Annotated in this window: 41 protein-coding genes, 1 tRNA gene and 1 pseudogene (2 of these 43 cut by a window edge); 20 read left to right on the top strand and 23 right to left on the bottom strand. The window is 56.2% G+C overall.

Features of this window, described 5'->3' with window-relative positions; genetic code table 11:
* Positions 1 to 2,187, top strand: partial view of a tetratricopeptide repeat protein gene (locus F4Y00_08460; protein ID MYE04985.1) — the 3' portion only. 249 nt of this gene lie to the left of the window's left edge; 2,187 of the gene's 2,436 nt are visible here — the last part of the coding sequence; its start codon lies off the left edge, out of view; the stop codon is at positions 2,185 to 2,187.
* Between the two features lie 27 nt (positions 2,188 to 2,214).
* On the opposite strand, the gene purE is transcribed toward F4Y00_08460, so the two are convergent.
* The 12 genes from purE to F4Y00_08400 form a co-directional block, all read right to left on the bottom strand.
* A complete protein-coding gene (purE, locus tag F4Y00_08455) occupies positions 2,215 to 2,727 on the bottom strand; it encodes a 5-(carboxyamino)imidazole ribonucleotide mutase (protein ID MYE04984.1) in 513 nt (170 codons plus the stop codon).
* Between the two features lie 19 nt (positions 2,728 to 2,746).
* Positions 2,747 to 3,895, bottom strand: coding sequence for a 5-(carboxyamino)imidazole ribonucleotide synthase (locus tag F4Y00_08450; protein MYE04983.1), 1,149 nt, complete (start codon positions 3,893 to 3,895; stop codon positions 2,747 to 2,749).
* A 5-nt stretch (positions 3,896 to 3,900) separates the two neighbouring features.
* Complete coding sequence (locus tag F4Y00_08445) at positions 3,901 to 6,360, bottom strand: DNA translocase FtsK (protein ID MYE04982.1); 2,460 nt, start codon at positions 6,358 to 6,360, stop codon at positions 3,901 to 3,903.
* Between the two features lie 281 nt (positions 6,361 to 6,641).
* Positions 6,642 to 7,388, bottom strand: a complete 747-nt coding sequence (locus tag F4Y00_08440; GenBank protein MYE04981.1) for a 2-phosphosulfolactate phosphatase — start codon at positions 7,386 to 7,388, stop codon at positions 6,642 to 6,644.
* An 87-nt stretch (positions 7,389 to 7,475) separates the two neighbouring features.
* The gene (gene gcvT, locus F4Y00_08435) at positions 7,476 to 8,606 is read right to left on the bottom strand and encodes a glycine cleavage system aminomethyltransferase GcvT (GenBank protein MYE04980.1); all 1,131 of its coding nucleotides are present in this window, start codon (positions 8,604 to 8,606) and stop codon (positions 7,476 to 7,478) included.
* Between the two features lie 5 nt (positions 8,607 to 8,611).
* The gene (locus tag F4Y00_08430) at positions 8,612 to 9,721 is read right to left on the bottom strand and encodes a prephenate dehydrogenase (protein ID MYE04979.1); all 1,110 of its coding nucleotides are present in this window, start codon (positions 9,719 to 9,721) and stop codon (positions 8,612 to 8,614) included.
* Between the two features lie 46 nt (positions 9,722 to 9,767).
* On the bottom strand, positions 9,768 to 12,389 hold the full coding sequence (locus F4Y00_08425; protein MYE04978.1) for an ATP-dependent Clp protease ATP-binding subunit: 2,622 nt from the start codon (positions 12,387 to 12,389) through the stop codon (positions 9,768 to 9,770).
* A 14-nt stretch (positions 12,390 to 12,403) separates the two neighbouring features.
* A complete protein-coding gene (locus F4Y00_08420) occupies positions 12,404 to 12,772 on the bottom strand; it encodes an iron-sulfur cluster assembly accessory protein (GenBank protein MYE04977.1) in 369 nt (122 codons plus the stop codon).
* Positions 12,773 to 12,867: 95 nt separating this feature from the next.
* Positions 12,868 to 14,589, bottom strand: a complete 1,722-nt coding sequence (locus F4Y00_08415) for a hypothetical protein (protein MYE04976.1) — start codon at positions 14,587 to 14,589, stop codon at positions 12,868 to 12,870.
* Between the two features lie 83 nt (positions 14,590 to 14,672).
* Entirely contained in the window at positions 14,673 to 15,938 is a 1,266-nt protein-coding gene (locus F4Y00_08410; protein ID MYE04975.1) for an amidohydrolase, read from the bottom strand.
* Positions 15,905 to 18,070 (bottom strand): hypothetical protein, encoded by a 2,166-nt coding sequence (locus F4Y00_08405; GenBank protein ID MYE04974.1) that lies wholly within the window; start codon positions 18,068 to 18,070, stop codon positions 15,905 to 15,907. Before F4Y00_08405 ends, F4Y00_08410 begins: the two co-directional genes overlap by 34 nt.
* Before the next feature lie 24 nt (positions 18,071 to 18,094).
* The gene (locus F4Y00_08400; GenBank protein ID MYE04973.1) at positions 18,095 to 19,051 is read right to left on the bottom strand and encodes a calcium/sodium antiporter; all 957 of its coding nucleotides are present in this window, start codon (positions 19,049 to 19,051) and stop codon (positions 18,095 to 18,097) included.
* Positions 19,052 to 19,129: 78 nt separating this feature from the next.
* Here F4Y00_08400 and F4Y00_08395 point away from each other — a divergent pair.
* Positions 19,130 to 19,213, top strand: a tRNA-Leu gene (locus F4Y00_08395).
* Positions 19,214 to 19,313: 100 nt separating this feature from the next.
* Here F4Y00_08395 and F4Y00_08390 read toward each other — a convergent pair.
* Both F4Y00_08390 and F4Y00_08385 read right to left on the bottom strand, forming a co-directional pair.
* A complete protein-coding gene (locus F4Y00_08390) occupies positions 19,314 to 21,233 on the bottom strand; it encodes a DUF5060 domain-containing protein (protein ID MYE04972.1) in 1,920 nt (639 codons plus the stop codon).
* Positions 21,234 to 21,265: 32 nt separating this feature from the next.
* Positions 21,266 to 22,513: an MFS transporter gene (locus F4Y00_08385; protein ID MYE04971.1), complete on the bottom strand. Its 1,248-nt coding sequence runs from the start codon at positions 22,511 to 22,513 to the stop codon at positions 21,266 to 21,268.
* Between the two features lie 230 nt (positions 22,514 to 22,743).
* On the opposite strand from F4Y00_08385, the pseudogene F4Y00_08380 reads away from it, so the two are divergent.
* The 4 genes and pseudogenes from F4Y00_08380 (at position 22,744) to F4Y00_08365 (ending at position 25,803) form a co-directional block, all read left to right on the top strand.
* Positions 22,744 to 22,873: pseudogene (locus F4Y00_08380) on the top strand (IS481 family transposase).
* Between the two features lie 97 nt (positions 22,874 to 22,970).
* The gene (locus tag F4Y00_08375; GenBank protein MYE04970.1) at positions 22,971 to 24,152 is read left to right on the top strand and encodes an FCD domain-containing protein; all 1,182 of its coding nucleotides are present in this window, start codon (positions 22,971 to 22,973) and stop codon (positions 24,150 to 24,152) included.
* Between the two features lie 115 nt (positions 24,153 to 24,267).
* Positions 24,268 to 25,254 carry a sugar phosphate isomerase/epimerase gene (locus tag F4Y00_08370; GenBank protein MYE04969.1) on the top strand — a complete coding sequence of 329 codons (987 nt, stop codon included), beginning with the start codon at positions 24,268 to 24,270 and terminating at the stop codon, positions 25,252 to 25,254.
* A 12-nt stretch (positions 25,255 to 25,266) separates the two neighbouring features.
* Positions 25,267 to 25,803, top strand: coding sequence for a D-lyxose/D-mannose family sugar isomerase (locus F4Y00_08365; protein MYE04968.1), 537 nt, complete (start codon positions 25,267 to 25,269; stop codon positions 25,801 to 25,803).
* A gap of 82 nt (positions 25,804 to 25,885) precedes the next feature.
* On the opposite strand, the gene F4Y00_08360 is transcribed toward F4Y00_08365, so the two are convergent.
* The 3 genes from F4Y00_08360 to F4Y00_08350 all read right to left on the bottom strand — a co-directional run bounded on the left by F4Y00_08360 (position 25,886) and on the right by F4Y00_08350 (position 30,315).
* Entirely contained in the window at positions 25,886 to 28,627 is a 2,742-nt protein-coding gene (locus F4Y00_08360) for a hypothetical protein (GenBank protein ID MYE04967.1), read from the bottom strand.
* 97 nt (positions 28,628 to 28,724) lie between these two features.
* On the bottom strand, positions 28,725 to 29,687 hold the full coding sequence (locus tag F4Y00_08355) for a sugar phosphate isomerase/epimerase (GenBank protein MYE04966.1): 963 nt from the start codon (positions 29,685 to 29,687) through the stop codon (positions 28,725 to 28,727).
* 85 nt (positions 29,688 to 29,772) lie between these two features.
* Positions 29,773 to 30,315, bottom strand: coding sequence for a D-lyxose/D-mannose family sugar isomerase (locus F4Y00_08350; GenBank protein MYE04965.1), 543 nt, complete (start codon positions 30,313 to 30,315; stop codon positions 29,773 to 29,775).
* 541 nt (positions 30,316 to 30,856) lie between these two features.
* On the opposite strand from F4Y00_08350, the gene F4Y00_08345 reads away from it, so the two are divergent.
* The 8 genes from F4Y00_08345 to F4Y00_08310 all read left to right on the top strand — a co-directional run bounded on the left by F4Y00_08345 (position 30,857) and on the right by F4Y00_08310 (position 44,484).
* Positions 30,857 to 32,416 carry a T9SS type A sorting domain-containing protein gene (locus tag F4Y00_08345; GenBank protein ID MYE04964.1) on the top strand — a complete coding sequence of 520 codons (1,560 nt, stop codon included), beginning with the start codon at positions 30,857 to 30,859 and terminating at the stop codon, positions 32,414 to 32,416.
* 63 nt (positions 32,417 to 32,479) lie between these two features.
* On the top strand, positions 32,480 to 32,854 hold the full coding sequence (locus F4Y00_08340) for a hypothetical protein (protein ID MYE04963.1): 375 nt from the start codon (positions 32,480 to 32,482) through the stop codon (positions 32,852 to 32,854).
* Between the two features lie 11 nt (positions 32,855 to 32,865).
* Positions 32,866 to 35,649 (top strand): TonB-dependent receptor, encoded by a 2,784-nt coding sequence (locus tag F4Y00_08335; protein ID MYE04962.1) that lies wholly within the window; start codon positions 32,866 to 32,868, stop codon positions 35,647 to 35,649.
* 60 nt (positions 35,650 to 35,709) lie between these two features.
* Positions 35,710 to 36,753, top strand: a complete 1,044-nt coding sequence (locus F4Y00_08330) for a PorV/PorQ family protein (GenBank protein ID MYE04961.1) — start codon at positions 35,710 to 35,712, stop codon at positions 36,751 to 36,753.
* 25 nt (positions 36,754 to 36,778) lie between these two features.
* Positions 36,779 to 40,243, top strand: coding sequence for a hypothetical protein (locus tag F4Y00_08325; GenBank protein ID MYE04960.1), 3,465 nt, complete (start codon positions 36,779 to 36,781; stop codon positions 40,241 to 40,243).
* A gap of 12 nt (positions 40,244 to 40,255) precedes the next feature.
* Entirely contained in the window at positions 40,256 to 41,917 is a 1,662-nt protein-coding gene (locus tag F4Y00_08320) for a hypothetical protein (protein ID MYE04959.1), read from the top strand.
* Positions 41,918 to 42,082: 165 nt separating this feature from the next.
* A complete protein-coding gene (locus tag F4Y00_08315) occupies positions 42,083 to 42,778 on the top strand; it encodes a hypothetical protein (GenBank protein ID MYE04958.1) in 696 nt (231 codons plus the stop codon).
* A gap of 221 nt (positions 42,779 to 42,999) precedes the next feature.
* Complete coding sequence (locus F4Y00_08310) at positions 43,000 to 44,484, top strand: transmembrane Mn(2+) transporter (GenBank protein ID MYE04957.1); 1,485 nt, start codon at positions 43,000 to 43,002, stop codon at positions 44,482 to 44,484.
* A gap of 205 nt (positions 44,485 to 44,689) precedes the next feature.
* On the opposite strand, the gene F4Y00_08305 is transcribed toward F4Y00_08310, so the two are convergent.
* Entirely contained in the window at positions 44,690 to 45,580 is an 891-nt protein-coding gene (locus F4Y00_08305) for an NAD(P)-dependent oxidoreductase (protein ID MYE04956.1), read from the bottom strand.
* 343 nt (positions 45,581 to 45,923) lie between these two features.
* Here F4Y00_08305 and proB point away from each other — a divergent pair, with 343 nt between their 5' ends.
* Together proB and F4Y00_08295 are read left to right on the top strand one after the other, a co-directional pair.
* Positions 45,924 to 47,024, top strand: coding sequence for a glutamate 5-kinase (gene proB, locus F4Y00_08300; GenBank protein MYE04955.1), 1,101 nt, complete (start codon positions 45,924 to 45,926; stop codon positions 47,022 to 47,024).
* A gap of 80 nt (positions 47,025 to 47,104) precedes the next feature.
* Positions 47,105 to 48,367 (top strand): glutamate-5-semialdehyde dehydrogenase, encoded by a 1,263-nt coding sequence (locus tag F4Y00_08295; GenBank protein ID MYE04954.1) that lies wholly within the window; start codon positions 47,105 to 47,107, stop codon positions 48,365 to 48,367.
* Here F4Y00_08295 and F4Y00_08290 read toward each other — a convergent pair.
* The gene (locus F4Y00_08290) at positions 48,364 to 48,789 is read right to left on the bottom strand and encodes an OsmC family protein (GenBank protein ID MYE04953.1); all 426 of its coding nucleotides are present in this window, start codon (positions 48,787 to 48,789) and stop codon (positions 48,364 to 48,366) included. The genes F4Y00_08295 and F4Y00_08290 overlap by 4 nt on opposite strands.
* 160 nt (positions 48,790 to 48,949) lie before the next feature.
* Here F4Y00_08290 and F4Y00_08285 point away from each other — a divergent pair, with 160 nt between their 5' ends.
* Positions 48,950 to 50,731 carry a M3 family oligoendopeptidase gene (locus tag F4Y00_08285; protein ID MYE04952.1) on the top strand — a complete coding sequence of 594 codons (1,782 nt, stop codon included), beginning with the start codon at positions 48,950 to 48,952 and terminating at the stop codon, positions 50,729 to 50,731.
* Positions 50,732 to 50,771: 40 nt separating this feature from the next.
* Here F4Y00_08285 and F4Y00_08280 read toward each other — a convergent pair whose 3' ends face one another.
* The gene (locus tag F4Y00_08280; GenBank protein MYE04951.1) at positions 50,772 to 51,896 is read right to left on the bottom strand and encodes an aminopeptidase P family protein; all 1,125 of its coding nucleotides are present in this window, start codon (positions 51,894 to 51,896) and stop codon (positions 50,772 to 50,774) included.
* Positions 51,897 to 52,049: 153 nt separating this feature from the next.
* On the opposite strand from F4Y00_08280, the gene hemA reads away from it, so the two are divergent.
* From hemA to F4Y00_08265, 3 genes are read left to right on the top strand one after another with little or no spacing between them, the layout of a single operon-like run.
* Entirely contained in the window at positions 52,050 to 53,516 is a 1,467-nt protein-coding gene (hemA, locus tag F4Y00_08275; protein ID MYE04950.1) for a glutamyl-tRNA reductase, read from the top strand.
* Positions 53,506 to 54,474, top strand: coding sequence for a hydroxymethylbilane synthase (hemC, locus tag F4Y00_08270; protein MYE04949.1), 969 nt, complete (start codon positions 53,506 to 53,508; stop codon positions 54,472 to 54,474). Before hemA ends, hemC begins: the two co-directional genes overlap by 11 nt.
* Positions 54,471 to 55,214: a uroporphyrinogen-III synthase gene (locus F4Y00_08265; protein ID MYE04948.1), complete on the top strand. Its 744-nt coding sequence runs from the start codon at positions 54,471 to 54,473 to the stop codon at positions 55,212 to 55,214. The genes hemC and F4Y00_08265 overlap by 4 nt, the downstream gene beginning before the upstream one ends.
* Before the next feature lie 20 nt (positions 55,215 to 55,234).
* On the opposite strand, the gene thiE is transcribed toward F4Y00_08265, so the two are convergent.
* The 3 genes from thiE to pruA form a co-directional block, all read right to left on the bottom strand.
* Positions 55,235 to 55,879 (bottom strand): thiamine phosphate synthase, encoded by a 645-nt coding sequence (thiE, locus tag F4Y00_08260; GenBank protein ID MYE04947.1) that lies wholly within the window; start codon positions 55,877 to 55,879, stop codon positions 55,235 to 55,237.
* A gap of 43 nt (positions 55,880 to 55,922) precedes the next feature.
* Entirely contained in the window at positions 55,923 to 56,954 is a 1,032-nt protein-coding gene (locus F4Y00_08255) for a dihydrodipicolinate reductase (protein MYE04946.1), read from the bottom strand.
* Between the two features lie 111 nt (positions 56,955 to 57,065).
* A protein-coding gene (pruA, locus tag F4Y00_08250) for an L-glutamate gamma-semialdehyde dehydrogenase (protein MYE04945.1) crosses the window boundary here: on the bottom strand, positions 57,066 to 57,671 show its end. The gene runs 1,035 nt beyond the window's last position; 606 of the gene's 1,641 nt are visible here — the last part of the coding sequence; its start codon lies beyond the right edge, outside the window; it ends in the stop codon at positions 57,066 to 57,068.

Below are 57,671 nucleotides of genomic sequence, written 5' to 3'. Positions count from 1 at the left end.
GACGAGGCTATCCGGATCGAACCGGAGAACCCCGATTATCTGGTCGCCAAATTATTGCAATTGCGCAAGAAACCCCGGACTGTTCTGCAAGAGCGTATCCGCGAACAGCGGCGAATCGCACTCTCAAAACGGATTCTCTCTATCGATTCGGCCAATGCGTTCGCTCACGAGGAACTGGGCACGCTTTTTATCCGCGACTTCTGGCGGTATCGCAATGCCCTTATGTTTCCGAGCATGGCCTTCAGCGGTAATTTGTATCGCGGAAGCGAGGCCATGGCGCTGGGTGATCCGCCGCTTGCCTTGCAGGAATCGCCTCTGCAGGAGGATCTGGAAACAGACGACACGTTCAACGATACGGAAGCGTCTCCTCAACAAATAATGCCCGCTTTCGCGGCCGATCCCACCAATGTGTTTCTCGCGGACCGCTTCGATGTAGAAGAACTTGAGGAACAGGGAGTGCCTGTCCTGGATTTGTCGGGACGAGCGCAGCATGCGTACGAACGTGCGGTCGCACATCTCGAGGACGCTCTCTCGTCTGATCCTCTCAGGCACTCTGTGTATCGTCAACTCATGAAGATCTATGCCCTGAAGGGGGAATACGATACCGCCCGGGAGATGCTTGAAAATATGCATGCGTCCTTTCCGGAAGACCCTTCTACATGGCTGTATCTGGGACTGGCGCAGGCATACGGAGGCGATCCTCAAGGGGCCGCCAGCGCGTTCGAGACGGCTTTGCAGTACATGGACAACGAGGAAAAAATCGTCTTTGAAACCCTCTCATTACTACTTCTTCCCACGGAAGAAGAGCTCTACGAAGAGGATCCTGTTACCTATGCCTCCCGATTCTGGGCAAGCAAGGATCCTCGCTATCTCACGCCCTGGAACGAACGAAAGATCGAGCACTATGCGCGACTTGTGTACGCCGATCTGCTGTACGGCAGTGAAGGCCTCGAGTTACGGGGCTGGGATACGGAACGGGGGCATATTCTGGTGCGGTACGGACCGCCTGAGCGGGATGTCGTTATAGTTCCAGGCAGTTCTTCCGGTGTGAGGGATGTAGGACTGGCGCCCACCTCCCGAACAGATTCCAGGGCCGTGCCAACACCCACCGACATGAGCTTTTCCCCGCGAACGGCCCACATCGGCGGGGATTTCGACATGCTGTCGGAAGCCAATACCTTCAACATATGGGACTATGGCGATTTTCGGTTCGTGTTCGAGGATCCGTTTCGCAACGGAGAGTACCGGCTGTATTCCCCCACCGCTTCCGATATGTCTGCCGGAGTCCCGGCCTGGCTGAACGATTACTCGATCATTGCGGAAGAAACGATTGCCCGGACTCCGGAGCTATACGAATACGAAGCACCGGGGCGGCGGGTGGATATCCCGTTTGTGGCGAGCGCATTCAAGGGAAGCGGGGAGGATGCGGATATTTATGTGTCGTACGGCATTCCGATTTCCGAGGACGGAATTCAACAGGAAACCATAGACGTAGCTGCCCGCATCGGCGCGTTTCTTGTCAGCGAACGCCGCGACATCCTGGTCGAAAGGCGGCAAACGATATACGGGCTCAGAGGCGATCACATTCGTTCCTTCGACGAGGCGCATCTCTGGGTGGGAGGACAGGTTATGACGGCGCCCCCGGGACAGCATGAGGTATCCATGGAGTTTGAAACGGTGAGTGGAGGCACCATCGCCGTGCAGCGCAGGGCCATTGAGGTGCCTGATTTTACAGAAGACGAACTCCAGGTCAGCGACCTTATGCTGGCCTACACTATCGAAGAGGCCGATCCTGATAATGTAGAAAGCGCTACCGTACACCGGGGAGAATTTGCCATTATCTCCGCCCCGTGGAACGTGTTTTCGCATAGGCAGCCCATTTATCTTTTCTTCGAGATATACCGGCTTACGCGTACGGAGGATGGGGAGACGCAGTACGAAATGGAGGCCCGGCTTACACCCAGGAACAACGCAAGGGGTATAGCCCGGGTCGTAAGAAATATTTTCGGGACAGGTGGCGGCGTATCGGTGAGCGTACCCGGCTCAGGATCATTGCCCGACGAGACAAACTATCTTATCCTTGACGCCGCCAATCAGGCGCCCGGACTATATACCCTCACGCTGCGTGTACGTGATCTCGTGAGCGGGAAAAGCGTCGAGCGTACGATAGACCTTTTTCTGGAATAAGCCGGGGGTTGAAAAGAGCGGGCGTGCTCAGCCGTCCCTCTTGAGAATTTCTTCAAGCACACCCGGAACGGAGGCATCCATTTCCTCCACCTGGCGCACCATCTTTGCCTTGTAATCAACTACCCTGTCGAGCACATCGGTATCGGCGGCGCCGATAATCTGCGCCGCCAATAGCCCTGCATTTCCTGCTCCGCCAATCGCCACGGTGGCGACGGGAACACCTCGAGGCATTTGCACGATCGATAGCAATGAATCAAGACCGTCCATTTTCTTCCCGGGTACAGGAACCCCAATCACGGGCAGGGGGGAATAGGCAGCGATCATCCCCGGCAAGTGGGCAGCTCCCCCGGCCCCGGCAATGATCGCCCTGATGCCGCGTTCATGCGCTGTACGCGCATATTCAGCCATGTGGTGAGGGGTGCGATGGGCCGAAAGGACACGGATCTCGAACGGTATGTCCAGGGTGCGCAGCACTTCTGCTGCTTCGGCCATGACGGGCAGATCCGACTTGGATCCCATTGCAATGCCTACAAGGGCCATGGTTTGAAGAGTTGTAGTGTCACAAACGAAGGTGTGCAGCAGCCGTCTCGGCAAGACGGCGCGCAGCAATGCGGTCGTTGCCGGTAACAGTGACATGTCCCATTTTACGATGCATCCTCACATTCGGTTTGCCATACACATGCACGGCTACGCCAGGAACCGTCAAGGCTTCATTCAGCCCTGCGGGAGACGCTGTTCCGTCCCGGCTTCCGAATACATTCACCATAATCGCTACAGGCGTACGCAGTTCCGGGTTTCCCAAGGGGATATCCAGCACGGCCCGGACATGGTTCTCAAACTGAGACGTGTAGCTGCCCTCAATAGAATAGTGTCCCGTGTTGTGCGGCCGTGGGGCCAACTCGTTAATCAGAATGTCTCCGTCCTCCGTATGAAAAAGTTCAACGGCAACCAGTCCCGTTCCCTGAACCGCTTCCACAGCAGCAAGCCCTATCCGGCGCGCCTCGTCCGCTTCGGCGTCTTCAATACAGGATGGAACCTCTACCGCATAACAACGATGATTGCGCTGTTCGGTATCCGCAACGGGATAAATGACATGCTCGCCCCCGGGTCGGCGGGCAACAAGCACGGAAAGCTCTCTCCGGAACGAAACGAAAGCTTCTATTAACAAGCCGTCTTCTGCCGCAAGACGCTCCCACGCTGCCCGTAGTTCGTCTGCTGAGTGGACGGTCGCGTTACCGTATCCGTCGTACGCATGCGTATATCTTTTTGCGAGTACGGGATACCCGAAGTGGTTCGCTGTCTCTGTGGCCTCTTCGAGCGTGGCGCAGCATGCAAAACGGGGGACGGGTAGCCCCGCGTCCCGCAGCCAGGTTTTCTGGCGGCCTTTATGCCGGACAATGCCGAGGGTGAATGAGGCAGGGCGAACAGGGACACGGCCCTGTAGAGCGGCCTCGGCTTCTTTTACCGGAGCCCATTCGCTCTCAGCCGTCACTACCTCGCAAACACTCCCGAAATCGCGCAGTACGCCGGCATCCGTCCAATCGCCCACGAAGGATTGCCCAAGCCCCCTCACGGGCCCGGACGCCTCCGGGAGTAAAAAGCGCACATCGAAACCCATCCGCATGGCGGCAAAGGCAGTCATCCGGGCCAGTTGCCCGCCACCAAGAATTCCCACTACAGGAAAAGCTCCTTTCGGAAAAGACGGCATAAACCCTATACTCTGCCCGAATTCCTGATACCTGCGAGCAACTCTTCCAACTCTTCCTCTGACTCGACAAGCACTTCACGCGCTTTGGACCCCACAAACCGGCCTACAATGCCCGCCGTCTCAAGTTGATCCACAATACGTGCGGCTCGAGTGTACCCAACGGACAGTTTGCGTTGCAGAAGGGAGACCGAACCCTGGCGGGCGCGCACGATAATGTGGGCTGCCTCGTCGAAGAACGGGTCTATATCATCTATGCCGGAAAGATTCCCTGCACTGCTTTCATCTCCGAAGGGGGGCAGCATATAGGGACCGGGGCCTTTCTGGCGCGCCACAAAATCCACTACGCGGTCGACTTCTTCGGAGCTTACGAACGGCCCTTGCAGACGGGCCGACCTGCTTCCCAGCATATACAAAAGGTCTCCGTTACCGACAAGACCTTCTGCACCGTTCTGATCGAGGATCGTGCGGGAATCTACTTTGGAAGCAACCTGATAGGCAATGCGTGCGGGGAAATTCGCCTTTATCAACCCGGTGATCACATCGACGGACGGACGTTGCGTAGCAAGCACAAGGTGTATGCCTACGGCGCGCGCCATCTGAGCGAGTCGTGCTATAGGCGCCTCTATATCTTTGCCCGCCAACATCATAAGGTCTGCAAGCTCATCTATAATAACAATAATATATGGCAAATGGATAAAGGCCTCTTCCTTGTCCAGTTTCCCGGAACGAACCTTTTTGTTGTAATCCTTGATAGAACGAACCTGGGCCGCAGAAAACAGATCATAACGTATTTCCATCTCCCGCTCACAGGACTTGAGCACCCCCAACGCCTGGGCCACGTCCGTGATAATCGGCTCCTCGCTATTCTCCGGCATAGCCACATAGTGGTCAACCATGTATTTGTATTGCTGCAACTCGATCTTTTTGGGATCGATCATTACAAACTTCAGATTGGCGGGATGGCAGGCATACATCAATCCGGTAATCAGCGTATTGAGTCCCACCGATTTACCTGAGCCGGTCGCTCCTGCAATAAGCAGATGGGGAAGTTTGGCCAGATCCGTTAAAAAAACTTCTCCTTCAATGCTTTTGCCGACCGCTATAGGCAACTCCATCTCGGAATCACGGAATCGGGTAGTGCCTATGACATCACGGATCCGAACGAGTTCACGGCGCCGGTTCGGGATTTCAACACCCACGGCGGATTTTCCGGGAATCGGCGCAATCATCCGGATCCCCCCGGCAGCCATCGCCATAGCGAGATCGTTCTCGAGGGCTGTGATGCGGTTTATCTTCACACCAGGGGCCGGTGTCAGTTCGTACAATGTAACGGTCGGCCCAACAATTGCATTGATATCACGTATTTCGATGCCGTACGTATCGAGTTTGTCGAGAAGGATTCGCTTGTTTTCTTCCAGTTCGTCGTAGTCGATCGGCACCTCATCAGCCTCGCGCGCATCAAGCAGATCAATTGTCGGGAAACGATACCGGGCCGCAAGCTTCTCGCGGGGAATATCTACCTGCCGCTCCACGATATCGGCGTGTTCCTCCTCGATACGCTGCTGGACATGTATTTCAATATCCTTTTCCGTAGCCGGGGCATGCGCTGTACTGCGAGCGGGAGGAGACATACCCTGGAACGTGTCATTCAGCGTACGGCTTGAGGCAGAGGGGGCAGGGGCTGTCGTACTGCCGGAGGATCGCCGGGCTGCCGTTTGTGACGGCTCATGGCGAGTTTCGGGGAGGTCTTCGGAATCACCCGCTTTTCGTTTGGCCTGTTTCGCCTTGCGATTCGCTTCCACACGTTTTTTACGCGCGGCCCGGCGGCGTCCAGTGGCGGCTTTTACCGAGGCGGTCCAGGATCCGAACCTGTCGAAGATACGCTGCAGGTCATGGCCCACGAGTAGCAGGACAGCAATTGCAAGAGACATGGCAAGGATCACAGCCGATCCGATCGTGCCGAGAACATGCTGGAGCCACCCGGCCACGCCAAGGCCAAGGCTCCCGCTCCACAACGCAAGCTCCACCTCAAAAACGAGTGCAATCCAACCGAGAAGGCCGGCTACGGTGAATGTGACAACAAGAACCAGGATTCCCGTCGAAACCAGTTTGCCGGTCAGGCGCCGCCGGAGCAGCAGATATCCCACCATGCACATAAATGCCGACAGAAGTACAACCGGATAGCCCAGAAAACGAGGTACAAGGAGTTGAGCCATCCATGCACCCGCCAGACCAAGCGCATTGGACACCTGGTTTTCTCCAGGAACAAATGCATCGCTCAGTGTGCTTCCCCGCACAATGACGTCATCGGAAGTATGGTAGGTAACCAGCGCCAGCCCGATAAGAAAAGCCAGGGTCATCACGACGAGGCCAAGCACTTCATGCATACGGCCAGCGGATGCACCTTGCTTGTTTTCCCCGGAAACTCTCCTCCGGTTATGCCTTTTTCCCGATCGTGAAGCCATCACTCAAGGTACTGCGTGCCGAAGAAAAAACCACCGGATACTCTGATTAAGTCCGCAAAGCTCAGAGGCTGAGAGGGGCACGCTGGCAAGGAATGACGAAGCAATGTGGCAGGCCCCACATAATGAGGAATGACGCGGCCAGCGTGCCCCTCTCAGCCTCCCGAAGGGCGCTTAACGCACGCACGTGAAGCGCTGGGCGAAGCGGTTTTGATCAGAGTATCCGATAGGTGCGAAACAGTGTGCATACCATGCAAACGGGCGGACAAAACCTTGTACCCCGGTTATACAGCGGCAAGGGCAGGCTCCGTTTTATCCAGCACAATCCGGTTTTCCCTGTAATAGGGGAGTACAGGCAGGGAATTGAACTGGAAACAATAGTCTACGTCGTCCTCAAAGCCTTTCGAAGCAAGCCATCTCGCATGGCTGCCCTGCCGCAAGGTAGCTTCCAGATGCATGCGATTGCGGTCGTATAAGGAAAAGGCTATGAGCGCCGTGTCGGAAACCCCTTCAGCCCGCTGCCCATCCCACAGTCGATCCAGTATATAGCCTGCACAAAGTGTGTCCTCCAGTGAAACCCGGTGTTTCTGGCCTGCACAAATGATGGTCAGGTCATTTCCTGATTTGCGGATCGCTTCGACAATACGATCAATGTTCAGGAAACACCCGATCAGAAGGTTCTTTGCGTCCTGTCCCTTGTGCATGGCTACAGTACCGTTGGTCGTACTAAGAATGATCGTCCGACCCTGCACCCTCTCGCGGGTATACTCCAGGGGCGAATTGCCGCAATGGTACTCTTCGATCCGAAAGCCGTCGCGTTCGCCGCCCAGTAGATAACTCGCCTGATCGAGGTTGGACGCAATTTTCCCTGCCTGATCCATATCCGGCACCGGAACCACATCCCGGGCGCCGTTACACATTGCAGTTACGATCGTCGAACAGGCCCGCAACACGTCGATCACAACCACAGTGTGACCCTCCACTTTTTCTGCCGGCACGGATTGGCCAGTGATAAATACTTCTGTGTTCATGGAAGGGTTGTCGGATAGGGGAGAAACAAATGATGCGTAAGGCACCGGAAGATAATTCCTGTCTTGCCGAAAAGCGCGACAGGCGGTTCAGGTTTTATGCAACGGGGGCTTCTTAACAAGCGCATGAAGCGTACGGGATCGAACCGTTACGTTTATTTGAGAATCCGGCATGGTGCAGGACGGGTCGTTGGGCACATATCCCAGACCGATACCTCGTCCGAGCATCGGTGATTGCGTTCCGCTCGTCACCACGCCCGTGTCCGGTCCCGCCGCGGTCGATATACTATGACCACTTCTTGGAATACCCCCTTGCTCCTGGACGATGAATGCCACCAGTTTCCGGGATGGACCTTCCGAACGTACACGTTCCAGCGCGGATTTTCCGATGAAATCATCCTTGTCCATTCGGACAAAATAACCCAGGCCGGCCTCGATGGGGTTGGTTTCCTCCGTAATATCGTTTCCGTAGAGACGGAACGCAGCCTCCATACGAAGAGTGTCCCGGGCGCCCAATCCGGCAGGTTTCAACCCCTCGTCCGTCCCGGCCTTCAGGATTCTGTCCCAGACGGACCCGGCCAGATCGACATCGCAATATATCTCGACGCCTGCCTCTCCCGTATAGCCCGTTGCAGAAACGATAAAAAAACGTGCTCCTTCAAAACACCCGCCGGAGGTATGCCGGAAGTGAAACGGCTTCAAGCCATGTAAATCTTCCTCGATCGCGGCCTCGGTAATAGCCCGCGCCCGCGGGCCCTGTACGGCAATCAGGGCAATCTCATCGGACAGGTCTTCAATGATCGCCTTCGCCGGGTTATTCCGGATCATCCACATGAAATCCTTTTGGCGGTTTGCAGCATTGACCACAAAAAGGTATTCGTCGTCGGCAAGACGATATACGATCAGGTCATCAATAATACCGCCATCTTCCCGGCACATACAGGTATAAACGGCCTGCCCGGCCTGAAGCGACATCACTTCGTTCGTGACCAGATATTGTGCGCAGGCAGCCGCGTGAGGGCCGCGAACAAGGATTTCTCCCATATGGCTGACATCGAAGAGGCCTGCCTCTCCGCGAACCGCACGATGCTCTTCAAGGATACCCTCCGTATAGCGTAACGGCATTTCGTAGCCGGCGAATGGCGTCATCCGCCCGCCGAGCGCAATGTGACGGTCATACAGCGGGGTTTTTCGGAGAGTCCCGGATTCAGTTGATGCCATGGATGTCAATGTTGCAAGCGCCAGGCGGTGTAGCCTGCACGGATCAGTGTTTCGGTAGCAGCTGCAGCCGTGGCGTCTTCCGCGAAACCCATACGGAAAGCACCCCCGGTTCCTTCGCGTATTTTGAGCAATTCGATATCCTTGATATTCAATGATGCCTCGTAGAGTATCCTGGCGATCGAGAGAAGTTCGCCAGGGCGATCTTCCGCGTAGACATACACGTCCGCAAGGGGATGCAGGAAGCCTTTTGTGTTGCGGGGTATCGTTTCCCTTTTGGATCGGGCGTCCTGGAACCGGCTCTGCAAGGTTTCCATATCGCCACGGGCGAGCTCCTGGCGAAGAACCTCTATTCGCCCGGTAAACGAATCGAGCACTTCCAGAATGTGTGTATCGTTCGTTTTCAGGATGTCGCTCCACACATCGAAAGGGGAGGAGGCAATACGAGTCATATCCCGAAACCCGCCGGCAGCGAGTTGGAGGAAGGCATCGTCCTGTCCGTCCTGGTTCGCCACATGGTTCATTAGCGCCACGGCAAGCAACTGGGGGAGGTGGCTGACAAACGCGGCGATACGGTCGTGGCGAGCAGGAGGAAGCACAATAAGCCGGGCGCCGGTGGCCTCGATCAAGGCCACGAAAGAGGCACACTCCACCTCCAGGGCGGAAGTATCCATGTGGTCCGGAGGACAAAGTACATAGGCCGCGTTTTCGAACAACAAGGCATCTGCCTGATCGATTCCCCGGCGTTCGGAACCGGCCATGGGATGCCCGCCGACAAACAGGACCCCTGAGGGCAACACGGCCGAAGCACAGGCTGCAACAGGGCCTTTTACGGAACCTACATCCGTAACAATGGCGCCCGCCTTGACATGAAGAGCAATCTGCTCGAGGATTTCCAGAATCGACCGGATGGGGGTAGCCAGTACGATCACATCGGCGCCGGAGACTGCCTCCTCCAGAGAGGATGCCGCGCGATCAAGGGCGCCGATCGCTATTGCCCTGTCAAGCGTGGCGGATTGGTCAAAGCCAATGATCTCGACGTCCTGCGCCTGTTTTTTCCATACGAGGCCAAGGGATCCGCCAATCAGGCCGACGCCAATGATGGCAACGCTTTGCATAGGGGATGACAGATCAATGCACGCTCACAAGATGGAGCAAAAGAGCCTATTCCCTTGCTACTTCTTTTTCCGGTTTTTCACCAGAACTCGGAGGAGCAATGTTTTTGTCTTCTTCCTGGCCATCAAGGGGCGCCTCGGCAACGTCCACATCGGCCTGCGCGGCCTTCGATGTTTTGTTTTTCCTTACGCTGAACGATAGCGTATCGGTGCCTTTCTTGTCTTTGGCAGTAATGCGGATGGCATCTCCTTCGCCCAGGTTCTTGCCAAGAATATGGTCGGCAAGCGGATCCTCGATATATTTTTGGATCGAGCGCCGCAGAGGGCGGGCGCCAAACTTTACATCAAATCCTTTCAGTACAAGAAACTCCTTGGCGGACTTTGTGATGTCCACTTTGATGCCGAGTTCCCTGACCCGGTCAAGCAGCTCGTCCGCCATAATGTCGATGATGCGGAAGATGTGTGCTTTCTCCAAAGAACGGAAAACGATCACATCGTCTACCCTGTTCAGAAACTCGGGGTTGAACACCCGCTTCAGGGCATCTTCCACCGTACTCTTCAGGGTCCGGTAATTGAACGTCTCTTCCGATTGGGAAAAGCCAATGCCTTTACCAATGTTCTTTATGTCCCGGGCACCGATGTTCGATGTCATAATGATGATCGTATTCCGGAAATCGACCCGGCGGCCCAGTCCATCTGTGAGTACCCCGTCGTCGAGCACCTGCAACAGGATGTTGAGCACATCCTGATGCGCCTTCTCAATCTCATCGAGAAGCACTACGGAATACGGCTTGCGACGGACTTTCTCAGTCAGTTGTCCACCCTCTTCGTAGCCAACATACCCAGGAGGAGCGCCGACCAGTCGACTGACGGAGAATTTTTCCATGTATTCGGACATGTCGATACGTATCAACGCTTCGTCCGAATCGAAGAGATACTGCGTAAGCACCTTGGCCAACTCGGTCTTTCCAACCCCGGTAGGTCCGAGGAAAATAAACGAGCCGATAGGGCGGCCGGGGTCCTTGAGGCCGGCCCGGGTGCGGCGTATGGCGCTCGACAGCTTACGAATAGCCTCATCCTGTCCGATTACGCGCTTCATAAGCGCATCGTCCATTTTGACAAGTTTCTTCTGCTCAGGCTGGGAAATCTTATCGACCGGAATACCCGTCATCATCGCCACAACCTGAGCGATATTCTCTTCGATCACATCATGCACTTCCGCCTCGGCCTTGCGCTCCCATACCCGCTTGGCTTCTTCGAGCTCTCCATCGATTTTCTTTTCCTTGTCGCGTAACCGGGCCGCCTCCTCAAAGCGCTGGCTCTTGACGACATGGTTCTTTTTCTTTCTGACAGTCTCAATTTCTTCTTCGAGACGGACAATATTCTCCGGTACGCGGATATTTGCCAGGTGGACACGCGCACCGGCTTCATCCATCACGTCAATGGCTTTGTCAGGCAGAAAGCGGTCCGTGATGTAGCGATCGCTGAGACTCACCGCAAGCAAGAGAGCTTCATCCGAATAACGGACGTTGTGATGCTCCTCATAGCGAGTCTTGATGTTGCGAAGGATTTCGATCGTTTCCTCCGTGGTGGAGGGATCCACAATAATCTTCTGGAAGCGTCGATCCAGGGCGCCATCCTTCTCGATATATTGCCGGTATTCGTCGAGGGTCGTCGCTCCGATACACTGAATCTCGCCCCGGGCAAGCGCCGGTTTGAACATATTCGATGCATCAAGACTACCGGAGGCCCCGCCTGCACCTACGATCGTGTGCAACTCATCGATAAAGAGAATAACTTCCGGGCTCTTTTCGAGCTCGTTCATCACTGCCTTCATCCGCTCCTCAAACTGTCCTCTGTACTTGGTGCCGGCAACAAGTGCCGCCAAATCAAGCGTCACAATGCGTTTGTTATGAAGCACACGGCTCACCTTGCGCTGGACAATGCGTATGGCAAGTCCTTCGGCAATAGCCGTCTTGCCCACGCCCGGCTCACCAATCAACACAGGATTGTTCTTCTTGCGCCGACTCAGCACCTGGGCAACGCGCTCGATCTCCTGTTCTCTACCCACGATCGGATCCAACTTGGACTCCTCGGCCAGACGGGTCAGATCCCTGCCAAAGTTGTCCAGCACCGGTGTTTTGCTTTTTTCCATCTTGCGGCGCTCTTTTCCTTGTCCTTCAGGCGGGGGCGGTTCAGGCCCACCGCCGCCGCCACCCGTCGCAGGTATTTTTCCTCCTATAATGGAGTCTAATTCGGCCCGTACGGCATCGTACGTTACCGAAAATCCCTGTTGCAGAATTCGCGCTGCAACATTTTCCTCGTCGCGGAGAAGGCTCAGCAGCAAATGCTCGGTACCTATAATATCACTCTTGTATATCTTCGCTTCCAGATAGGTGATCTTAAGAACTTTTTCGGCTTGCTTGGTGAACGAAATATTGCCCACGGCAAGCGCCCCGCCCGTACCACGGACCGTTTCCTCGACCGCCTTTCTGAGCTTTAACAAATCGCAACCAAGGCTGCGGAGAATCTTGACGGCAATGCCCTCGCCCTCGCAGATAATCCCGAGAAGAAGATGCTCCGTGCCGATGTAATCGTGGCTCAGCCGTATTGCTTCTTCCCGGCTGTCCCTGATAACATCTCTGACGCGATTCGAGAAATTGCCTTCCATGTCATAAAACGAGGCTACGCGGCGAAGCTGGACCCGCAACCGCACGTTTGCGTCGCATTAGGGTTTTCGAAGGTGAACCCTCGTGCATTCAACCCGTCATGGTAATCCACGGTGGTACCCATAAGATACAATCCATGACGCTTATCCATGTACACGGTCACACCGTTTATTTCAAAACTTGTGTCGTGTTCACGCATCTTGTCGAAACCGAGGATATAGCTCATGCCGGAGCAACCGCCCCCTCGAACACCCACACGCAAATGGAATCCTTCGGGGATGTCCTTGGTGGACATAATCTTGCGAATTTCTCCCGCCGCACGATCGCTGAGTGCGATGGGCGCAGGCCGCGTTTCGGTATGGGTGATGGTCCCGTCCGTCGGCATGATCCGGAGGCGTTTTCGTAACCTGAACGAAGCGTGTAAGAAAGAGTAGCCTCGTATGGGGTGAACGACGGTCTGTGGGGGCGGTTCCATCTGCATCAGTATCGACGTGCAAGTACGATAGGCGCCTTGAATACATCCATTACATTGTTGCGGGCGTCATAGGCCTCGACAAAAGCAATGTATATACCCGTGCGCAGGCGACGGCCCGCATCATCCCGACCGTTCCATAGCAACTCGACGGATTCCGCAACGAGCCGGGAGGCGACCAATCTGCGTACCTGGTTCCCGGCCAGGTCGAACACAAGGGCCCGGATTCTGGATATGTCGGAAGAGAAGGTGCATCTTATGCGGACGATATCGTCCACGCCGTCCCGATCCGGGGAAAAAGGATTCGGCGTAATCTGTATTCCCCGCTCTGGCAACAGATCCTTACCGGCGATACGTATCGAATTGGGCAGCCCCGGGGTTCCACCGTCCGGCCCTACCGAACTGGTCCAGTTCTGAGGATGATTGCCGGACCCGTCCACGTCGATTCGCTCCAGTGTAATGCCCCGGGTTTCCAGAACATCCGGATGATGCCACGAAGGATCGTACCGTACGTCGTCAAGCACTTCGCCGTCTTCCCGGTGTATACGAATGCGGTCTCCTTCGTTAAGCAGGGTAAGCCCCTTGCCGGTAACCACCGGGGCGTTTTCGTTCTCCATACCGGCGGCGGCAAACAGCAGGTACTCTCCCGGCTCCAGGCCGATAAACCGCCCTTGCACACGAACGGTATCGGCGTCTCCATATTCGTCAGGATCCCGGGTCCGATATATCCCGTCGAGATAAATGCGACGAGCGGAGCGGTTCACGAATTCAACAAATTCCATCTGGTTTGCAAACCCGTCATAGTCGTCTGCAAGCGGTTCGTACAAAATTTCGTTCACCACGATATCCCGGAGAACAGGCCGATAGGAAATCGGCGCCGATACCCGTTCCGAAATATTTCCGCGCAAATCGGACACCTGCTCGACCGCAACGGATGCGCCTGTTACGGAACCCGCGAAAAAGACGCGTAACCGATTCGGACCCAACGTTTGCACTTCCCGGGCCACAAGGTTCTCCACCCGAATAGAGGCAGGAAAAATCGCCCCGGTCCGGACAGGTTCGTTGAAATAAAGATCGAGTCGGGTATCGTCGAAAGCTTTGACGAAAGACAATGCCGGACCGGATACATCGGGAGCATATTGGCTGTTTTCCGCACCCGGTGTGGCGCCGGAAGTATCGATAGACAGGGCGAAGTTATACGGATCCGAGGGAGCGCCCGGATCGATGCGTTCCAGTGACCGCCCTGCTTCCACCGTGCTGCCTGCATAAAAAAGCGAATCAATGACCACTCCGCCGGATTCGAGAATCACCGCGTCGCCCCCATTGTTCAGACTTGCCCAGCGAGCGGGTGCGATATACGGAACGCCGGCAAAACGATTGGAAAAGGCGATATCGTCCGCAACGAACACCGTGTAGGTTCCGGGAGCAAATGCCGATTCCTCTTCGGAAAGGGGAAAAGGGGAAGAAGAGGCGTCCCGGATCGTCAAATCCTGGAGATCGAACGTATGCACGCTCCGGTTGAACAGTTCGATAAACTCCGAGCCGGAAGGAAAGGGCCGGGGATATATCTCATTGATCACAATGTCTCCGGGTTGCGGAGATACGGAGAGGTCGATGCGGATGGGGCCGGCAGCGCCGGACACCCCCCCAAGAGGCTGGGCACGAATCGGCAAGACGCACAGGCATACTGCCAGGCCGGCGGGAACAAGAATAAAGAAAAGGGCTCGCATGGGCCGAGAGAATGAGATCGGCCCTTTAAGACACAGCGAGCTCCAAAACGTAACCTCCCCGGAAACTTTTTCGGCGCGTAAAGTCAGCCGGGTTCCTGATCCAGGTGGGTCCGGAGCACATGGGCCATCAGCGCTGCGGTGGGGGCCATAGCGCCCTCGTCGATATCGAAGTGATCACTGTGCAGGGGATACGCACTCTCCGGACCGGAACGGGTGCCTGCCCGGAGAAGCATCCCGGGTATTTTTTCCAGGTAGTGTCCGAAATCTTCCGAACCCATGCTGGGGAGAGGAATATGAAAAACCGCTTCCTCTCCGCAGAAGGACCGGATAACGGATGCTACATGCTTCGTGAGTCGAGGATCGTTTTTTACTGCAGGCGCCCCCGCCTCTATATCCACCTGCACCTCGACCCCGTACAGGCCGGCAAGTTCGTTTGCGATGCGTTCCAGGCGCTGGTTTATGGCCGTGCGTTCCTTCGCATCCGTGGTGCGGATCGTGCCTCCCAATTCCGCCTGTTCGGGAATCACGTTGTACGCATCCCCGGCATGAAACCGGCAAATCGTCAGAACGGCTGCCTGTCGCGCATCCGTAAAACGCCCCACCATCTGATAGAGTGCATTGGCGATCTGATTAGCTACCCAGACGGTATCCACCACTTCATGGGGACGCGCCGAATGGCCGGTGCTCGATGCCTTAACGCAAATGCGGAACCGGTCTTTAGACGACGTAATAGGGCCGTCCAGCACGCCGTATCTGCCCGCCTCCAGCGAGGGGTCGACGTGAATTGCATAAATGCTCTGCACACCGTCAAGCACTCCTTCCCGGATCATGTTCACCCCACCTCCCGGCGTGCCTTCCTCGTCCGGCTGAAACAGTACGCGGACCGTACCGCGGAGATGCTCCCTGTTTCGATGCAGAATAAGCGCTACGCCGATCGCAATCGCCGTATGCGCATCATGGCCGCACAGATGGGCAACCCCCGGCTGGCGGGACGCATACTCGACGGATTTTGCATCTGCGGTGGGCAATGCGTCCATATCCGCGCGGTACGCAATGACAGGTCCGTCATGGATGCCCTCAATATCCGTGTATAAGCCGGTGCCGGCCAGGGGACCTGTTACTGCCAGCCCATGCTGCTCGAGGATGCTGCGAACAAACTCGCTGGTGCGATACTCCTCAAAACCGAGTTCGGGATGCTGATGAATATCACGCCGTATGTCGCGCAGGAACGTCGCGAATTCAACCTGCTCCCTACCGGTTTCGGCAAGATTCGAAACATCCATGGAAGGAATATCCGCTATGACGCTCATTTTCTTCAAACCATCCCGTTCCGTTTGCGAAAAAACCATTCCGCGGCAAGAAGCGCAATAATGAATAGTAAAAGAGCAGGGTGTTTACGCAAATCCTCTTCCGTCGTTTGGGATATCGTATCGGATGCTCCTTCCAGATGGGTCGAGAGGACTTCGGTAAATGGCCCGGGGCGGCTTTGGTCCAGCAAAACACCCCCTGAGCGCTGGGCAACCTGCCGCATCAATGTAACGTCCGCGCCCGGTTCCCGGTATTCCAGCGTCAATGATCCAACCACAAACTCCCCGCGGTCCGAACCCAGGATTTCCTCGCCTCTGTGCGCTGTGGCCGACCAGGCATAGGCCCCTTCGGGCAGCGCTCCCGTGTTGAGCGTGTACCGTCCGCTCCCGATCGCCTGCATAAGATAGGGAAACTCCACGCCATCCGGCGAAATCAACCTGATCTCCACGGACGCATCCGGGACGGGATTAAGACTTTCGTCGTACACCTGACCCGAAAACTGAACCGATTCGCCTCCTCCAAAAACATCCCGGACAGGATATATGCGCACAGGGCGGTCATCCTCGAGGGCGGTAAGCCACTGGATAATGTTCGCAAAAAGTTCTGCAGGAAGTTGCTCGAAATCAGACAGGTCTTCAGGAAGGTTCTGCCATCTCCATGTGCCGGCGCCAAGCAGGGCGGCGGTACGATGTTGCGTCCGCCGGCGCACGACAAGCAGTGGTTCGGACAGGTCAATCCCGCGTACCGACACGGTGGCAAGCACCTGCGCGTCAGGAGTAAGCGCCCATTGGGTTCGACTGTATTCCAGCGGGGGAAGAGTACTCCATGCTTCCGGGTCTCCTCCGGAAATATGCATGATCGGGTGATGATTTCCTGCCGGCGCAGGTTGAAACGCCGCTTCCATGAAATCTTCCCGAACACGCCCGGGCTCAACGGGGAGCACATCTTCGGAAATTATCCCCAGTCGAGGAATAGAGGTGGCTGAAGTAAGCAGAAAAAACACAGGGACGCCTTCCTGCGCCGCCTCGCCGATGCGCCGCAATACGGTTCCGTCGCTGACCCGCCCGGGATAGCCGGCCAACACGATGACATCGAAGTCCGCAAGCGAGGAGGGAAACCCGCCTTCGTAAAAAGCGCCCGCGCTTTTTTGCACGAACGGAGACACTTCGAACGCCGCATTCCGCGCAAGCAATCTCCGGATTGCCGCAACATCCGGGCCGGGAGCCGCTGCAACGAGAAGGATGCGCCGTTTGGAGGAAAGCACACGAACCGTCAGGGATTCCCGGTTATTGCGGTGCGTCACTTCATCAGGAAGCTCCGTTATAGCCACCGTGTAGCGCCGAAGCCCTTCCGATTCGGGCGTCACGGACAAATCGACGACGATTTCGGCATTCCCCGGAGGAATTTCAAGGGCTTGTGAAGTGATCGTTTCTCCGTCGACGGCAAGCGATACCGTAATCCGGCGCCCCCCCATGCCTTCTGCACGAATGCCGACCTCAATGGGAAGTTCGGCGCCTACGTAGGCTACTTCGTTTGTGAGCACACGTTGCACACGGATATCCTGCCGGCGCAATGTGTCGCCTACAACCGCCGTAAAAACAGGCACCGGATACCGTTCGGATACATATAGCGGATTACGACCTGTATTGTACCGGCCATCGGAAACCAGCAGTACAGCGCGCAAATTGTCATCCCGCAATCGCTCTTCGGTGGAGGCAAGCGCCTGTGCAATGTTGGTTCTGAAGGCGTTCAACGCAAGCGAGTCCGGTTCAAAACGGGGAAGTTCACCGGCATCGAGGTCCGAGCCAAAACGGATGTATCGCACATCGGCGCCCCGTGCAGCCGGCGGAATATGCTGAAGAATGTCCCGGATATGGGCTTGTGCCACTGCACGAGAAGTGTCCGTGCCGGATGCCAGCCGAAGGCTTGCGCTGTCGTCGATGAGCACCGCTACAACCGGTTCCTTTTCATCATGCCGGACAAGGCGGAAAACAGGTTCGAGCAGAAGCAGCAGAATGAAGAAGAGCGCACAAAACCGCAGTACCCCGAGCACGATCCTCTTGCTCCGCGGCAATGCGGGCATGGTGTGACGATACAACCATACGGCAGCGGCGCCGGCTGCAAGTAAGGATGCCGCCAACAGCCATGGACTCATGCCAAAAGAAAAAGACATTCGACGAGAGAGAAAGGGTACTCGTTAAAGATACGGCATGACCAGGTAGGCAAGGTAGGCCAGAAAACCTGTCAGGAGGAACACGCCCTCCATGCGTCCGATCCTGCGCCGGACCCACACAACAGGGAGGAGCAGCACCCCGAACGCAAGCATGACCGGAAAATGTACGGTGAGCACATTCGCCTCCACATGCAGGGGGCGGAATAGAGCAATCGGCCCCACGACGAACAACACATTCAGGATGTTGCTCCCGAGTACGTTCCCCACCGAAAGTTCCGCCTCGCCCTTCAGGGCGCCCACAAGGGAAGTAGCCAGTTCGGGCAGGCTGGTGCCGACAGCAACCACAGTCAGGCCGATAATCACAGGAGAAACGCCCAGCATGGTGGCGATATTCACGGCGGCTTTCACCATGAGCCAGGCGCCGCCCGCAAGCAACAGCGCTCCCGCGAAAAGAAACACCCATTTCCAGCGGCCCGATACCGGAACGTTTGCAACTCCCGAGAGAACAGCATCCGATGTCTGTCTTTCTCCGCCATACGCACGTCCCCGTACGATCAGGAATACAAAAATGATCAGCATGGCAGCGAGCACCATGCCATCGATCCGACTGATTGTTCCGTCCAGCGCTACCAGATAGAAAACGATCAGCACAAGCATCATGGAAGGGTACCCCCTGGTCAGCACATCACGCGATGCCAGAAGGGGAAAAACCAGCCCGCTTGCGCCAAGAACCAGTGCAATATTGCAAATGTTTGAACCGACGATATTCCCCAGCGCGAGACCGTCCTCATCCGAGAAGGCTGCAAACAGGTTAAAGACGAATTCGGGCATGGACGTACCGAGCGCCACTACGGTAGCACCGACAATCAGGGGGCTTACACTATACCGGTGCACCAGCCCCGCAGCGCCCTTCAGGAGCCATTCAGCGCCGAAATATACCAGGGCAAGCCCCAGTGCAAAAAGAAACAATTGAAGTGGCATACCGGATTTTTTCCTTAATTTTAGCAGGTTGGGCGCGACAGGATCCTGCTTAGCATAATATTGACGACGCGGCCTTCGGCCGGGATGGCGGAACGGTAGACGCAACGGACTTAAAATCCGTTGGAGCAATGCTCCGTGCGGGTTCGAATCCCGCTCCCGGTACGAAACTAAGCCCGCCTCCTTCATCGGAAGCGGGCTTTTTTCATAAATTTACACTGAAAAATATCTGTCTTATACATATAGAATGCGCGCCGCAGTGGGTCTACTCCGAGCGGGTCACCAGCACGGCCCAGTCCTGGTCAGGATCTGCCGGGGGTTCGCCGAGCGATACGATCGCGCCGCCTTCGACCGTCGTCACGCTGCCGTACTGGAGCTCTCCGCCTGACCTTGGGTTGTACCACCGTACGCTAAACGTACCCTCGTCTCTTTCGAGATCAATCGTAGTACTGCTCCCGGTCGGCAAATACACCGCGTATGTTTCGCCCGGCTTGGCGAGCACGAGGTTGCCGTATGCGAATGCAAGCCCGTTGTCGGGCTCCATTTCCCAGAAGGGGAGGTACTCTCTGAAGAAGTCCAGAGCGTAGCGCGATTGATCCCACAAGATCTCGCGCGTCCGCCAGTCTTCGCAGTCGATGTCCATACAGGGATTGCGGCTGCCGAAATACCACTCCACACCGGAACCGCCGCCCATGAGGTTTCCCCAGAGCGCTTGTTTGCGTGGCAAGTCATGCGTCGGGTCGACAGCATCAGGAGCAGCACCCCGCCATGCAGGCTGCTGCTCGTCTCCGAAGATGGCCCACTTTCGCCCTGCGAGTTCCGAGCGCTTCCGCAGCACGATAGCGTCTCTGTTGTAGTCATGCATGTCGGCCTGGATGGACGTCGCTTCGAAGTTTGGATCCCCAAGAATGCCGTCGTAGAACCACATCGCCCGATTGGACTTCGTGTGGACGGTGATCGGATGATCATAGGGGTCCAGTGAACGAATGAGGCCCGCGATCATTTTGCGATCGGCATCGGGAGTGTTGTTCTCCTCTCCCAGGTTCCAGGTCACGGCATTGTGATGGCCGAAGCGCGCGACGAGTTCACGATAGTACAGCTCACGAACGGGATTCAGCCCAACACTGCCCCCGAGGTTTCGATCATTCTCCGTCTCTTGCGTGACGACGTGAAGCATGATGCCAAGTCGGTCCATATGAGCGAATATGATTTCCCACTGCGCCAATTTGCTGACGTCGAATCGTTCCCTCTCATCTACATCGGTCCACATCCATGTGTCCCGGCCATCCCCGCCTTCAATGTTGTAGGTCAGGAAATAGACACTGTTCATCCCTTTTCCTGCCAGATAGTTGAGGGCGCCGATGATGCCCTTGCCCTTGCCGTCCTTCCAGCTGGGATCGCCTTCACGCCAATCCTGGACGTGCGGTTGGTATTGGTGGATGAAGGTCCCTACCTGCTCGTAGCTTCCTGAGCCGGCGTCGGCGTCGTAGGTCCCGTCAATCTCGTCGTACGCAAGGAAATTCTCCGGACTGTCCGCACCGGCTTTCAGAAAGTATGCGCCGCTTCCGGCGAACCGGTAGTGGTGTTCGCCCACATACTGCAGCAGCCCGTGATGCCGCAAATCTGGATCTCCCTTGTCCGAGGGAAGCACCGTGAATGCCCCCGAGGCTCCGTCAAATGCAGTCGGTTCCCCAGCCATCGGATCAGTGGCGATCGCAACATCCTGACCTGCGCGGAACGATGCCTTGTAGTTCCATTCGCCTTCTTCGTTTGGTGAAAAATGGACCTGCCATATGCTTCCGCTTTCGGCACTGGAGTTCGCCGCATCACCATCGGCCGCGTAGAATCCCGGTACGACTACGGAATAGTCTCCATTCCTGAACGTCACGAGTAGTCGGTAGTCGGTAAACGGATTGGGTTCGGCAGCTTCACTTGTCTCCGGTCCCGCAAACGAGAGTGTAACCCTGTGCCATGTTTTCAACTCGCCCGTGATCGTGGCATCCTGAGCCCCGGCTGCCGTAACAATTCCGAAAAGAAGGCAGGCGATTGGGATGCCGGCAAGCCTTCGCCATACCTGTCCAGTTGTTGACCGCGCAAGGTCTTTGGTTTCTATTTGTACGTGCCGCAACGACAAGGCTGCAGCGGATCGAGTCCGCGAACTGACACCAAGACAAAATGCTCTCATCGGATCCCCCGGTGATTGATGGAAGGAAAAGTCTAGTATTCTTCAAGCGGCCGATCAGGCTTCATAGCCAGCCAGATGAAGATCGCGAGCACGTTGAAGATGGCAGCGGCCAGGAAGAATGGCGTGGTTGAGCCGGTCCATGTCAACATGTAGGGAAAGGCCAGCGCGGTCACAAACGATCCCAGGTTGCCGGCCATGTTCATTGTTCCGGAAACCGCGCCGGAGTGACGCCGACCGATATCGACGCAAAACGACCAGGACGGGCTAAGGGTCATGTCGGCGCCGAAAATGGCAATAGACAGGAAGGCAATGGCGCCGACCACATCATTCATGAATACGCTCGCCACCAGGCCCACGGCTGCGAGCGAGAAGCCGAGAGCGGCCGGCAATAGCCTGGACAATCTCCAGCGTCCGGAGGAGTAGATCTTGTCAACGAGCCAGCCCGAGAACAAGTGGCCGATTGCGCCCGCGACGAGTGGCGCCGCCGAGAACACGGCTGCCTCCATCATCTCCAATCCGTAGGTCTCCTTGATGTGAGGGAACAGCCACGTCAGCGTGAAGAAGAAGGTGAAGTTGCTGCAGAAATACTGCACCATGGTCAGCCACATATTCCTCGAGACCATCAGGGTTCTGAGCGACAACACGGCCGACTGACTCGGGTCAGGCTGCTGGCGAGTCTCAAGTATGTAATCCCGCTCAGCACTTGTGATGCTTGCGTGCTGGGTGGGATCGTTACGAAACCACAGGTACCAGAAGACGGCCCAAACGATGCCGATTAGTCCAAGCACCGCGAACATTAGACGCCAGCCCATAAGCTCGATCATCCACGCCACAACCGGCAGGGCCATTGCCGGGCCCAGGCGTGCGCCAGAGAAGTTGATCCCATTCACGATTCCTCTCTCCTTCATCGGAATCCAAGAGAACGTGGCACGGGCGATCCCCGGGAACGCGCCAGCCTCGCCCACGCCAAAGAGAAATCGGTAAATGAGTATTGAGACGAAGTTGAACGCGGCTCCTGTAAGAGCTGTAAAGATGGACCAGAACGTAACTACGGCGGTGAGTACCTTTCGGGGTCCAAGCCGGTCGGCCAAGATGCCGGTTGGGGTTTGAAAAAGTGCGTATCCGAGGGCAAAGATGGATAGCACCCAACCCATTTGAGTCGGACTCAGCGACAGCGATTCGGAGATCGCCGGGGCAGACGCGGAGATCGCAATTCTGTCGAAGAGTAGAAGAACTGAAAGGAGGAACGTACCGAATACCAGGACAAACCGTTTGGGAATAGTCACGAGTTCCCCCCTAGTTGCGTTGCGCTATCCGCGATGTGTCTGCGGTTCCAATCCCAGTCGTTAGCTACGGGCCTTGGTAAACCTTTACCAAATCAAACTCTTTACTTTTGTAACAGTAATGTAGACATTGTAGACAATGGATACAATAGAGACATCTTACAAAACTGGACCCGGGCGTCCCATCCGGATCCTGCGGTTGCGGTGCGCCGTTACGCCTATCCCATCCGGGCGACCTGCTGCACCTGGACGTCAAGCGGCTGGGGCGTTTCGTGCGTCCGGGCCATCGGGTCACCGGAGACCGACGGAAGAAACTCCGCAGGAGCCGGATGGGAATACGTGCATGTGGCCATCGACCACACGCCAGCTTGAAATGCCGAACATCTATCCAATTCCTGAATATACCACTGAACAATGTGGTGGGTTTACACAACATAGATAAAGCAACAATCCAATGGGTAAAGATATAGATACTGTATCGGTCTCTCGCGACGAGCACGTCTATACGGAGATCAGGTCGATGATTATCCGCGGCGAGTTGAAGCCCGGAGAGCAAATCGTCCAGAAGGCCGTGGCAGCGAAATTGGGAGTCAGCCGCACGCCGCTACGAAAAGCGATTGCCACACTTGCCCGTGAGAATTTTGTCGAGATGACCTCCAGGGGGTCGGCATATGTGCGTTCGTTCTCGGAGTCCGAGTTCATAAGTGTCTGGGAGATCCGCGCCGTGCTTGAAGGGCTTGCTTCACGCATGGCTGCCAAGGAAGTGGGGCCGAAGCATGTCGCCTACCTGAGAGCCTTGATTACGTCGGCTGCCGATCAGATTACGGACATCGACTGGACGCATTACAGGAATGCCGACAGGGAATTTCACGAATACCTTTTGAGGGCGGTCAACGACCCACTGTTGATCAGCATACTCGAGTCGTTTCATGTTCTGAGCTTCACCCTTGCTCAAGGACTGCTTCGCAGTCCCGCGGATACGCTTCCAGAGCATCTCGAGATACTCGACGCTATCGAAGCGAGGGATGCGGACAAAGCTGAGCGCGCGATGGTGTCACACATCCGAAAGAGCAATAGCCATCTTAAGAGAAAGCTCTCGCAACCCACATCATTTGGAATGTTGCCCGACGCCTTCCAGACACTGATTATAACTCAAGCCGAGGAGCTTGCGGCAGCCTCAGGAGAAACGGTTGTCCTGGCTGTGGAGGACAAGGGTGAGGCGCGGATTATCTTCGTGGTGGAGGGCCACTCCCTTCTGAGAGCCGCCATACCGATCGGCACCCGGCTTCCGCTGCATGCCACCGCAGTTGGAAAGGCATTGCTCGCATCGAAGGACTCAGACGAACTCGCGTCATTGCTGGGTCGGTACGCCCCGACAAGGTTCACGGATGCAACGATTACGGATTCGGACGAGTTGGCAGGGATGCTTTACGAAATCCGAAAAGCGGGTATCTCGATGGAGAACGGTGAATACCAGGCTGGACTTGCGAGCGTCGCGATGACTTTGAGACACGCGGACGGCTCCACAGTAGCAATTGGCATTACCTTGCCTGAAGTACGGCTTTGTGGCCAATCCCTCTCGGAGTTGGGAGAGATGCTCCTGGCATCCACAAACCGAATCTCCTCTGCGGCCTAGTGGGTTCGCAAACCAACTTGGGCAGGTGAGGCACTGAGAAAAGCGCCGATTCTCGCCTATTTCGAGCGCTTTTTTGTTCGGGCCAGGTGACAATTTTGTATTGCGAACCCACTGGATGCACCCTACCACCGGTCCGTTGCGCCCGTTGCACATTGTGTGTACATTGTATACATCGGTTGCGAAAGTTATAGTCCAGCTAGAGAAACAGATGTATGGAGTGAGCCCCGCGTTCATTTTTTCCCGCTATGGCAAGGGCTTTGGGATTTCAGATTTCAGCGCTGCTTTGAAGGAGGCCGCAAGTCTCGGGTACGAGGGTTACCAGGGAGAAGTGTTCCACGAAGAACGACTCGGCGAATGGTCGACGGGAGGTGCGCGCGCTGTGCACGACGTGGCGACGTCCCTTGGGATGACGATGACACAGTTCGTTGCCCACTTCATGCTGAAGTACTTCTCGAGGCCCGAACACCTCGATGCCGAAACAGGAAAGGACTCTCTGAGACGGGTGGTCGAGATCGCGAAGACGTCTGACTGGACCGAGGTGCTGACAGTGCCGATGGCCGCACTCGAGGTTGACTGGAACACCGTATCGGGACCTAATTGGTACGCAGACGTGCGCAAGCGTCTGCATGAGAAACTTGCCGGCTTTCTGCACATCGTTGTTGATGCAGGGCTGAGGATGGCTGTCGAAATCCTACCCTATTCGGTAATGGGAGGCATGGCCGGGTTCCAAGAGGTCTGCCGTGTACTCGATTCACCTGATTTTGGTATCAACCTCGATACCGGACATGCCTGGGTGTCCGGTGAGATTGTACCGCTGCTCCCCTTCCTGCTGCAGGATCGAATTTTCGGCGTACATCTTAGCGACAATGACGGGACACTGAACAAGTCACTTGCGCCAGGCCGGGGAACTATCGACTGGGTTCCTCTGCTGGACAATCTCGCCTCGGCCGGTTACACCGGGAGTCTCGATATCGAAATCGCCTGCGAGGCAAACGAGGTGATCGAGGCCTATCGCGAAGGAAAGGCCTACCTCGAATCGTGCTTGGAGCAGTGCCGATTTTACCAGCATACCCGGGTGACTAAGCAGCAACAATCGACTTGAGCCCTAAGCACCGTGGACCCCATCGACCGAGAGTCTTTCCGTGGTCAGGCTCTAAAGATGATCTCCCAATCCGGCTTCGTGCTCTCAGCCGGCGATTTGAGTGCGCTTGCCGTTGACGATTTCGGCCTTGGTCACTTTGAGTCGGAAGGATTCGTCTGGGTAGATCTCTTGCGAAGCACCAAGGTCAGGGTCGCTCTCATCACGTTGTTACCAGGCCAGTCCTTGCCACAGCATGTACATCCGCCGTATGAAGGTGAGGCTGGAAAGGAAGAGACGATGCGTGTGTTGTGGGGCCAGGCGAGAATCTATGTGCCAGGGCCGGCCAATAACCCGAATGTGGCGGTGCCGCCGGGAAAAGAAGCTTACTACACTGTCTATCACGAGGTGATCCTCGAAGCGGGTGACCAGTACACCATCTCGCCGAATACCGAACACTGGTTTCAGGGTGGGCCGGAGGGCGCAGTCACCATCACGTTTCAAAATCGTGTAGACGAGACGCGCAACATCTTCAAGGAGGGGAGAGGCTGTCCAATCAAACTGACTGATTGAAAGTATCCGCCAGAACCCAAAGAACCTTTCGTGCAACGCGTATCCACTCCGACGCGGTGGGCTCGCCTGATTTACGTGCCGGCTAACGGTTCAGGACGACGATAAGCCGTCTGGCTTGCAGTGTGTCTCCGTCGTCTTCCAGGTGCATTAGGTATATCCCCGGCGAGACAGGAGGCAGATTCACCTCGACCCAATGCGGGCCCGGATGAACATGTACGTCATGCATGATATATCCCGCATTTCGTCCAAGTATGTCATACAAGGCAATGCGGATGGAGGTTGGCCTGCAAGCTTCGACCGGTATGGTAACGTGATCATGAACCGGATTCGGATAGGGACTGCCGACAGCATGACGGCAATTAGGCTGGGGTGTCATCACCGATGTTGCTGCAGCATCGTATGCACCTGGTGAACCCCCTACCGAAGAGCTCGTACGCCAACTGGACGGCGAATTTGGCGAACGTTGTTGGTCCGGTTGCACAAGGACCAGCGAGTAGCCGTGCCCGTCGGCTTCCTCTGGCCAGGGCGCTTCATCCATGTACTCCATTTCCCAGATGACATCTCCAAACGCGTGCTCAAGCGCCAGCGACTCACCCCCGTTGGACAGTCGCCCCGTGTATTGCCCGAATGGACCGAACCCGTACCGCTGGCGGAAAGCCGCCGAGTCAGAGGCAAGAACAAGAAACGCTCCCGGTTCCATGCTTGTAGGGTAGGAGAAGGCGAAGCCAATCCCATCAGAGAATGACGCTCCGGAAAGATCAATAGTGGTGTTCCCCGTGTTCTGCAGCTCGATGAATTCGCAGTCGTCCGGATCGTGCTGCATGCATTGGTCCGGGTGGTACATCAACTCGGTAACCTTGAGGGGTACATAGTCGGCCTCAATTATGAAGAGCGCCTCATGGAGAGGGCTCCATGTTGTTTCATCGTGTATCCGCGCCCGAACCAGAGTCGTCCGGTCTATTTGAACCGAAGCGTTGGACGTCGCTGTTAATGCATGCGGTGAAACATCTCCGCCGGGCAGGCGCGGATCGGTGCCGTCCGTTGTGTAGAGAATCTCGCCAGATCCGAAGGAGTTTGGATTCGAGATACTGAGTGTTGTCGCTCCCTCCACCTCACCGCCAGGTATACTGAAGGCTGCAGGCAACAATGAGGGATAGTAGCCTTCCCTTCTAAGTGCAGATATGAATCTCTCCACGTTTCCATTCATGAGTGCGTCGACGGCATCAACTTCATTCTGCCAATCGACGTCCCGCGTGCGGGTAGGGTGCCCGTGTTCTTCCATGGCATCGCCCCACCGTGCAGACTCTGCTACAATCGCCGCCCTGACGTGGTCGTTGAGTTGTTGCCACCTCAAACGAGATGCATCGTCGGAAAGCGCCCCTCCGTTGAAGGAGTGTTTGTAGACCCGATCTGCAAACATCATCATGAAGTCAGGATTTTTGCGCAATGCGTGCCACAGCCCGCCAGCGTTTGCCTGCGTACTGTTAGTCCCTGACCTGAAGTCCGGATGTACCCAGGCGCCTCCGGACGAGTAGCTTCCAGTCTGGTACCAGGACCATTCATTGTCCCACCCAAAGAATTGCGTTTTACCGGGAGGTACATTTCGAACCGCCGCCCACCAGTTGTTGCGTGGCCAGTCGGTCATCCGAGTGAACCACGTCAGCATGACATAGTCTGCGAAGGGTTCGACATCGATGTACTCTCGTATCAAAGCATAGTTGGATGGGTTGCCGAGGGCACGCCGCATGATATCTCGTGTGAGCGTGTGCCACCGCACAGGATCGCCGCTGCGTGCACCGCCGTGGCTTATCGAAAACCACTCTTCCCTATCGCCACCGAAATATGCTGAGGCAAACCACGAGTCTGGTCTTTCGGTAGGATTGTACAGGCCCCAGTAAAGGCCGTTAATGTAGAGATGGACGAATACGCCCCGTGCGCCAACACCCGACATAGATAGCTGGGTGTCACGGTACCACTGGTCGCGAGTATAGGCGGCCTTGCCGTCGTTCCAGTTTCGTGCCCAGCAACGGTTATTGCCACCCCGCAATACAATGCGATCGAACCTGTCCGTCGCTGAATCGCCGTGAAAAAGGGCACGCCTGAAGAGGTCGGTGTCAAACTTCCCATCACCGTACTCGGAGCGAAAAGTCAGACGAAGTGACCTCTTGAGCCGATCGTGGCTGTGCGCGACCAGTCCTCCCACGCTTGCGTGACTTGCTTCGGGGTCGTCCGGATAGAGGATCTCAACGGCAACCACTTCCTCTGCGTCACCATCATAGACTCGCCAAAACATGTCGCGATCCATCGATAGCGAAATCGTAGGAATCGCAAGTAATCCCGCCCTGATCTCACCGCTGTAAGAAGGATGGTCAACGATTTCCGGATCCATTTCATAATCGTGGTCGACATATGCCCTTCCACCGGCCCAGTATCTGTCGGCCTTCCAGCCATCTATTTCCTTAGGCTGTCGGACTACATCGTTCACAAAAATGTAGGTATGCGTTTCCACATCTGACACCTGGCCGTCCGGAAGCGCCGCAACGGCCTTGACCACGATGGTCTTATATATGTACAGATCTTCTTCAAATGCAAAACCTTCCGACGGTGTAGGGGTGCTTCCGTCAACCGTGTAGTAAATTGTGGCCCCCGGGTCGTTGGCGCTCACAATGATGCGGAATGGAGCATCATAGAATCCCCTCTCTACGCTAAAGGAGGGTCGCTGAGGCTGAGCGGCCAGAAGGAGAGGCGTCAGGAGAAGCGCGAGCACAGCGATGCCAATGCCCCTCATCCTGATGCGAGATGCCTCCGGGCGATGCCACACCATACCTGAGCGCGCTCCGATAACGCGTAGACTCGTTTCAGTTGTTGAGGTTGTCTGCCGGTATGCTACTCCGAAGCCTTCATACCGGCGTCCGACCGCTTCACGTCACCCGGTAGATCTCCCGGTTCACCAGATCCATTAGTTCTTCGGCGTTCTCCTCCTCCATCAAACGAAGGTACTTGGCTCGATCAATATCCTGAACCAGTCGCCAGATCCCCAGGCTGATGTCCGAATGGCTGTTAAAGAACCGAAGCATATCGAAGACTCGCGGCGAAGCATCGGTTGTGAAGTACTTGTCGTACCCGAATTCCATCGCATAGAACAGAAATTCTACGTAATGAAGAAAATTCCGTGTTGCGCCCACCAGGTCCCAATCAAATCGGTTGTCGTTGTCGTTCGTGTGCAAATAGTAGTCGATGCCGGATTCTACGCAAAGAGCAATACTCTGCGCCGGGTTTTCCGCCGCATACATTGCATGGCCGAAGTCGATGGTTACCCCGACACTTGGGTTACCAACCTCTTTTAGCAACAGCAACGTCTTCGCACACGTTGACAAATGACAATGTACCCTCGTTTCAGAGAACTTGTACTCGATGAAGAGAGGGATTTCAGGCAGGTAGTCGGCTGCTTCTCCAACGGTTTCGATCATGTATCGCCACGCCTTGGCGTAGTTGACCTGAAACAGATTGTCGTACCCGTCGGAAAGCGGGCAACACGTCACATGGGGAGCGCCAACCTTTTTTGCATAATCCTTGGCGCCCTTGATTATCTCGATCGCGCTCCTTCTTATTTCCGGGTCAGGCCGCGACAACGCCCCGGGTACGACCCGCGGTTCCTTCTTGATGTTGGCATTGATCGCCGCGAAGTTCAGACCGCGCTCGTCCATCCAGGACTTGGTTTCCACGGGGTCCCCGGTTTCGTAAGGGTAGACGATCTCAATGCCGTCGACACCCTTGATCTGGGTTACGAGGTCCAGTCGTTCGCGAACAGATGTAGGCTGTTGGTACTCGGAGAACCTGTCCTGCGTTCGACCGAGGAACGCTGTAATGATGCTGAGTTTCATAATGGTCTATATCTGTGTGGTCTTTAGAGCCTGTTTGGCAAGTAGGTCTTCAGGCGAACGCGGAACCATCTTACCAAACAGGGTCTTAGTCTTCCACGATTCTGGTGGACCGAATGATGTTTGGATCGGTGAATCCATCGAGGCCGTCCCGAACACACGTTGAGAACGAGTACAGCACGCAACCCTCCGGTCCCGCCTGAAACCAGTGTTTCGTCCCTGGTGGCAGGTGAATCTGCTCACCAGGCCGCAAGACCACTTCGTGGCGCATGGTGTAGTAATCATCCTTTCCGGCCGGGATAAATCCCACCGTCATATTGTCGTCGCCCGGGACATAGAATCTCAGGTTTCCGGATATCGAACGAACGATCTCCTCCTTGCCGGGATCATCGCTGACGGGAGGGTGCCAGTGTTCCGGCTCAGTCTGATTGGGAAAGAGGACCAGCACTTTGGCACTGATGCGATCGGTACTGAAGTAGGTCAGGATCTGGACACCCTCAACTTCAAGCTGGCCTAATCCAAAATCTGCGACGTCGATATCCTGTTTTTCCTTCTCGGTGATGATGATACCGGCTTCTTCGATCATGTCGGCGGCTCGTTTCCGGGCCTTGTTGACTTCGGATCTGGTTATCATAGCTGCGCTTCTCGAGTTTTTGTCGCGTTATTCGAGTTTATACTAATTGGGACAGGACAGTGAATCGAAAAGGGCGTTTCCTAAACCTAATGACGCTTTTCTTCCAGTCAAAACGTGTTGCTATCAATCAATGTACACTATGTATACATAGAATACAACCACACAGAACCCGGTGTGCCAAGAGGGTTCCGAGGCACGAGAGAAGCCTGCGCCGAAGGAAAAGAAGCCGCAGTGACCGAAGCGCAAGCCGGGGCGACGGCGCAAAGGTATCGGTTATCCACGTCATCCGAGCTACTTGCACAGAATCAAGCCGCTCGACCCATCGCTACCGCCAATTGCTCTGGGCAGTTTTACAAGAGTCCTTGCTTTTAAAGATTGTAATGTGTACAATGTGCACAGGATATACGGAGCCGTGGTAATAACAGGTCGTGGCGTAGCCGGTAACCGATGGGCTTTGCCTGTCCTTGACTTGCTCGCGATCCGATGGATAACCACTAACAACCCGCTGTTGTCGAGTTTCACCCACCCGGACTAAGTCATGAAAAACGCTACGATTCCCCGGCTATTGGGTCGGGCCCTTTTCATTATAGTGCTCCTGCCTGTCATGAGTTTGAGCCTATATGCTCAGCAGGTACCGTCGATCACCTCGTTTAACCTTATAGATGCGGATACGGATACCCCGATAGCCGTTCTCGAAGACGGGTACGAACTTCTGCTGGACTCTCTGGCCAGCCGGAACATCAATATTGAGGCGGTTGCCGACTCGGGCGATTTTTCTATTCGCCGGGTTCACTTCCACTTGGCCACCGATGGGGTTTGGGATTACTATCGCAGAGGTGAATCAGTTGCTCCATACGCTCTATGGGGCGATAACCCCAGCACCGGTGACTTTTTCCCCGGGAATCTCGATCCGGCGGCCTACATGGTGTCAGCCACCCCCTATTACCATCCCGACCCTGTAGGGGACCCGGACACCCAGGTACCGGGGGACTCGCTTATCGTGTCCTTCACAGCGACGGGTACAGCCGCCACATTCGGGCTGGATACGACCCTGGTCATCACCGACTGGATACTGTCTGATGGAGCAGGAGAAGACAGGGATGAGCTAGATCTCTTCTCGCTCGAGGATGGCATGAATCTCTACCGGGGGGACGAAGAGGGCGACGTGCCAGACAGCCTGTATATCCGTGCAGAAGGCGCTAACATCGCTAGCATATTCTATGTGCTTACGGGTGCGGGGGTGGATGTGGAGAACGATGATGGGACTGGGACAATGCCTTATGAGAAAGTGGAAGGGGGTGCGCCCTTCGACATCTTTTCAGATCCGCATCACACCGAATCCGGTGTCATGAACCTCAAGGCGACTCCTTGGTCCCTCAGCCCTCCTGGTGCCGGTAATGAGGGCATCACGGCTGAGATAAACATCGCTTTCACTGGTTTCGTTCTGATAAATGCGGACACCGACATGCCCATCGGGGAAATTGCCGATGGCGATACCCTCGACCTGTCCGCGCAAACGTCAAACATTAACATTCAGGCTGCATTCGTGGACGTAGGCAGCGTGGTCTTCACGCGTGAGGGTGATGAAGATTGGAGTAAGACAGAGACGGCGCCGCCCTACGCCATCGCGGGAGACGTAAGTGGAGATTACCATCCGTTGGATGGTACGGCGGCCGCGGCTTTTATTTTAGAGGCAGGGACGTACATGATCACGGCCACTCCATACACGCAAGGCGGAGGTGGAGGCGATGCTCTAAGGAGCGTTTCGGCAACCATCCACGTCACCGGGATGCTCACTGTCGACGCGGATGACGCTCCCGAGATCCCTGATGGGTTTGCTATCGAGAGTCTATATCCCAATCCGTTCAATCCGACGACAACGATGCGCGTCACCCTGGACCGAAGCGGTGATTATCAGATGCGCGTCTTCAATGTACTTGGACAGCTCGTTGAGCAGCGCTCGTTCGCAAACCAGATACCCGGTTCCGTGTCAGTGCCTGTAAGCATGGAAGGCCGTGCAAGCGGGATGTACTTCTTCGCTTTCGAGCAGATGGCCACCGGAAAGGTTGTGACTGCAAAGGCAGTGTTGATGAAATGAAGTAGGGGAAGGAGGATATCTGTTCCGAGCGTGGCGGGGCAATCCCCGCCGCGCTCGTGATACTTGATCGAGGACCGGGCCATGACGGGTATTCGCATCTTATCTGTGGTTACCCCGGGTTCATTACACTGGACCCACGCGGCCGGTCAGGGAGTCGTTACCGATTTCGTTCTGGTCGGCTCGGGCTCGGATACTGTATGGCTACGACGGCCGGAATCCGCTGCTGGTAACCCAAAGAGAGGTCCAGGATCCTGGCAGGAATTCCAGCTTGGCGGCGAAGCGGAAATGCGATCCTGGTCGTTCGATGGTGAACTCAAACTCCAGCACCCCGTCACCGTAACCTTCGACGGGTCGTATGTGACGGAGTCGTCGGATCCCAATCCGTTCCTGGACTATCGGCTAAACGTGACCTTTTCGACCATGCCACGGGACGAATAGATACGAGATCTATGAAAACGAGGTATCGGGTGCAACTACTCTGTCGGAGCCTGTTAATAGCCGTCGTGTCGCTGGGGCTCACGGCTGAAGCGATTGCCGGTGAGACTGGCAAGATTGCAGGGACGGTGGTGGATGACGAGGGTTCTCCTCTTCCCGGCGTCCAGGTGATCGTTGAAGGAACCAGCCCGTTACGCGGTGCCGTCACGGATGAGGATGGCTTCTACCAGATAATCAAACTTGATCCCGATAGGTATACCGTGTCATTCAGGTTTATCGGGTTTTCTGAAACCAGGGTCGAAAACGTGCAGGTCAGGGTCGATCAGACCACTCGAATTGACGTTACAATGCGCATTGCCTTGATAGAGGGCGAGGAGGTCGTGATCATAGCGGAACGGCCTATTGTCGAAATGGGCCGTACAACCACCACGTCGGTTGTCGATGAACAGCAACTTGAAGCCCTCCCTTTGGCAGGTCTCGAAGACGCAATCAACCTTCAGGCAGGCGTCGTCGACGGCCATTTCCGCGGTGGCAGGGCCGCGGAAGTCTCCTACCTTGTCAACGGTGTTCCGATCACTAACGTCTTCTCGAATACTGCAGCTTTCGAGGTCCAGGAGAATGCGGTGGCAAATCTTGAGGTCATCAGCGGGGTTTTTAACGCCGAATACGGTCAGGCCTTGTCAGGTGTCGTCAACATAGTTACAAAAACTGCGCCGCGAAATTGGAGTGCGTCTGTGCAAGCTGACGTTGGAACCTACCTGAGCAGCCGGGAGGTGCCGTACCTGAATCGAATAGCAAATGATCAGGATACGTACTCGGTCGCCGATTTTGAAACCGTTACGGTTCCGTATACCGAGGCGGCAAATCTACCAAACTGGCGGAACTACCAGTTCGACATTGGTGGACCACTTATGCGGGATCGCTTGGGATTTCGCCTGACGGGAAGGTACCGAAAGCAGTCGTCGCACGTGATTGGACGCGACTGGTTCTCACCGAGTGACTCCTCGGCAATAGATGTCTCATTTCCTGCCGACGAATGGGTCATCGAATCCTCCGGAACGGGCGACTTCGTTGCGTCGGAAAGTGAGCGGCTCTTTGCCAACCCCAATCTGATCTGGCAGGTATCTCAAAACGTCAAACTCGACTATAACGCCTTTTTGTCGCTGGGTGAGGCCCGCGATATCGACCACGGCGACAAGTACGTACCAACGGGGCAAAACAAGTCGTATGAACTGAATCAGACACACATCCTGACGGCTCGGATTTTACACTCTAATACCGCCTTTTCTTCATTTTCGTATAGCTTTCTACATGATAAGTCCGACAGGTACCTGTATGAGATTCCTGACGACTTTGAGTCCACCGGCATACTCGACCAGCGATACGTATCGCCTGAGCATAATCAACTTGTCGGTCAGAATGCCTTTTCAGTCGGAGGTAACGACCTCTCTACATGGGATGCACTTACCGCTTCTCACACGTTCCGAGCGGACTATACGAATCAGTTGACGAGAGTCCACCAGATGAAGGTTGGCTTTCAGGGCCGATTCCATCGTTTGGACAACCGCCTTTATGGCATTGAAATTTCCTCTCGCACGAAGTGGCAGCCGATAGTGTCACCCAACAAGTTCAACGATGAGCGGCTACGTGCGACGCCAACGGAGTTGTCAGGCTACGTCCAGGACAAGATGGAATTCGAAAACCTCATAATCAATGCCGGTTTGAGAGCAGACTATTTTGATGCCGACTACGTTCAACCGATCGACTGGAGTCAAGCCCCGAGTGAGATGATCGCCGACCTTTCGACTCCCGAACCCGGCGATTCGACGTCGAACAGGGTAAACACTGAACCCCGATTCCAGTTGAGTCCTCGATTAGGTGTTGCGTTCCCCATATCCGCGACGGGTGTCGTGAGATTCTCGGCAGGTCTCTTTTTCCAGATACCGGCAATGAGCCTCCTTTATACAAATCCCGAGTTTGAGGTCGATCCGACGGCCGGGTCGAACACGTATGGTAACCCGGGCATCAATCCTGAAAGGACGCTCGCATTTGAGGTCGGCCTGCAGCAGGCCTTGACCAGTGACCTGGGCGTCGAGTTGACCATTTTCTCAAAGGACATACGAAACCTGACCGGACAGGAATTCACGACGGATCGCAAGTATGTCACACCCGCCATTCACTGGACTAACATCGACTACGGAACCATTTTCGGCCTGACACTCTCGGTCTTCCAACGGCGGAGAGGTGGTGTCGCCTGGGATATCGACTACACACTTCAGTTCGCTGACGGCACAGCTTCAGATCCGGACCAGGCATATGGCCGGTTCCTCTCCGGCCTCGATCCCATCCGGCGCATGTACAGACTCGATTGGGACCGGAGGCACGTTCTGAACCTCCAGTTGACCTACAATCCGTCCGACCGGTTCTCTGTATCCCTGATCAACCGGCTTCGGGCAGGAGCACCGTACACGTCCGCACGAGATTTTGTGAGATCCTTCGTAGAGAATAACGTGAATCGCCCGGCCCAGATCATCAGTGACGTACGGATGTATTGGGCTCCCGGCTTTCTGCCCAGCAACTTCCAGTTCTTCGTTCAAGTCGAAAACTTGTTCGATCAGGAAATCATCGATTTTGTCTATGCGGATACGGGTTCGCCGACCACATCCTACAACCGCCTTCTGTTTGAGCGGAGCGGCAGTGAAATTGGGGGCGTGAATACGCTTGAAGACTGGTTCTACAACGCTGCGTTCTATGGCCCACCTCGCCAAGTCAGGTTCGGCGTCCGCACGAGGCTTTAGCAGGGCGAGGAACGGCACCATCATCGTGAAAAAGATTGACACCTTGTGTGCAGACGACCTATGAAAAACCCAATGGCACACGTGCTTCTTCTCCTGCTGGTCTTCGGAAGCACACAGACCGCTGATGGACAGAGTCGCAAGGGCACGGCGGCCGCGACGTTTCTGACCCTTGGTGTGGGAGCACGTGCCACCGCCGTAGGTCATGCCTTCACTGCGGTGGCTACCGGGGCGGACGGACTGTTTTGGAATCCGGCGGGTATTGCACGACCCCACCCGTCCTCTGGACAGCGCGGATCGGCGATGTTCTCGAATCACAGGTGGTTTGTTGACGTCAATTTCGCCGGTCTGGGCGCTGTGGTCCCCGTCACCGGATCCGGAGCCGTGGGCCTGAGCGTGGTTAAACTCGACTATGGGGATCAGCTGGTTCGAACGGTCGATATGCCGGAAGGGACCGGTGAAACGTTCTCTTCGATGGATATCTCGATAGGGCTAAGCTATGCGCAGCAACTCACCGACTATTTCTACCTCGGTGGTTCGGCAAAAGGGGTGAGACAGAACATTCGCGATATGAAAGCGTCCGCCGTCGCGTTCGACATAGGATTCGTTCTCGAAACCAATTATCTGAACGGAATCCAGTTAGGCGCCTCCATTCAGAATTTCGGAGGGAAGATGCAGATGGACGGTATTAATTCCGAGGAGTACATCGATATCGATCCCACTACAAACTTCAACCAGGATGCTGTACCAGCCCGCATAAAAATGGACGCATGGAGTCTCCCGCTGACCTTCAAGTTTGGCGTCATGATTCCGGCAGTGCGGGCGGGCCAGTACAAGGTCTCTCTGATGGCAGAGTCGCACCAGACCAATGACAACGATCTCAATGCCGACGTCGGAGGCATTGCAAGTTATGAACTAAAAACGATCTTGCTCGAGGCCCGTATGGGTTACAAGGATCTCGGATTGACCGACGTCGATAGCCATCTGACCTACGGTGCCGGGCTCGACATTCGCTTGAGAGGTCTCCGGGTCGCCTTCGACTTTGCGTATGTACCCTTCGACCGACTTGGGGACGTTCGAATGATCGACTTCCGCTTACACTTCTAGCATGTCGAAGATGAGAATCCATCACATGACATCGAGCGTTTATCGATCCGGCAAAAAACGTGTCCGGGTGCTTATCGAGTCGGGCATCTGTGGATGTAGCACGCTGTGTCTCCTGGCCCTGATAGTCATGCCTCTTCAGCAGGTGTACGGCCAGAGTCCCGTGCCGCCAGAGTACCACGGAGACGAGAACTGGAACGCTCAAGGGTTCATGCTCGGAAATCTGATAAAGTCGAGCATTGTGAACTGGGGAGTTGCGGGGAGCTCCGTTCGTGGCGCCTGGCCAACTGAGTTTAACAAGCACACGGATGGGCTCGCTGTCTTCATTATTGGTGAGGTTCCCGGAGACCGGACCAGCACGCCGATGCTGCGAGATTTCTATGGCGGCAGGCCCGACACGGTGCTACACCCCCTGGTCATCAGGTACCGCGGATATGGCACCGAGGTTGGTCCGTATGGGAATATATGGGGCTGGTTGCCGCTTCCCGGGTTCCACAATCCCGAGCGCGTTGATCTGTTCACGGGCCAACTCAAACCGGAACCGGCAACGAGTACCGACCCTCGGTCATGGCCGGAGTTCTGGCCCGACAGGCTCGACAATTTAGACGATCCGGGATGGTACGGGTCCTGGAACGGGCTGTTTGGAAGGAATGTCTTCCACTCCGATTGGGAAGTCTACTACATCATGGACGACTGGCAGCAACGCGAGTACATGATCGACGAGCAGACTGGCCTTCCCTTTAGCCAGTTTGGTGTCTACTACCCGGATCCGGCCGACAGGACACGCGGTGGGATGGGCCTTCAGGTGCAGGTTCGTGCGCTGCAGTGGGCAAATCCGATTGCCGAGGATATCATGTTTCTCATCTTCGCGATCAACAACGTAGGGCAGACGAATCATGAGAAGTTGTATTTCAACAACATGATCAATTTCTACATGCCCCCGGAGGGAGACGAATCGGCCGCCTTTGACCCCCAGCTTGACGTCTCATTCGGGTGGGACAGGAATGGAATCGGACTGATAAACGGCGTTACCTATCCATTGGGTTACACCGGCGAAGCATTCCTCGAGAGCCCGGTGCGTTCTACAGACGGCCTGGATAACGACGAGGACGGGATCACTGACGAGTCGAGGTTTACCGGACCGGGAACGCTAATCGAAGGCCAGGACGCGATAAAGAGCTACGTCCAGGCGAATTTCAATGTCGATAACTTCATTCGCTTCTACGGTCAGGATGGCGCCTCCACGATCGACGAGGTGCTCGAACAAAGGTTACCCTATCAACGGGGCGTCTGGTGGACCGGTGACGAGAACCTGGACTGGGTCGGCCTTCAGGACGATAACGGAAACGGCGTTTACGACGTCGGAGAATTGCTCTTCAACGACGTTGGCCTGGACGGCGTTGGGCCGAACGATCTGGACTATCCGGGACCGGACAACGGAGAGGGCAACAGCCGTCCCGATTGCGTCATAGGGCAAGGATGTGAGCCGAACTTTGATCTCCTGGATGTGGACGAGTCCGACCAGATTGGTCTGACCGGTTTTGACCTGGGGAATCGTTCATTCTATAGCGCCGGGGGAAACATGATTCACGATTCCTGGATGTGGAATCGGATTGTGAATGTCGCACAATTCCCGCTCGGAACAGACCCTCAGTTTGTGGAAGACGCCGGGATCGAACCACTTCTCGTCTTTGCCTCCGGTCCTGTCACGCTTGGGCCAAATAGAACAGATTTCTTTTCGCTCGCATGGATGTTCGGAGTCGATCAGGATGACTTCCTGAGTAATCGAAGGCGGGCGCAGCGGATATACAAAGCCGACTATCAGTTCGCTACGCCACCTTTTTCCACAACACTGACAGCGATTCCGGGCGACGGGCAAGTCCATCTCAGCTGGGATGCGGTGCCCGTGAAGAGTTTCGACAGGTTCTCGCAAAGATTCGATTTCGAAGGATTCAAGCTTTACAAAGGCACCGACGAAAACCTGTCTGATGCGTTACTGGTGACGAACGTCTTCGGAACGCCCGTCTATAGAAAACCGATTGCACAGTGGGATCTGGATAACGGGATAATCGGGACGGTCGATGCCCAATTCGGTGAGTTGAAATACTTTCTTGGCTCCGATACAGGGCTCGAGTTCACCTACGTCGACAAAGACGTCAAGAATGGAATGACGTACTACTATGCGTTGGTGGCCTACGACCACGCGGACCTGGATCCCGAAGCCGGTGTGGTGGCGCCGACAGTCGACCCGCAGGAGAACGTGTTCAATTTCCGGCTGGACCGCACGGGCAAAGTTATAGAGGCGTCCAAGAACGCCGCGATCGTGACGCCGCAAACACTCCCAATTGGCCAGGTAGCGGGCTCGGCGAACGAGGATCTCTCGAGTCCATCGGGGACGTTGTCGGAAAAATTTGATGATCCTCTGGGGACCGGGAGCATCTCTGTCAGATTGCTCGATTCAGATCGCGCCAAGTTGGATCATGCGTATCGCCTGTCATTCACGTCTGTCACGACGCCCGCCTCCAATCCGGTGATGTACAAGACCTCTGGTTACAAGCTGGAGGATCTGACCAGCGGAGAGATACTGGAGGAGAAAAGTACAGAGCAACTCGAACCCACACGCATCGTCGATGGCTTCACCGTCGAGATCGTCAATCACGACATTGAGATTGATCTCGACAGGTCCGGTTGGAAATCGAAGGCCGGCAATACCGACGAGTACTCGCTCGATCCCGGGGAGGTAGACGGCTACTCGACCAACTGGGTCGCAACCATTGAACCCTCACGTAATGAGTTCACAGCCTCTCCGTACGACTTTTTGTTGGAATGGACTGACCAACCTGAAAGTATCGGACCCTTTCCTGGAGGCTACATCAGGGCCGAGCTCCCAATCACGTGCAGGATTCTCTCTACCGATGCCTCATGTAGGTTGATGGTTCGAGATGTAGACAAATCCGGGGACTACGACCCCGGTGATGCCATTACTGTATACTTTTCATCCGGCTTCTTACATCCAAGGCGAGTCCGATTTGCCGTAACGTTCCAACCAGATGGTGAGAGTGTTCCGCCTTCGCCGGGCGACCAATTCTATGTCCATCAGCGACGGTCCTATCACGAGGGAGACTACTTCGACTTCACGATCAGACCGGCATCAGTTGATGTTGAAAGAGCGGTAGATGAGTTGGACAAGATTGCCGTCGTCCCCAATCCATATGTCGGCGCTTCCGCCTTCGAACCGCGGTCTGTCCTCACGGGTCGAGGTGAGCGACGAGTGCAATTCATCCATCTGCCCCAGACGTGTACAATCAGCATCTTCAACCTGCGGGGTGAGCTCATTCGGACGTTGGAGCATTTCGGGTCCTCAACGGAGGGTGCTCTATTCTGGGATCTTTTGACGGACGGTGGCCAGGAGATTGCGTTCGGTACATACTTCTATCATGTCGAAGCACCGGATATTGGCGAGACGACAGGGAAGTTCTCAATAGTAAAATAGCGGTACTTGTGAATGATCCGCAGGGCGATCCTTCACGTCTTGTTTGCATGCGCCGTTGCGGGACTCTGCTTCGGCCAGGCCGGGATAGACAATCGCATCGTCGCCGAAGTCGAGGGAATCTCCATCTCGGTACAGCGATTCAAGGGGACCTACGTCCAGTACCTCATCCGCACTGGCAGCGACGATACGAGGGAGAATCGATACCGGCATCTTGACAACCTGATATCAACGTATTTACTGGGGCTTGAGGCAGAGCGGTTGGGGCTCGGTGAATCCGAGGAGGTTCGCGTCTATGTGGAGCGACAAACCAAGCGCATAATGGGGAGCCGGTATGTGGAGGTGACCTTTACGGAGCAGCTTCCCCAGCCCACCGACGAAGAGCTCCGGGAAGCCTTCAAAAAGAGCAAGGAAACGCGGATCGTGCGGCACCTGTTATTCAAGACGTTCGATGACGCCCGGATTGCCTATGAAGAGCTGCAGAATGGTGCGGACTTTTTGAGATTGGCTATCGAAAACACGGGTGTACAGGATTCCACCGCCGGCCTGATTGGAGAGATTGGGTATTGGGGCGGCGACGACGCGTTCACTGAAGCCGCTTTCTCGCTCGACCTGGACTCGGTCTCCACACCCGTACGCTCCGGCATCGGCTGGCACATCATTCGCGCTGAGAATCGCCTCTATGATCCGCTGCTCACGGAGGATGAGTACCAACTTCGAAAAGAGCATCTGCGATTTCAAACGCGTCGGAGACGCTATATCATTGAGGGCGACCGCTACGTCCGCACACAGATGGAAGCGCTGAACGTTCGGGTCAATGCCCCGGTGATAAATGCCGTCCATGAGGCACTGAATGATGCAGTAGCACCGGACGAACCGTCCAAACGGGTAACGGTGACGTCGTCCGAAGTGGCTGTTGTAAGTGAAGGCTTGTCCAAGGACGCCATTCTCCTTGAGTACTCGATGGATGGCGAGCGCCGGCAGTACTTGTTTCGAGACTACCTGGCATGGCTGGATGGGCTACCCTTTCAGGAAGCCATCCAAAGCACCGAAGCCTCCGTGGGGCGGGCACTCCGGAACGACGTGCTGGCATCTCGAGGTTTCGCAATGGGCCTGGATCGAGAACCGTTCGTTGCGGACGAGATTCGCTACTACCAATTGGTCTACCTGGCCAATGCCGCTGCGCGGGCACTTCGAAACCATGAAGGGATTGAGCCTACCGAGGAGCAGATCAGGAATGCTTTTGAACAGGCCGGAATGGGAGAAACAACCAGGGTCATGGCCGATTACTGGAGTGTGCACCTAACTTCATACGAGCAGGCCGTACAAGCTCAGGAGAGGATTTCCGCCGGCGTTGACGCGGAAGCCTTTGATGGATTTTTGAGATTCGAGGCTGCGGATATCACCAGCGGAGGGGGCCTGATGCATCACCTGCGTACCATTCCTCTCGGTCGCCCCATACTTCTGGGCGCCGGCGGGGGCGACTGGTACGTCGTTGAAGTCGTTCGGCGGACCTCAGAGACGGTGGATCTGGATGAACGACGCGAAGTGATCGTGGGCGAATTGACCAAGCATCTTCCACTCGCGATGGCGCTGGAGGACCTGCGAGAGAAAGCAGTCATTCAAATCCACACCAACACGTTTGAGAAATGGTTGCAGGAGGATGGGCTTGACTAGGATTCGGCGCCTGCAGTAACCTGACTGCGCACCCGTGAGTCCGGGACCGAGCACAACATCAGAGGCGTCCGGAATGTTGACGACGGGCGACAGTAGCTACAGAAACGCAAAACCATTAAACAACAAAGGGTGGGTGACATGAGGGCAACACTTATTGTGTGCACTATGATGCTTCTGTCCGGGTGTGGGCAAGGCAGTGCCGAGAGCGTTCTGTTTCAGGATAGTTTTGGCGCCGATTCCCAGGGTGAGTATGTCGAGAATGTTCTCCAGCTACCTCCACCCGAAGGACTTGGTTTTACAGGCTATGTGCTGCCTGGCGGTCATGTACCACTGAACTGGACGCACAGTGATGAGCTCGACCTGCGCGATCCCAAGAAAGGATTCTGGGTCATTCCCCCCGATTCAGGCTACATGGAGCAGGGTGGGCGATCCCACAACTCGGTGCTTTTTGCGAAGACACCCGTTCCGGAGGACGTAGAGAGCATCGATATCAGTTTCATGCAATACCGATCTGACAATGATCCTATCATGTTCGTCTTCGGCGCCACCGAACCCGTCTGGGATCGGGGCTGGGAGTTCGGATACATGACCCAGGTTCCTGATACCGACTCAACGACCACCGATGCCTATGTATCGGGAATTGCGGGAGATACGATTATTGTCGCCGGGGCGGCATTTCAGAAGGAATGGGCCAGTCACCGAATCCAAATCAGGGGTTCGAATCTGAGATGGACCATCAATGAGCTTGTCCTTGTCGATGACACGATCACTGAACCGATTTCGGGCTACTTCGGAATCAGGCAGAAATATGAACGAGGGACGAGGTATGACGACTTTCAGATAACACTGAATCCGAGGTAGAGTCCAGGCACAGTCTATGGAGCTTTATGTGCGAACCGGTCAACCACATCCGGGGATGGAGACATGAGAGGAACACACCTGATTTCAGGCCCTTATCTCAAGGTTTATTCATTTGAGAGCTCTGCCTTCACAAGCTGCTCAAGCGGACAACCAGTGGAGGCGGGCTGTCTCAGAGAGGAGGTGTTTCCACTGAGCGACACTGAAAAACAGAAGAGCAGAGAATGAAAGAGCTAAGGCCCGATAAATCTTCAGACGTTCGTTGGGCTCCCAAAACATTGCGGTCGCGACTGCTATTTGTCGGACCGGGGCTCGTGATTGCAGCAGGTGTGGTGGGGTCGGGCGAGCTTGTCGGTACGACCAAGGTAGGTGCGTTGGCTGGCTACATGCTGTTGTGGCTGATTATCATCGGCTGTCTGGTAAAGACGCCGATTCAGGTCGAGCTGGCACGCTATGCAATTTCGACCGGGCAGGGAACCATGGCCCTCCTGGCCGGCTTGCGCGGACCACGCATCATGAGATTGAATCTGGTTATGTGGTTCTGGCTGATAATGATGGTGGCGGTCATTATCCAGTTGGGCGGCATTGTCCATGGTGTCGGGCAGAGTGCCGCAATAGCACTGCCACTCACGGGAGACTACAATGAACTGCTGGCAGCCCAGGATAGCTGGGACGCTGCAGCAGTTCAATCCGGGATGGATAGTATGCTTGAGTCGCGCCCGACAGGATTTACCTGGGACGATGTGATTTGGGCTACCCTGGCAACGGCGCTAACGATGCTCCTGCTTGTGCGTGGACGCTACCGTCTGATCGAGCGCATGGCCATGATCCTGGTTGGTTTGTTCACGCTAGCAACCCTGTTCTGTCTGGCAGCACTTCAGTTACAGACCGAATGGGCAATATCCTGGGCTGACATCGGATCGGGACTGAGTTTCCGTATCCCACCGGTGGTTGAGGGGCTTACCAGATCTCCGGTTGCGGCCGTTCTGGCAACATTTGGCATCATAGGTATGGCGGCAACCGACCTGATCGCATATCCATACTTCTGCGTTGAAAAAGGATACGCGAAATGGACCGGAAAGCGTGACGATTCGGATGTCTGGGCCAAGCGTGCGCGTGGCTGGCTGAATGTTGTGCGTCTGGATGCGTTCGCCGCTGCTGCAGCTTTCACCATCGGCACGGTTGCATTCTATCTGCTCGGGGCCTCAGTGCTTCACCCGCAAGGACTCGATCCAGTGGGCGAGCAAATGATCCCGACTCTGGCAAAGACCTATCAGCCGGTATACGGCACGTTAGGGGTTTGGCTGTTTCTAATGGGTGCGATAGCAGTGCTATACAGCACCTTATTTGTCTCTCCAGCCGGACATGCTCGCGTTTGCGCGGATGCCTTGCGCGTTGCGGGCGTGGGTGCGAAAACCGACGAGACCAAAGATTGGTGGGTGCGCCAGTTCAGTTGGCTTTTCCCGTTAATTGGTTTGGTGTCCATGCTGATCATTCGCAGACCGGTCTTTCTGATCCTGGCGGCCGGGATTTTTCAGAGCATGATGCTTCCGATCGTGGCCGTTGTCGCTGTTGCCTTTCGCCATCGCACCTGCGACAAGCGGATCCTGCCGGGGCGGGCCTGGGATGTTTTTTTAGTGACATGCGTTCTGATTCTGGTTGTCATGGGCGTCTGGGCGGTCGGGGATCGCATCCTGGATGTCTTTTGAACTGAAAAACCAGGAAAATCAGCCCGCCTTATCCCCGGCGAAGAACGGGTCCAAGAATGCGGAGAAGGCGACACGATCTGGGGCTTGATGTCCGTCATTACCTGGAGCGCGCGTTCGAAATCCCTGCTGATGCCATCTGTGATTACACCGAGTTTGACCATGTGCCTATATTTTGTTACAGCCTTCTGAACAAAAGCCGGTCGCGCTACCAGTGCACTTCCACGCCGGCAAGTTGCTCAAGCACCTTCACAACCGACCAGTTGTCTTCCTCTGGAAACAACGAAATGCCCGACTGAAATAGTTCGTGTGCAGTGCTCGTGGTGAACATCGCCACCCCTTGCTCCCTGGCCATCGCCATCGTGATGCCCAAGTCCTTATACACCGTTGTGATCTGGCTGCCGGTATCCTTGAAGGTGCGGTCCATGATGCGCTTCATGCAATCGTCGATCAGAGGGCTGCGCACGGCGCTGGCCGTAAACACTTCATACATCGTCTTCCCGTCGACGCCGGCCTTGGCCCCCAACACCAGCGATTCGAAGAGCGCCGTGAACGTGCAGCCGATCAATCCCTGAAGCGTTGCCTTGACCATCTGCCCTCCGCCAATCTCCTCACCCACGTGAAAGATATGCTCGCCGACTGCCTGCAAGACATCTTGCTGGGCTCCGAAAACTGCTTTCTTCGCTGCTGCCATCATGGCTAGCGTGCCTGCCTCGGCCCCAAACCGCCCCCCACTAACAGGGGAATCGATCAGATGGATGCCTTTCGACTCCAGGGGGGCGATCAACGCCTGGATTTCAGCTGGCTGGATGGTCGCCGACACGATAACGGTCTTCCCTGGATCCATACTCGCCAGCAATCCCTGCTCGCCAAGCACCACGTCTTGCACCTGAGAACCGTTCATGACCATCACAAACACAACATCCGTCGTCGCCCCGATGTCGGCCACACTTTCGGCCGCATTACCGCCGGCCTCCACCAACATCGTCTTGCGTTGGTCGCGAAGATCGAAACCACTCGTGTCAAAGCCCGCCTTGACCAGGTTCTTGGCCATCGCGAGTCCCATATCACCGAGTCCAACGATACCTACTGTCTTCATATGTTCGTACAAGCGAGAAAATGTTCAACAAAGCCTCAATATGCGTCACGCCGCCCACAAGAGTTAATGAAACACGAACAGACGAACGAAGCAAGATCCACAATGAAAAGCCGTTCGTCGTTCGATCATGCGCTTGAATTGATTGAGGCCAGTGGAGGCCATGTTGAGGGCGATACGGTTCGAATACCGATTCAACAGCCCCAAAGGGTTCTGCTGGAGGTGAACTTCGAGGGCGTATTTGCACTCCGTAGGCGAGTAGCACTCAGTCTTTCCGAACAATGATTGCGATGCGCCGTGAGATGTACGATCTTGTTGCCCGCACTTTTTGACAACAGCCGGCACCATGACAAGGCGAATCGTCGTCAAAATAGGAACAAGCGTGCTTACCGCTGGAACCAGGCGGCTCAACCATGCTCGGATGCTTGAGATCGTTCGGCAGTGCGCCGCGCTCCACCAGGAAGGTCACGAGCTTATCGTATGTACCTCCGGGGCCATTGCCGCCGGAAGCGAGCGGCTCCGTATGTCCAGCCAGCCCGACTCGTTGGCCGAAAAGCAGATGCTGGCGGCCGTCGGGCAAAGCAGGCTTATGGAAATCTGGGAGCAACTTTTTACGCAGTTCGATATCCATGTCGGCCAGATGCTCCTTACCCGGGCGGATGTGGAGGATCGCCACCGGTTCCTGAATGCTCGCGATACGCTACGCACCCTGCTCGAACACCAGATCATTCCGGTCATCAACGAGAACGATGCCGTAGCTACTGCCGAGATTCGCGTGGGAGACAATGATAACCTGTCCGCATTGTGCGTCCTGCTTGCGGAGGCGGATCTGCTGATTCTACTCAGCGATCAGCAGGGGCTGTTCACAGCAGATCCCCGGACCAGTCCGGAAGCAGAACTCATTGCGGAAGTAGACGATATCGATTCCGACCTGCATGCGGTAGCCGGAGAAAGCAAATCCGGCCTGGGCATCGGGGGCATGAAAACGAAACTGGACGCGGCCGACATGGCCCGGCGCGCCGGCGCCCAGGTGGTCATTGCGGCAGGCGATGCCCCTGACGTGATTCTACGCATTGTGGCGGGAGAACAGATCGGCACCCGTTTCCCGGCTTTCGATACCCCGGTCGGAAACCGCAAACGATGGATTCTGGGAGGCGCCGGCGCCTCCGGAACCGTCGTGATCGACAAAGGAGCCGCGATGGCATTGTCCAACGGAGGGGGCAGCCTCCTGCCGGCAGGAATCATTCACGTGCACGGCTCGTTCGAGCGTGGTGACGTCGTGCGGGTTACAGGCCCCGACCAGACGAACCTTGGCCGAGGTGTTGTGCGGTATGACAGTACGGACGTAAACCGCATCAAGGGATTACAATCCGATTGCATCCACGAGACCCTTGGCTATGCGTATGGCCCCGTCGTCATCCACCGCGATGATCTGATTCTTATGTAACCACCTGCGGTCGGCAGCAGGCCCGTGTATACCCGAACGTACACTCCACATTTCATAATACATTCATGCTTGTCGAAGAAATGATCTCCGTGCAAAAAATGGGGGAGAAGGCGAAGGCTGCGAGCCGTTCGCTGGCCACGTTGGGCACAGAGGCAAAAAATGTGGCGCTGGCCGCCATCGCGGACGAACTGGAATCCGCCTCCGCTGAGATTCTCCGGGAAAATGCACTGGATATACAAGACGGGCGAGAGGCCGGGTTGTCCGAGGCTATTCTCGACCGTCTGCTGCTCAATGAAAAACGCCTTGGCGATCTGGCGAACGATGTCCGTTCCGTGATCGATCTGCCGGACCCTGTCGGCGTCGAGTTCGAAAGCCGCGTGCTCCCGAACGGTATGCGGCTCGTCAAGCGCCGGATACCCCTCGGTGTCGTGGGCGTGATTTATGAAGCCCGCCCGAACGTAACCATCGACATCGCGTCCCTGTGCCTTAAAACAAGCAATGCCGTGATTCTTCGCGGGGGCAAGGAAACCCTGCGAAGCAATCTTGCCCTTGTCGCAGTCATCCGGCAGGCACTGGAAAAAACAGGAGTAACCCCTGACGCCGTGCAATACATTGGCGATCCCGACCGGGCCCTTGTTGAAGAATTGCTTCGACTGGATAACGCTGTCGATATGATCATTCCCCGAGGAGGCGCCGGGTTGCACAGGCTATGTCTGGAGAAAAGCACCATACCGGTCATTACGGGGGGGATGGGCGTATGCCACGTTTTTGTAGATGAATCGGCCGACCTGGAGAGGGCGGAGGACATCGTGGAAAACGCAAAGGTGCAACGTCCCAGCGTATGCAACGCACTGGACACCCTGCTCATACACAGAAAAGTAGCCCATGCCTTTTTACCGCCCCTGGCGAAGCGCCTTCATGCACACGGGGTAACGTTTCATGCAGATCCGGAAGCGCTGCGTATCCTCGAACAGACAGGGGGCATTGCGTGCCAGGCTGCGCAACCCGGCGATTTCGATCAGGAGTGGATGGCGCTGATACTGAACGTCCGTATCGTGGACGGCGTGGACGGCGCCATCGAACACATACAGGACCACGGGACAGCCCACTCGGACAGCATTCTGACCAACGATTGGGATCGCGCAAACACGTTCATCGACCGCATCGACTCGGCAGCGGTATTCGTCAACGCGAGCACGCGATTCTCGGACGGCGGCCAGTTCGGGCTGGGCGCCGAAGTGGCCGTGAGCACGCAAAAACTGCATGCCCGCGGCCCGATGGGACTCGAGGAGCTAACGAGCTACAAGTGGATCGGTATCGGGAAAGGGCACATCCGGGGTTAACCCGCCTGGAGCGTCGCGGCAAGCGTGATGTTTGCCCCCTGGAATAACTGCGAGACCGGACAATTGGATCTTACCCCCTCGGCCAGTTCCTGAAAAGTCGATTCGTCGATACCCGGCACGTCGGCCTCGATCGTCAGATCGATCTGCGAAATAGCGATACCTCCTTCCACTTTTACCAGATGCACGCCCGCAACCGTATGTACCCGGTTTGGCGTATATCCTGCCTTCGCCAGTTCGTTCGAAAGCGCCATCGAGACACATCCTGCGTGGCCGGCGGCAAGGAGTTCTTCCGGATTCGTTCCGGCGCCATCTTCAACACGGGAAGCAAAGGAATACGGTACGTGCTCGTTCAGAACCGTCACTTTACCTTCTCCATTCAGTAAGTCGCCTTGCCAAACGGCCTCGGCTGTACGTACAAGCATGATCTATCGTGGAATGTTTAATGGAATCACGTTCGGAATGTGTAAAAGATACTCTGATTAAAATCGCTTCGATCAGAGTATCCTTATAATATACGCACTCCCCGCAACGCATTTCCCCGTAAAATTCAGGAAAAAACACGCTGTAGAAACCTCTTTCCCAATGTTCGAAAAAAAGACCGGAGCAGAAACCGTACGCTGGAATCTCGCCGACTTGTACCCATCGGAGGATTTGCTGGAAACAGATCTTGCGCAAGTGCTCTCCGATGCGGAGGCCTTTGCAACCGCCTGGCGCGGCAAAGTGGCAAGCCTGGCGCCGGGCGACATGGCCCGCGCGCTTGAACAACTGGAGGCTATTCAGGACCGGATAGGCAAGGCATATACCTATGCTTTCTTACAATGGGCTACGGACACCGGCGACGAACGGCGGGGGGCATTGCTCCAGCATGTCCGCGAGGCGTATACCCGCACCCTGCAGCAACTCATTTTTTTCGGGCTGGAATGGGGCAAAACCGACGACGGGCATGCAACCGCCCTGATCGCTTCCGAAGAACTTTCGGGATACCGCCATTATCTCGAAGTGGAGCGACTGCAGAGGGACTACCTGCTCACGGAGCCGGAAGAAAAGATATTGGCCGAAAAAGCCGTAACGGGGCGGGGGGCCTGGAACCGCTTCTTCGACGAACTGCTTGGCGCTGCCCGTTTCCGAATGAACGGAGAAGACAAAACCGAGCAGGAAGTGCTGTCCATGTTGCACGAACCGGATCGCCCGCTGCGCAAGCAGGCTGCCTTGGCCCTTACGGAAGGGCTTGTAACCCATCGCCGCTCGCTCACCTGTGTTTTCAATACGATCCTTGCGGACAAGGCGCTGGATGACCGGCTTCGCGGCTATGAGACGTGGCTGTCCGAGCGGAATCTGTCCAACGAAGTACAGGCCGAGACCGTGGAAGCGCTCATTGAGGCGGTAAGTTCAAAGTATGGCCTGGTGGCCCGTTTTTATCGCCTGAAACGCAATCTGTTGGGGTACGACGAATTGTTTGATTACGACCGGTATGCCCCTGTTGGCGAATCCGATCGACAGTACAGCTGGGAAGAGGCGCGCGAGATCGTATCCACGGCCTACCACGCATTCCATCCCCGGATGGGAAGCATCGCAGATCTTTTCTTCGACCGTAACTGGATCGACGCCCCGCCGACTCCGGGCAAGCGGGGAGGCGCCTTCAGCCACGGGGCCGTCCCGAGCGCTCATCCCTACATCCTTCTGAACTTTGCAGGCAGAGCCCGCGACGTGCAGACGCTGGCGCATGAACTTGGCCATGGTATCCACCAGTATCTGGCAAGGAAACAAGGGGTCTTACAGGCCGATACGCCTTTGACCACTGCCGAGACCGCATCGGTCTTCGGCGAGATGATCGTGTTCCGGGAAATGCTTGCCCATGAGCAAAACACCGGCAACCGCCTCGCCATGCTCGTCGGCAAAATAGACGATACGGTCGCCACCGTATTCCGGCAAGTCGCCATGAACCGGTTCGAGCATGCCATCCATACGGAGCGCCGGGAACGCGGAGAACTCAGCACCGATCGATTCGCTGATCTCTGGATGCAAACCCAGGAGAAGATGTTCGAGGGCAGCGTAACGCTGGGAGATCATTACCGGCACTGGTGGAGCTACATCCCGCACTTTATTCATACGCCGGGCTATGTGTATGCCTATGCCTTCGGAGAATTGCTCGTGCTTGCGCTGTACGCCCGATATCTTGAGGAGCCAAAGGATTTCCCGGATCGGTACATCGCCCTGCTGGAAGCGGGTGGGTCGGACTGGCCGCATGTACTTGCGGCAAGAATGGGTATCGATCTGCAGGATCCGGCTTTATGGAACGCCGGACTGGCAGCCATCGAGAACCTGATTACGGAAGCGGAAAACCTGACTCAGAGCTTGTCTTAGGGTCTGTTAGCACTATGCAGGGGAGCTCATCCCTCATCTTCTACCGTGCCGAGATGTCCACAAGTTCGCGGGGCAGGGTAGTCAGCGTATCGACACCGTCTTCGGTAACCGCCACGATATCTTCGATCCGGGCCCCGGCGACCCCGTCCAGATAGATCCCGGGTTCGATCGTGAAGGTCATGCCGGGACGCAGAAGCATCGGATTACCGTCCCGGATATACGGCGCCTCGTGTATTTCCAGACCCACGCCGTGCCCGGTTCGGTGCACGAAGCGCTCCCCGAAACCGGCCTTTTCAATCACGGCGCGGGCGGCGCGGTCCACCTCCGAGACAGGCACGCCCGGCCCCGCAGCCTGCGCTGCCGCTTGCCGGGCACGGGCGACCACCTCAACGATATGCCGGGCGTCATTTCCTGGATCGCCATACGCGAACATGCGCGTCATATCGGAAAAATAGCCTTCCACGTTCGCCCCCCAGTCGCACAAAATCAGTTCTCCGGAGCGCAGGGCGCGGTCGCCCGGAGCCGCATGAGGGTTTGCCGAGGAAGGACCAAAGGCCACAATGGGGGGGAAGGGGATTTCGGGGGCACAGCCTGTATCCAGAAGCCGTGCGGTCAGACGGGAGGCCGCTTCCCGCTCGGTGATGCCCGGCGCTATGGTGGAAAGCAGGCGCCGCATGGCGTCTTCGGCCACCTGCACAGCGCTCCGCATCTTTTCGATCTCGTGCGCATCCTTGCATATGCGCAAGGCGGCAAGGGCTTCGTGCCCATCCGGATACGCGGATTCCGGCATCGTTTCCCGGAGCATACGGAGTTCGAGCACACGCATGCTCCCGGGTTCGATTCCGATCCGTTGCCCATCCAGTCCGCCCGCACGGGAGGCCTCCCGAAACGCCTCCGGCCAAATGGAAGGATCCTCCCCATAGGTGCAAACACATATATCCATAGGAAATCCGCCCAGTTTGCCTTCCTCGAGCTCCGGAATAACAAATACCGGAGCGCCGTGCTGCCGGAAAAACGCGACGGTCGGACGCTCGCTCAAGTGAAAATCCAGCCCGGTGAGATACATGAGTGAGGCGCCGGGAACGACGGCAAGAGCATGCAAATCGAGACGCGCCAGTTCGCGCGCAAGGGCGCATTGACGAGCCGGGAAGGGAGATTCGGACATCGCGTCTTCCTGAAATAGGGAATTCCGGTGAAGCGCCTCTGCGGCTTTGCGAAAAAGGGAGGTGGTACCTACTTTAATAAGATAGGGGTTTTGACGCCACCATTATTTTCGTGCTTGCTGTGTTAAAAGCCACATAAGGCAATACCTTCCCCCATGACATTTTACGCACTTGGCATCAATTATCTGCGTGCGCCGATAGAGGTCCGCGAATCCTTCGCATCAGGCTGGGAAGAGGGGCATGGATTATACCGGAATATCTCCCTGAATCCGGATTCCGAACTCGTCCTGCTCTCCACCTGCAATCGTACGGAAGCCTACCTGTATGGCACGGAAGAAGACGTGCGAAGCGTCCGGGAAGCGTTTGAGAAGCATGCCGGCCGTACATGGCCGGAAGACCTGTCGTTTCTCTACCGGGACGAACAGGCGATCCGGCATATTTTCGAGGTAGCCGCCGGCATGAAATCGCTGATACCGGGCGATCTGCATATCTATTTCCAGTTGAAGGAAGCATATGGCGTAGCGGTGGGACAGGATTGTGTAAACACCACCATGCACCGCCTGCTGCACACTGCATTCCGAACCGCAAAGCGGGTTATCAACGAGACCGATCTCTCGCAAAACAATGCCTCCATACCTGTTCGGGCCGCAGAAGTCATCAAGTCGCGTTACATTCGCGGCCGTGCCTCAAAAAGCGGGGAGGCCCGAAGAGAGGGCCCCAACGCCCCGACCGTGTTGATCGTCGGCGCCGGGCGCATAGGAAAAGAAGCAGGGGAAGCGCTCCGGATGCTGGGCATACAGCATGTTTCGTTTACAAACCGATCGGAGGAGCGGGCCCGTGAAGCAGCCGATCGCTATCGGGCCCACTACGTCCCCTGGGAAGATCGCCATATTGCAGCGGCCCGGGCGGACACGGTCATTGTAGCGACATCGGCTCCGGTGCCGGTGTTGCATTGTGCGGAGTTTTCCCCGGAAGCGGGAAATACACCGACCCTGATTATCGATATTTCCGTACCGCGTGGCGTGGAAGAGCAAATCGGCGCACTGCCCGGTATGGAACTCATTACTATAGACCAGTTAGGAAAAGCCGAGAAAAGAACCCGGGAAATGCTTCAATCCTCTCTGGAGAACTCGGGCGGGATCGTCGACGAGATGATCAGCGAGTTCGTTTCCTGGGTGTTCCTTCATCAATCGTTGCAACCGGCCATTCAGACGATCGCGGAGACGTTCGAAACAATCCGGATGCAGGAAGTGGGCAAATACAGTCAGCAGTTTTCGGAAAAGGACCGGGATCAACTAGATCGTCTTACCCGCTCGATTGTGCAGAAACTGCTTGCCGTACCTGTCGTGCGCCTTAAAAGTGTCGACCCCGAACGCATCGATTTTGCCCATGGAGTACGTCTGCTCCAGCATCTTTTCCTGCGGCAGGATTGCGACGACGAGGAGGTAGCCGCTGCATCGAACATCTCCTTATCTGGCGCAGTTGAGCAGGAAGTATCCCGCGAAAACTGCCCCGTAGACGCTCCGCATTCCGACCAGCTTCTTCAGGATGTGGAGCGTACACTCAGCGATGCGTTACGGATTTCTTCCCGGGATCCGGATACCATCCGCCATGAGTCGTAACAGCCTGTCTCCCTCTGTTCGTCATACTACTCCATTGGTGGTTGGAACAAGGGGAAGCCCCCTTGCACGGCGGCAGGCAGCCATCGTTCGTAACAGGCTCAGAACGCAAGGATATCCCGTTGAACTGCGCGAGATCAAAACGACGGGCGATCGTATCCTCGACATACCGCTTGCCGGCATAGGCAGTCAGGCGCTTTTTACGAAGGAACTGGATGAGGCCCTGCTGGACGGCTCCATTGATCTTGCCGTACACTCCCTGAAAGACTGGCCCACGGAGATGCCTGCCGGCCTGGTCATCGGCGCGGTAAGCAAACGGGAAGACCCGGCGGATGTGTTCGTTGGCCGTCCGGGATATTCCGGAGGACTCGCAGACCTGCCTGAAGGAGCTGTACTGGCAACTTCCTCTCCCAGAAGACAAGCGCAATTACTGGCCTGGCGTTCCGATTTGCACATGGAGCCGGTTCGCGGCAATGTCGGCACGCGCCTTCGCAAATTGGCGGAGGGTGCGTGGACCGGCCTCGTGCTGGCGGCAGCCGGACTGAAACGGCTCGATATGGAGGAACACATCACGGAGCGTATCCCTCCGGATATCATGCTTCCCGCAGTGGGACAGGGAGCATTGGCTGTCGTTTGCAGAGACCGGGACGAGAACATCCGGGCACTGCTCCAGGAAACCGTACACGATGCGCACACGTCGTGCGAAGTGCTCGCGGAAAGGGCCTTCCTTCACACGCTTCGGGGGGGGTGTTCCATCCCCGCCGGCGCATGGGGCCGCGTGCGTGGCGACCGGCTTATCCTCGAGGGATGCGTGGCATCGCCGGACGGCAGACAAATCTGCCGCGGGCAGCGGACGGGTCCCGCCTCCGAAGGCGAAACCATCGGCGCCGAACTCGCAAACGAGCTGCTGGGGCAGGGGGGCAGACGCATCCTGAAGGAACTTCGTAATCCGGGTGCGTGATGAGAAATACGGTGCTCTTGCTGCGCTCCGGCGACGAACCCTCCGAAGATATTCCCGGCCGGGAGACATCCTGCGCCTGGGAAAAGGCCCTCTGTGACGCCGGTTTCGATACGCATACCCTGCCGGTACTCAGGTTCGAGTATGCAAAGCAGGATGAACTGTACAAATTTCTGAAACATCCGGACCGGTATACAGGACTGATTTTCACCAGTCCGCGAGCGGTGGAGGCATTCAGCAGGGCGTTTCCCGGAACCGGCGATACGGGCTGGGAAAACAAGGTCCTGTTTGCGGTTGGACCACGCACCGCTGCCGCCATACGTTCCCTCGGTTACGAACCGGAAGGGGAGCGCACCGGGTCTGCGGAACAGCTAGCAGCATATATCCTGAAGCGACACACAGAGGGCACATTGCTTTTTCTATGCGGGGACCGAAGACGGGATGCGTTGCCCTCTCTCTTGCATGAGGCCGGCATCCGCACGGAAGAAATCGTTGCCTACCGAACCCGCTTGTGTACGCTGCACGTATGGCCCGGCGATAAAAAACCAGACTGGGTGGTGTTTTTCAGCCCCTCCAGCCTGGAAGCAATTCTGGAATCCCCGGAGATATCTATGGAAAGTATCTCCATCGCCGCCATCGGATCCGTCACGGCAGAGGCTGTGCGCGCCCACGGCTTCCGGGTACGCGCCACCGCGCACGAACCCACCCCCGAAGCGCTTGCGTTGGCCCTTCAGGGAGCGTAGGGCCTGTTGAAGAGCATCTCCTATGGAGATACCGCAATCACCGCATCCAACTCCTCACGAAATGCCCGGGCGGCCCTGGCGGGGTTCTCCGCTGTCGTCACTGCCGTCATGACAGCCACGCCGTGGGCTCCGGCCCGAATCACGGGTCCAATGCGTTCCACGGAAATCCCTGCGATTGCAAGGACGGGAATACGCACCGCCGCACAGACCTGCGCCAGATTCGCCAACCCCTTCACCGGGGCCGGGTTGTCCTTGCTGGTTGTAGGAAATACAGGGCCGAATCCTACATAATCGACGCCTGCTTCCTGCATCGCCAGCGCCTCTTCGACGGTAGTGGCCGTACCCCCTATGATTGCTTCCGGGCCCAGAATACGCCGTGCGTCCCGGACAGGAAAATCCTGTTGTCCAAGATGTATGCCATCGGCCCGGCAAGCCAGCGCAACGTCAAGGCGGTCGTTGACAAGAAACGGCACACCCTGCTCCCGGCAAACGGACGCGGCCTGCCTCGCCTCCACCAGCATATCTCGTACGAGGCCCGATTTTTGTCTGAACTGAATCGTATCGGCGCCGCCCTCTGAGGCAAAACGGGCAAGCTCCGCATGACTGAACCGTTGCTGGAAGCGAAGGTCCGTCAACACATGAAATCGTCCGACACGCTTGTTCATGACACAAATTGCATGGCAGGACAGCCCATGCGCTCCCGGATGATCAGCCCGAGTTCGGGCTGCAGGCAAAGGCCCGCGGCACAGGCAGGTCCATCATGGTTTTCAAACCCGGCGAGGCATGCATTACAAGGGGAATGGCATTGATCAGCGCAGCGACCGTGGCCGTATCTCCGAATATACCGCCGCGAACCACGAGATCAACCGGTGGATCGCCCACTACACGTACGGCATCACGGGGCTCTTCGGCGCCCACGAACATCTTCAGGTCCAGAGAAAGCAAGGGTTTGCCGCCCACATAGCCCGTGATGGAATGATGAATACCGGCTACGCTCCCCGGCGCCACCGTCAGAAACGGAGTGGATACCTCCGCCTCCGCCAATACAGGGTGCAGTTGTTCGTCCACCCGGTCGAGCGGCCAGCCGAGGCCTTTCGCCACAAAAAAAAGCGATTCCCTCAGGCCGATATGTCCGAATGCACCCGTCGCTTTTTTCTCCTCGAACGCCTTGACCGAAAGACCGGCCCCCACCTTGACCTGGAGCGGCATCCGGCGCTTTCCTGCATCCACCACACGCACGGCATGTACCTCCGATACGTCGCAGCACACACCGGTCGCCATGAGCGCCAGCGTATCCATAGCATAGCCGGGATTCACGCCCGTGCCCACAACGGCCACGCCGTGTTTCACCGCTTCCTTGTGCAAGGCGGCACTGCGTTCAGGGTGCCGATCGTACGAAAAAGCCAGTTCCTCCGTGGAAGAAACCACAGGAACGCCGGAATGAATGCATTCCTCGATCTGTCCATGCACATGGTCCAGAAAAGAAGAAGTCGTATGCAACACCACATCGGGGGTGGTCTCTGCGAGCGCGGCGACGGCATCCTCGCGGACGACGATCCCGGTAGGAAGGAGATCACCCCCCAGCAACTCCGCCACATCCCGGCCCGTTTTCTCCGGGGCTATATCCACAGCGCCTGCGAGGACAAGTTGACCCGTTTCCTGTTTGGTAAGAATCGAACGGATGCATGCCAACCCGATCGGACCGACACCATACTGAAGAACACGTACAGGAGACGACATAAGTGTACAGATTGTTTTATGAACTACGGACGAGGAGGCGCCACAATCATCGTGGCGTCTTTAAGCGTATTATGGAACAGGCTAATTCGTTGAATACCAATACCTTTTCCTCTAATCCATAAAGGGATAGGCAAAGTGCTGTGCAGGAGCAAAATTCTCTTTTACAACCCGGGGAGAAATCCAGCGTGTCAGATTCAACTGCGACCCTGCCTTGTCGTTGGTACCCGACTTGCGGGCGCCCCCAAACGGCTGCTGGCCGACCACGGCCCCTGTGGGCTTATCGTTGATATAGAAATTACCGGCGTTATCGATCAGTCGATCGGAGGTCTGCCGGATTGCATCCTGATCGGCGGCAAAAACAGCTCCGGTCAAGGCATACGACGAAGTTTTGTCCAATACGTCAAGCATATCCTCATAACGAGCATCCTCATACACAAACACCGGGACGACCGGTCCGAATATCTCTTCCCGCATCGTTTCGTGCATGGGGTCGCGCACCCGAAACACAGAAGGAGCGATAAAATACCCTTTCTCGTCGGAGTACGTGCCTCCATGTACGGTGTCTACATCCGGATCGGCATGCGCCCGGTCGATATATCCGGTGATGCGATCGAAGGAAGGCCGGTCGATCACCGCGTTGACGAAGTTCGAAAAATCCTCGACCGGCCCCGTTTTCACATCGTCGAGTTGTTGCGTCAACGCTTGCTCTATTTCCGG

It is taken from the genome of Bacteroidetes bacterium SB0662_bin_6 (genome assembly GCA_009839485.1).
Taxonomy (GTDB): Bacteria; Bacteroidota; Rhodothermia; order Rhodothermales; family VXPQ01; genus VXPQ01.
This window is presented reverse-complemented; position numbering and strand designations above follow the sequence as displayed.

Coding starts and splice junctions, on each gene's coding strand:
- F4Y00_08355 (MYE04966.1), bottom strand. CDS start 29,687: ATGAAACTCAGCATCATTACAGCGTTCCTCGGTCGAACGCAGGACAGG.
- F4Y00_08430 (MYE04979.1), bottom strand. CDS start 9,721: ATGCAAAGCGTTGCCATCATTGGCGTCGGCCTGATTGGCGGATCCCTT.
- gcvT (MYE04980.1), bottom strand. CDS start 8,606: ATGGCATCAACTGAATCCGGGACTCTCCGAAAAACCCCGCTGTATGAC.
- proB (MYE04955.1), top strand. CDS start 45,924: ATGACAAGGCGAATCGTCGTCAAAATAGGAACAAGCGTGCTTACCGCT.
- F4Y00_08450 (MYE04983.1), bottom strand. CDS start 3,895: ATGCCGTCTTTTCCGAAAGGAGCTTTTCCTGTAGTGGGAATTCTTGGT.
- F4Y00_08290 (MYE04953.1), bottom strand. CDS start 48,789: ATGCTTGTACGTACAGCCGAGGCCGTTTGGCAAGGCGACTTACTGAAT.
- F4Y00_08320 (MYE04959.1), top strand. CDS start 40,256: ATGATCCGCAGGGCGATCCTTCACGTCTTGTTTGCATGCGCCGTTGCG.
- F4Y00_08375 (MYE04970.1), top strand. CDS start 22,971: ATGGGTAAAGATATAGATACTGTATCGGTCTCTCGCGACGAGCACGTC.
- F4Y00_08360 (MYE04967.1), bottom strand. CDS start 28,627: ATGGTGTGGCATCGCCCGGAGGCATCTCGCATCAGGATGAGGGGCATT.
- F4Y00_08420 (MYE04977.1), bottom strand. CDS start 12,772: ATGCCGACGGACGGGACCATCACCCATACCGAAACGCGGCCTGCGCCC.
- thiE (MYE04947.1), bottom strand. CDS start 55,879: ATGAACAAGCGTGTCGGACGATTTCATGTGTTGACGGACCTTCGCTTC.
- purE (MYE04984.1), bottom strand. CDS start 2,727: ATGGCCCTTGTAGGCATTGCAATGGGATCCAAGTCGGATCTGCCCGTC.
- F4Y00_08415 (MYE04976.1), bottom strand. CDS start 14,589: ATGCGAGCCCTTTTCTTTATTCTTGTTCCCGCCGGCCTGGCAGTATGC.
- F4Y00_08370 (MYE04969.1), top strand. CDS start 24,268: ATGCACCCTACCACCGGTCCGTTGCGCCCGTTGCACATTGTGTGTACA.
- hemA (MYE04950.1), top strand. CDS start 52,050: ATGACATTTTACGCACTTGGCATCAATTATCTGCGTGCGCCGATAGAG.
- F4Y00_08310 (MYE04957.1), top strand. CDS start 43,000: ATGAAAGAGCTAAGGCCCGATAAATCTTCAGACGTTCGTTGGGCTCCC.
- F4Y00_08335 (MYE04962.1), top strand. CDS start 32,866: ATGAAAACGAGGTATCGGGTGCAACTACTCTGTCGGAGCCTGTTAATA.
- F4Y00_08390 (MYE04972.1), bottom strand. CDS start 21,233: ATGAGAGCATTTTGTCTTGGTGTCAGTTCGCGGACTCGATCCGCTGCA.
- F4Y00_08255 (MYE04946.1), bottom strand. CDS start 56,954: ATGTCGTCTCCTGTACGTGTTCTTCAGTATGGTGTCGGTCCGATCGGG.
- F4Y00_08345 (MYE04964.1), top strand. CDS start 30,857: ATGAAAAACGCTACGATTCCCCGGCTATTGGGTCGGGCCCTTTTCATT.
- F4Y00_08405 (MYE04974.1), bottom strand. CDS start 18,070: ATGTCTTTTTCTTTTGGCATGAGTCCATGGCTGTTGGCGGCATCCTTA.
- hemC (MYE04949.1), top strand. CDS start 53,506: ATGAGTCGTAACAGCCTGTCTCCCTCTGTTCGTCATACTACTCCATTG.
- F4Y00_08285 (MYE04952.1), top strand. CDS start 48,950: ATGTTCGAAAAAAAGACCGGAGCAGAAACCGTACGCTGGAATCTCGCC.
- F4Y00_08280 (MYE04951.1), bottom strand. CDS start 51,896: ATGTCCGAATCTCCCTTCCCGGCTCGTCAATGCGCCCTTGCGCGCGAA.
- F4Y00_08410 (MYE04975.1), bottom strand. CDS start 15,938: ATGGTTTTTTCGCAAACGGAACGGGATGGTTTGAAGAAAATGAGCGTC.
- F4Y00_08305 (MYE04956.1), bottom strand. CDS start 45,580: ATGAAGACAGTAGGTATCGTTGGACTCGGTGATATGGGACTCGCGATG.
- F4Y00_08425 (MYE04978.1), bottom strand. CDS start 12,389: ATGGAAGGCAATTTCTCGAATCGCGTCAGAGATGTTATCAGGGACAGC.
- F4Y00_08325 (MYE04960.1), top strand. CDS start 36,779: ATGACATCGAGCGTTTATCGATCCGGCAAAAAACGTGTCCGGGTGCTT.
- F4Y00_08440 (MYE04981.1), bottom strand. CDS start 7,388: ATGAACACAGAAGTATTTATCACTGGCCAATCCGTGCCGGCAGAAAAA.
- F4Y00_08315 (MYE04958.1), top strand. CDS start 42,083: ATGATGCTTCTGTCCGGGTGTGGGCAAGGCAGTGCCGAGAGCGTTCTG.
- F4Y00_08400 (MYE04973.1), bottom strand. CDS start 19,051: ATGCCACTTCAATTGTTTCTTTTTGCACTGGGGCTTGCCCTGGTATAT.
- F4Y00_08295 (MYE04954.1), top strand. CDS start 47,105: ATGATCTCCGTGCAAAAAATGGGGGAGAAGGCGAAGGCTGCGAGCCGT.
- F4Y00_08445 (MYE04982.1), bottom strand. CDS start 6,360: ATGGCTTCACGATCGGGAAAAAGGCATAACCGGAGGAGAGTTTCCGGG.
- F4Y00_08330 (MYE04961.1), top strand. CDS start 35,710: ATGAAAAACCCAATGGCACACGTGCTTCTTCTCCTGCTGGTCTTCGGA.